Genomic DNA, 57,671 nt, shown 5'->3' with positions numbered 1-57,671 from the left:
CGGCCACGTCCGCCGCGGGCAGGTCGGTCGGCACCAGCGCCAGGGTGATGTCGCCGAGCGCGCCCGTCGAGGCCCAGTCGAAGCCGTGCGTGGTGAAGCTCTTCCCGCGGTAGAGCGCCGATCCGGTGACCTCGGTGCGGTATCCGCTCTTTCCGGTGGTGGCGAACAGTTCCGCGGCGGCCCAGTAGAACTCGTCGGTCACGGTGTTGTCGCTGTAGGTGCCGCCTCCGGTGCCGTCGTTGGGATCGGCGAGGACGTTCGGGTTGGCCTTCGCCGCCGCGTAAGCCTTCTCCGACGAGGCAAGCAGTCTCGCCGAGTAAGCCGGGTCGATGGTCTGCCACAGCCGGGACGCCTGCGCCGCCACCGCCGCCATGTTCAGCGTCGCGGCCGTGCTCGGCGCGGACAGCCGCCGCGGCTGGCTGTCCTGGTCGGGCCGGGTGGGCAGGGACGTCCACTGCGCGTCGTGGATCTTGTGGTGCACCATGCCCGCGCCCGGCTTGCCGTCCGGGACCTGCATCGAGAGCAGGAAGTCGACCTCCCAGCGGGCTTCGTCGAGGATGTCGGGCACGCCGTTGGCGCGTTCCGGGATCGCCAGCTTGCCGTCACCGAAAGCGCTCGCGTCGCCCACTCGCACCGCGCGCTCGTACTCGTCGAGCAGCTCCCACGCGGCGATCCCGCCGTTGACGACGTACTTGCCGTGGTCACCGGCGTCGTACCAGCCGCCGCGCACGTCGAGGGTGTAGCCGCAGTTCAGGTCCGACCGGCAGGGGACGTCGTCGTCGCCTTGGTTCGGCGCCACGTTCACGTGCCCAGCCGGACGCGCGTAAGCCGCGCCGGCGTACGCGGCTTCGATCGCGATCCCGCTGCGCTGGTGGTAAAAGAACGCGAGCGAGTCGTACCGCAGCTTCTGCGGCCCGGAGGTCGAGATGTCGAACGGGAAGCTGGTCTCGGACCCGACGCTCAGCGTGTAACCGGTGCCCGCGGTGTCGTAAGCGGAGAAGTCGATTTCGTGCACGTTCTCGCCGGACGCCGCGTCCGCGCCGCGCGGCCGCGTCTGCCCGGTGGCCACGGCGGTGCCCGCGGCGTTCTTCAGCGTCCAGGTCTGCGCGGCGGTCGAGTCGCTGATCAGCGTGGCCCGCTTGGGCAAGCCGGGGGCGTAGCTTTCCTGGTTCACGCGGATGCCGCTGGTCGGTGGCAGGCCGCCGGGCGGGAGGACGCCGCCGACGAGCGAGATGTTGTCCAGACACACGGTGTTGGCGGCGGCCTGGCCGCCGAACCAGAACGCCAGCTGGCCGTTGCCCGCGGCCGGGAAGTCCAAAGTGGACGTGAAGGTGACCGTGAAGTGCTGCGTGGCGGGTGTCACCGTCAGGTCGGTCCGCGAGATCTGCCGGTAGGGCGAGACCGCTTCGCCCGCTACGGCGGAGATCTGCTGGGCGGTCGTCGCGTGCGCGTCGAACGTCAGGGTGTACTGCTGCCCGGCTTCGAACGGCACGCCGTTCTGGCCGGACAGCGCGTCGTACCCGTTGGCCGTGCCGCCGGGGACGTCCGTGCAGAACTCCCCGCCGGTGACGTGGGCGGTCGTGCCCGACCCGGCCCACCACGGGTCGGAGGTGCCGCCGGAGAACGTGCCGTTGAGCAGCCGCTCGTAGTCCGCGGCCGACGCGGGCGCGGTCCCTCCCGCCAGCCCGAGCGCCACCGCGACCAGCAGGGCCGGTCCGGCCCGCAGCTTCCTTGCCCGCATTCGCCATCTCCTCGTCTTCGTCGGCGTGCCGATGGTGATCCGGACTGAGAGCGCTCCCAGGTGACGGTAACCGCTCCCCCGCGCCGTTGGCAATCGGAGCGAAACTTTCGAAGGGCGCCCGTGAATTGATCACCGTTCAGGTCTTTTGCTCGTCGGTTCCCGTGTGGTTTCATCGGAACCGGACCGAGCTGAGAGCGCTCCCAGATGCGCTCCCCACGACGAGGTGGAGGCAGCACGTGAAACTGAAGCACGCCCTGTCCGCGGTAGCACTGTTCACGGCCGGCCTGCTGGCCCCGGTCTTCGCCACGGCGCCGGCCGCCCACGCCGACACCCTGATCTGCGACCAGTACGGCTCGACCACGATCGGCGGCCGGTACGTGGTCATGAACAACCGCTGGGGCAGCAGCGCCCAGCAGTGCATCAACGTCACCGGCAGCGGGTTCCGCATCCAGACCCAGCAGGGGTCGACCAGCGGCGGCGCGCCCCTGTCGTACCCGGCCGTCTACCTCGGGTGCCACTACGGCAACTGCTCCCCGGGCTCGCCCCTGCCGCGGCAGCTGAGCCGGATCGGCAGCGCGTCGTCGTCGATCTCCTACACCTACGTCGGCGGCTCGACCTTCGACGCCTCCTACGACATCTGGATGGACCCGACCGCGAAGACGAACGGCGTCAACCAGATGGAGCTGATGATCTGGTTCAACCGCGTCGGCGGGGTCCAGCCGGTCGGCGGCCGGGTCGGCACCACGACCCTCGGCGGCCGGAGCTGGGAAGTGTGGCAGGGCAACAACGGCGGCAACGACGTGGTGTCCTACGTGGCCCAGTCCGCGATTTCGGGCTGGTCGTTCAACGTCATGGACTTCGTCAACGACGTCGACAACCGCACCCGCGTCGACCGGTCCTGGTACCTGACGAGCATCCAGGCCGGGTTCGAGCCGTGGAGCGGCGGCGTCGGCCTCGCGGTCAACTCCTTCTCGGCCAACGTCGGTTGAGGCGGCCGTGAAACCGCTATCGCGCGCAGCGCTCGCCTCCGCGTTCCTGGCGACGTCGCTCGGGGTTTCGCTGGTGCTCGCCACCTCCGCCGGGGCGGCCTCGACGCTCGGCGCGTCGGCCGCCCAGACGGGCCGGTACTTCGGCACCGCCGTCTCGGCCGGGAAGCTCGGGGACTCGACGTACGTGGGCATCCTCGACCGGGAGTTCACCATGGTGACCCCGGAAAACGAGATGAAGTGGGACGCGACCGAACCCGGTCAGGGCCAGTTCTCGTTCGGCAACGGCGACCGCATCCTGAACCAGGCGGTCAGCACCGGCAAACGGGTGCGCGGCCACGCTTTGCTGTGGCACCAGCAGCAACCCGGCTGGGCGCAGGGTCTCAGCGGCACGGCTCTGCGCCAGGCCGCGATCAACCACGTCACGCAGGTCGCCACTCACTACAAGGGCAAGATCTACGCGTGGGACGTCGTGAACGAAGCGTTCGCCGACGGCGGCGGTGGCGGACGGCGGGACTCGAACCTGCAGCGCACCGGCAACGACTGGATCGAAGCCGCCTTCCGCGCCGCGCGGGCCGCCGATCCGGGCGCGAAGCTCTGCTACAACGACTACAACACCGACGGTGTCAACGCCAAGAGCACCGGCATCTACACCATGGTCCAGGACTTCAAGGCCCGTGGTGTCCCGATCGACTGCGTCGGTTTCCAGTCGCACCTCAGCAACTCCGTGCCCGGTGACTACCAGGCCAACCTGCAGCGGTTCGCCGCCCTCGGCGTCGAGGTCCAGATCACCGAGCTGGACATCTCCGGGTCGAACCAGGCCGCGGTGTACGGCACGGTCACCCGCGCCTGCCTGGCCGTCGCCCGCTGCGCCGGCATCACGGTCTGGGGCATCCGCGACAGCGATTCGTGGCGCACCGGCGAGAACCCGTTGCTGTTCGACAACAACGGGACAAGAAGGCCGCCTACACCAGCGTTCTGGACGCGTTGAACGCCGGTGGCACCACTTCCACCACGCCGACGACACCCACGACCCCGACCACGCCGACGACGCCGGGGCCGAGCGGCTGCACCAGTTCGGTGTCCCTGAACTCGTGGAACGGCGGTTTCGTGGCCACTGTGCGGGTGACCGCCGGGTCGAGTGCCCTCACCGGCTGGTCGGTGACGACGACCCTGCCGGCGGGCGCGGCCGTCACCAGTGGCTGGAACGCCGGCCACAGCGGCACGAGCGGGGCGGTGACCTGGACCAACGTGAGCTACAACGGCAGTGTCGCGGCCGGCCAGTCCACGGAGTTCGGCTTCCAGGGCACCGGCGGCGCCGAGGGCGTCACGTCGACCTGCGCGGCCGGCTGAGCCAGGGGCGCGCCGAGCTTCTCGCCCTTGCGGTAGCCGCCGAAGATCAGGCCCAGCACCACGATGACGACGACGATCACCAGGATCCACAGCCACACCGACTTGCGCACACCGGACACCGTACCGCCGGCCCCGCTTGACCGCGCGCCGACCTGGGTAACCTTCCCGCATGGGCGCATGGGGCAAGCGGCTGGTCGCGGTCGGCGTGGCAGTGGTTCTTCTGGCGGTGGCGGTGCTCGTCGCGTCGGCGGTGCACCTGTTACCCCAGTTGCGCAACCCGTTCGCCGAGAAGACCGAGGAGCGCTCGGGCCCGGTGCTGCTGCAGTCGATCGTCGAGCTGTCGCGCTACGAGGCGGCGAGCGGGTCGTTCCAGGTGATCGTCGACATCACGACGAGCTCGGTGCTGCCGAGCTTCCTCGTCGGCAGCGACACGATGTTCGTCGGGGTGGGCACGGACAACGCGTACGTGGACTTCTCCCGGCTGAAGGGCGACGCGGTCAAGGTGTCCGACGACCGCCTCTCGGCGACGATCACGCTGGGCCACGCCCAGCTGGAGCCGGCGACCCTGGACGTCAAGGAGTCCTATGTGTACGCACAGCAGCAGGGCCTGTTCACCCGGATCAACGACTTCCTGAACGGCAACCCGAACTCGCAGCAGGCGCTGTACGAGCTGGCGCAGAAGAAGATCCAGGAGGCGGCCGGCAAGAGCACGCTGGTGGCCGACGCGGAGCGGAACACGAAGGCGATGCTGGTCGGGTTGCTGCAGTCGCTCGGGTTCAAGAACATCACCGTGACCTACGCCGACAACGCGACCGGCTGACCGCCGGTTTCCGGACGCCCCGCCGTTTTCTCCGCGCGGACCAACGCGCTCACTGGCGAGCACCGTGCGGGACGTGCCGGATGTGCCCGGCGCGCACGCCCCGCACATCCGGGTCGCCCACGGCGGCGGGCGGCGGAACTGCCCGAACAGCCGCTTGGCCGCACGGACCTCAGGTCCAACGCCCACGGCGGCCGGGCGACGGAACTGCCGCCGAACAGCCGCTTGGCCGCGCGCGACAATATGACCAGTCATTTGCGATCTGCATATTGCAGATTCACCGCGTGATGCTCCACCCCCGGAAAAGGAATTCCGCACCTGGTCACGTTGTGCGACAACGATTGACGAAACCCGGCAGAATTACCGACAAGAACCCTGTTCAAGTTGCGCCGAACGGCCGTACGGGAAGCCCTCGCGGACACATAACGTCACATGTCTTCGCAAGCGAAAGGGCCTCTCCTCCATGAGTATCGAATTGGCGTTGAAAGAAGCGATGTCCATTCCCGGCGCCGTCGGCACGACGCTCGTCGACTACGACAGCGGGATGTCGCTCGGTTCGCTGGGCGGGGGCGACTGGCTCGACCTGGACATCGCGGCGGCGGGCAACACCGAGGTCGTCCGGGCGAAGCTGCGGGTGATGGCCTCCCTCGGGCTCGACGACTCCATCGAGGACATCCTCATCACGCTGAACCGCCAGTACCACCTCATCCGGCCGTTGACGGCCCGGGGCAACTCCACGCTGTTCCTCTACCTCGTCCTGGACCGGGAACGCGCGAACCTCGCGCTCGCCCGGCACAGCCTCAAGCGCATCGAGACCAGTCTCGCCGTATGAAGGCAGCCGACACCTACGGCCAGTACCCGGGCGGCCCGCTGCCGATCCGCCGTCCGTCCGCGGACGCCGGGCCACCGCCCGATCCGGCCGTCGCGAACCCCAAGCCCGACCCCGGCCGGACCCTGGAGGTGCTGCGCCGGGTCCGCGAACAGGTCGACCAGGTGGCCGGGCTGCTCGTGGCGACCCACGACGGCCTGGTCCTGGCCAACGACAACGAAACCATCGAGGCCGACAGCGTCGCGGCCATGGCGGCGGCGGCCGTCGGGCTGGCCACGCAGTTCACCGCCCACGCCAAGATCGGCGAATCCCGCTGCGCGATGTTCGAAGGCAGTTCGGGCTACGTCGGCGTCTTCCCCGTCGAGTCGACCCTCTTGCTCGTCGTGTTCGGGCAGCCGGACATCACGATGGGGTTGTTCACGTTGGCCGCCAAGCAGGCGCTGACCCTGCTGCGGCAGGCCATGCCGCCGAAAGCGACGCGGCGCGCGCAATGACCTGCGGACGGGGACCCGGGCCGGCGCCCGGGTCCCCGGCGGGTCAGCCGGCCGACATCCGTTCCCGCAGGCTGCGGGGCCGCATGTCGGTCCACACCTCGTCGACGTGGTCCATGCACTCCTGGCGGGTCCCGCGCGTGCCGTCGGGCTGCCAGCCGGCCGGGACCTCCTTGTCCGCCGGCCAGAGGGAGTACTGGCCCTCGTCGTTGACCAGGACCTGGTAGGTGGTGTTCTCGTCCATCAGGACTCCTTGGGGTGGTGGGTTTCTTCTTCGAGGTCGGCGACGGCCGGGAAGCCGCGCAGGGTCCGGCTGAACGTCGTCAGCACGGTGACCGCCGCGATCGCTCCCGCGCAGGAGAGCACGGCGGCGGAATCGGGGAGGAGGTCGACGAGCCAGCCGCCGAGCGCCGGGCCGAGCGCCGCGGCCAGCCCGCCCGTCACGCCCATCACGCCGCCGAGGCGGCCGCGCAGCTCGTCGGGCGTGTAGAGCAGCTGGTAGGTGTTGATGGTCGTGTTCGCCGCCGGGGCCAGGAACGCCATGGCCGCGAACAGCAGCCCCATGAGGTAGCCGTTGTGCACGAACACCGCCAGCGGCGTGAGCAGCGTCAGCCCCCAGAACACGCCGATGATCAGCGCGTACGGGCTGATCTTGCGGTGCAGGTACGGCGCGGCCAGCGCGCCGGCGATGCCGCCACCGCCCAGCATCGCGGCCATCACGCCGATCTCGCCGGGCGGCACGCCGCGTTCGTTCGCCAGCACGATGATCACCAGGTAGTACGCGGCGAAGAACAGGTTCAGGACGATCGCGCACACCGCCGTGACGCGCACGCGCGGCTGCTGCCACACCCAGCGCAGCCCTTCGGCGATCTCGCGGCCCAGGTGCGCGGGCGGGCGGTCCGCCGCCGGCTCGGGCCGCGCGGGCAGCCGGACGAACAGCAGCGACACGAACGCGACCACGTGCGCGACGACGTCGAAGACGAACGGCACGAACCGGCCCAGCGCGAACAGGAACCCGCCGAGCGCGGTGCCCGACAGCTGCCCGGCGCTGGTGCGCGCCGCGTTCAGCGCCACCGCCGACGGGACCTGCTCGGTGCTGACCAGCCGGGGCAGGCTGGCCTCCTCGGCGGGTTCGAACAACGCCCGGCACAGTCCCATCAGGACGGCGACGACGACGAGCTGCGCGAGTCCGGCCACGCCCCACCACAGGGCGAGCACCAGGCTGGCCGCGCCGAGCGCCTGCACCGCCTCGCAGCCGAGCATGATCCGCTTGCGGGACCAGCGGTCCACCAGCGCGCCGGCCGGCAGGCCGGCGACCAGCTGCGCGATCGCGACCGCGCCCAGCACCAGCCCGGACTGCGCGGCCGAGCCCGTGATCGCCAGTACCAGCAGGGGGAACGCGATCGTCGCGGTGCTGAACCCGGCCTCGGAGACGACCTGGCCGCTCCACAGGAGACGGTAGTCCCGGTTGCGGGACAGCTTTTCCTTCGCCGGCGCGCTCACGCCTCCTCCCCGCGGCAGTCGGCGGCGATGCTCCGCAGGGCTTCCGCGAAGCCGGCGGCGACGGCTTCGACCGTCGCTCGGTCGTGCCGGTCCGGCCGGAAGAACCAGGTGAACTCGAGCCGGCCCGCTCGCACGCCGCCGACCACCTCGAGGAGGTGCGCGGGCACGTTCGCCGGGTCCTGCTCGCGGCCGATCGGCGGGTGCGACGCGCGGAAGAGGCCGTCGCCGCCGCCCGTGGCGTCGCCCTGGCCGAGGTAGTTGAACGTCAGCTGCGGAGTGGTGGTGCCGAGTTCCGGGAAGCGGTACGTGCGCAGGACGCCGTGGCCGAACCCGTTGCCCGGCACCGCCCGCAGCTGCCGCCGCACGGACTTGACCAGCGCGCGCCAGTCCGCGTCCGGGTCGAGGGTCAGCCCGACCGGGAAGAGCGTGGTGAACCAGCCGACGGTCCGGGAGAGGTCGACGCCGTCGAGGACCTCCTCGCGGCCGTGTCCTTCCAGGTCGATCGCGACCGAGTCCTGTCCGGTCCACCGGCGGACCGCCCAGGCGAGCGCGCTGAGCAGCACGTCGTTGATCCGCGTCCGGTACGCCCCGGGCGCCAGGTGCAGCAGGGCGTCGGTGTCGCGTTCGCCGACCTCGATCGCGACGGCGTCGACCGCGGCCGTCCCGTCGCCGGTGTGGTCGAGCGGGAGCGTGCAGTCCGGCAGGTCGCGCGCCCAGAACTCGCGCTGGTCGTCCAGGCCACCTCCTTCGGCGAACTCCCGCAGCCGCCGCGCCCAGTCGCGGAACGACGTCGTCTTCGGGCCGAGGTCCGCCTTCTCCCCCGCCTGGATCTGCCCGTAGGCGCGTTCGAGGTCCTCGACCAGGATGTTCCACGACACCGCGTCGACGACCAGGTGGTGCGCCGCGAGGAAGAGCCGGTCCGGCTCGAACAGCACCGCGCGCAGCTGCGGTGGCCGGGCGAGGTCGAAGCTCGCGTGCACCTCGTCGGCGACGGCTTCGGGGTCCGAAGTGGACAGTACGCGCAGCGGGACCGCCGCTTCGGGCGCGTCGTTGTGCTGCCGCCACTGCCCGCCGTCCCGCGTGAACCGCAGCCGGAGCGCGTCGTGGTGGGCGACGACGGCGTCGAGCGCCTGCTGCAGCGCCTCCGCGTTCGGCGGTCCGGCCAGTTCGAGGAGCACGGACTGGTTGAAGTGGGCCGGGTTCGCTGGTTCCGCGTCGAGGAACCACCGCTGGATCGGCGTGAGCGGGACATACCCGACGACGGCCTCGTGCTGGGCTTCCGGTTCGTCGGCCGCGGTGACCACGGTCGCCAGCGACGCGACGGTCTGGTGCGCGAACAGGTCTTTCGAGCGCATCCGCAGGCCCGCCAGCCGGGCGCGGTGCACGACCTGGATGCTGAGGATCGAATCCCCGCCCAGTTCGAAGAAGTTGTCGCGCGCGCCGACCCGGTCGCGGCCCAGCACCTCGGCCCAGATCGCGGCCAGCGCCGTCTCGACCGGCCCGTCCGGTTCGACGTACCGGTGCTCTTCGGCGTCGGCGTCCGGCAGGGCGGCCCGGTCGAGCTTTCCGTTGCGGGTCACCGGAAGGGCGTCCAGCGCGACGATCGCCGAGGGCAGCATGTAGTCCGGCAGCGACCGGCCGAGGAACTCGCGCAGGTCCGGTTCGGCGTCCGGCACGACGTAGGCGATCAGCCGCCCGTCGCGGGCGAGCACGGCCGCGTCGGTGACGGCGGGGTGCGCCCGCAGCGCGGCTTCGATCTCGCCGGGTTCGATGCGGTGGCCGCGGATCTTGACCTGCTCGTCGGCGCGGCCGTGGTAGACCAGCTCGCCGTCCGGCCGCCGGGTCACCCGGTCGCCCGAGCGGTACATCCGCTCCCCCGGTGGCCCGAACGGGCAGGCGACGAACCGCGACGCCGTCAGCCCGGGCCGGTCGAGGTAGCCGCGGGCGAGCCCGTCGCCGGCGATGTAGAGCTCGCCGGGGATGCCCGGCGGCACCGGGTTCAGGCCCGCGTCGAGCACGTAGAGCCGGGTGTTGCGGATCGGGTGGCCGATCGGGACCGGGCCGGCGGGGACGGAGTCGCCGGGTTCGACGCGGTACTCCATGCAGCCGACCGTCGTCTCGGTCGGCCCGTACTCGTTGACCACGGTGGCGCCCGGGTGGGCGTGGCGCCACCGGTCGAGCACGTCGCCGAGCAGCTGCTCGCCGCCGACGACGAGGTCACGCGGGTCGCCCGCCAGGACGGGCAGGTGGCTGGGCGTCGCCTTGAGGAACGTGCACGGCACCGGCTCGGCTTCCAGGACGTCGGCGACCCGGATGCGGCCGCCCGCCAGGAGCGGGCCGAACAGCGTCGTGACGGTGAGGTCGAACGACACCGACGAGTGCAGCACGGCGGTGCCGCCCAGGCCCGGGTACGCGTCCACGGCCCAGCGCAGGTAGTTGGCCGCCGCGCGGTGGCTCACGACCACGCCCTTGGGCCGGCCGGTCGAGCCGGAGGTGTAGATGACGTACGCCGGGTAGTCCGGGTCGAGAGCCACTTCCGGTGCGTGGTCCGGGAAACCGGTCGCCTCGACGTCGTCGACCACGCAGACCGGACGCGCGTCTTCGAGCATGTAGGCGATCCGGTCGGCCGGGTAGCCCGGGTCGATTGGGACGTAGGCCGCCCCGGTCTTGAGCACCGCCAGCAACGACACCAGCAGATCCGCCGACCGCGGCAGCAGCACCGCGACGCGCGTCTCCGGCCCGGCTCCGGCGGCGATCAGCCGGTGCGCCAGCCGGTTGGCGCGGACGTCCAGCTCGCGGTGGCTGAGCGAGACTCGGTCGTCGGACACGGCGACGTCGTCGGAGTCGTGGCGCAGCAACGCGGGCAGGGTGACGTCGGGCCGCGGGTCCCGCGCGGCCGCGGCCAGGACGGCTTCGCGTTCGCCGGGCAGGAACAGCGAAAGGTCGCCGACGGGCCGGTCCGGGTCCGCCGCGGCTTCGGTCAGCAGGACCCGAAGCCGCTCGGCGACCCGCTCGATCGTGGCCGCGTCGAACAGGCCGGTGCTGTAGTTGATCGCCCCGCGCAGCGCGCCGTCGTGTTCCTCGAACTGCACGAGCAGGTCGAAGGTCGCGGTCGTCATCGGCAGCGCGACCTCCTCGGCCGCCAGTGCGCCGCCGCCCGGCTCGTCCCCGGTGTTCTGCAGCGCCACCATCACCTGGAACAGCGGCGTCCGGCTCGAGTCGCGGACCGGCTGCACCGCGTCCACCACCCGCTCGAACGGGACGTCCTGGTGGGCGAACGCGTCGAGGACCGTGGTGCGGACGTCGGTGAGGAACTCGCGGAACGGCCGCTTCCCGTCCACAATGGACCGGAGTACGAGGGTGTTGACGAAGAAGCCGATCAGCCGTTCCAGCTCGGGCCGTTCCCGGCCGGCGGTGACCGTGCCGACCGCGACGTCTTCCTGCCCGGCCCACCGGGCGAGCAGCACCTGGCACGCGGCGACCAGCGTCATGAACAGCGTGCCGTCGCCCTCGCCGGCCAGCTCCTTGAGCCGTGCGGTGACCTCGGCCGGCACGGTGAACTCGACCCAGTCGCCCTCGGTGGTGCGCACGGGCGGGCGCGGACGGTCGGTCGGGAGTTCGAGCGGCGCCACGCCGTCGAGGCGATCACGCCAGTGGCCGAGCTGCTCGGCGAGCACCGGGCCGTCGAGGGATTCCCGTTGCCAGACGGCGAAATCGGCGTACTGCACGGGCAGTTCGGGCAGCTCCGGCTCGTCGCCGCGGGCGAACGCGGTGTAGCAGGCGTCGAGTTCCGACGTCAGCACGCCGGAGGACCAGCCGTCGGTGACGATGTGGTGCAGCGCCAGCAGGAGCACGTGCTCGTCGGCAGCCTGCCGGAACAGGCGGGCCCGCAGCAGCGGCCCGGTGCGCAGGTCGAACGGCTCCCGCAGCGCCCGCGTCAGCGCCTCCTCGGTGAAGTCCTCGACGGGCAGCTCGACGTCGGACGGCTCGTGCACGAGCTGGACGCCCCGGCCGTCGACGGTGGCGAACGTCGTCCGCAGCGACTCGTGCCGGGCGACGACGGCGTTCAGCGCCCGGCGCAGCGCGGGGACGTCGAGTTCGCCGCGCAGCCGCAGCGCCGTCGGCGAGAGGTACTCGGTGCTGCCCGGCTCGAACTCGTCGAGGAACCAGAGCCGTTGCTGCGCGAAGGAAAGCGGCAGGGCACCGTCCCGCGGCACGGCCGGGATCGGCCGCGCGGTGGCCCGGGCGGCGGGCAGCCCGGCGGCGAACCGGTCGAGCGTGGGCGCGGTGAACAACGCGCGCGGCGAAACCTCGACGCCGAACTCCGCCCGGACGCGGGAGGTGATCCGCATGCTGCTGATCGAGTCGCCGCCGAGTTCGAAGAAGCTGTCGGTGCGCCCGACGCGTTCGACGCGCAGGACGTCGGCCCAGATCGCTGCGAGCCGGATCTCGGTCGTCGTTTTCGGAGCCACGTACTCGGCTTCGGAGTCGCGCTCCGGTGCGGGCAGCGCGGCGCGGTCGATCTTCCCGTTGCGGTTCAACGGAATGGCGGTCAGTGCCACGAACGCCGACGGCACGAGGTAGTCCGGCAGGCGGTCGCGCAGCCAGGTCCGCAGCTCGCGGGTTTCGCCGACGACGTAGGCGACGAGCCGGCCGTCCCGGGCCACGACGGTCGTGTCGGTGACCGCCGGGTGCTGCCGGAGCGCGGCCTCGATCTCGCCCGGTTCGACGCGGAAGCCGCGGATCTTGACCTGGTCGTCGACGCGGCCGAGGTAGTCGAGCCGGCCGTCGCCGGTCCGCCGGACGCGGTCGCCGGTCCGGTACATCCGGCTGCCGGGCGGCCCGAAGGGGTCGGCGACGAACCGGTCGGCGGTCAGGCCCGGCCGGTTCAGGTAGCCGCGGGCCAGCTGAGGACCGGCGAGGAACAGCTCTCCCGCCACGCCGGTGGGCACCGGGTGGCCGGCCGCGTCCAGCACGTGGGCGGCGAGGTTGGCCAGCGGCCGCCCGATCGACGGCCGGTCACCGGTGACGGGGGCGTGCGTGGCGTCGACGGTCACCTCGGTCGGGCCGTAGTAGTTGTGGGCTTCGACGCCGGATTCGGCCAGTTCGCGCCAGAGCGCTTCGCCGGTCGCTTCCCCGCCGACGAGCACGGTGGCGGGCCGGTGTTCCCCTTCGAGGAGGCCCGCGCCGAGGAGCTGCTGCAGGTAGGTCGGAGTGAGGTCGAGCAGGTCGATCCGGTGGTCGCGGACGTACCGGACGGCGGCGCGCGGGTCGAGCCGGGTGTCGTCGTCGAGGACGTGCAGTTCGTGGCCGTCGACGAGGGCGAGCAGGGGTTCCCAGGAGGTGTCGAAGGAGAAGGACGCGGTGAGCGCGGCGCGGATTCGGGGGCCGCCGAGGAAGACGCCGCGGTGGTTGGCGAGCATGTTGACGAGCCCGCGGTGCTCGACGAGCACGCCTTTCGGGCGGCCGGTGGAGCCGGAGGTGTAGAGGACGTAGGCGGTGTTCGCGGGAGTGGGGCGGACCCCGGCGACCGCATGCGGCGCCGGCGGCAGCTCGGTGCCGTCCAGCACCACCACCGGGCATGCGTCCTCCACCAGCAACCGCACCCGGTCCTCCGGCAGCCCCGGGTCGATCGGCAGGTAAGCCGCCCCCGCCTTGAACGCCGCCAAGATCGCGATGACCGCCTCGGCCGAGCGCGGCAGCCGGATCGCCACGACCTCTTCCGGTCCGGCGCCCACCCCGGCCAACCGGCGCGCCAGCTCGGTGGCCCGGGCGTCGAGTTCGGCGAACGTCAGCCGGGTGTCGCGGAAGACGAGCGCGGTCTCGTCCGGAATCCGCGCGGCCGTCGCCTCGAACACGTCCAAGACCGTCCCCGCGGGAACATCGAGCGCGGCACCCACTCCGGCCTGGACCAGGGAAAGCCGCTCCTCGGGCGTCGCGAGGGACAGCTCCCCCACGCAGCGCTCCGGGTCGGCCGCGATCGCACGGACCAGGTGGGCCAGCTGCCCCGCCAACCGCCGGATCGTCGGCTCGTCGAACAACCGCGGGTCGTACGACAGCTCGAGCCCCAGCCGGTCGTGCAGGAACGCCGTCAGGTTCAGCGGGTAGCTCGTCGTGTCGAGCGAGCTGACGTCCAGCACCCGGACGCCGTCCTGCCCGCTGTCCTCGATCGGGTAGTTCTCGAACACCACCACGCTGTCGAACAACGCCGTCCCCGCCGGGACCGTGGTGAACGCCTGCAGCCGCGACAGCGCGAGGAAGTCGTACCGCCGCGCCTCTGCCTGCTCCGCCTGGACCGCCCGCAGCCACCCGGCCACCGTGAGTCCATTGTGGACTACAACGCGAGTCGGCACGGTGTTGATGAACATCCCGATCATCGACTCGACGCCCGGCAACTCGGCCGGCCGCCCGGAGACCGTGGTCCCGAACAGGACGTCGGACTCGCCGCAGTGGCGAGCCAGCAGCAGCGCCCACGCGCCTTGGACGACCGAGTTCACCGTCAGCGCGGCCGCCTTCGCCACCTCGCGCAACCGGGCCGACTCCGAATCGGACAACTCGACCCGCACCTCCGCCGCCGACTCGGCACGGTGGGCTTCCTGGGGGCGGCGGTCGTACGGCAACGGCGTCGGAGCGGCGAAGTCACCGAGCACCGCACGCCAGTGCCGCTCCGCTTCGGCGTGGTCCTGCGCCCCCAGCCAGGCCAGGTAGTCGCGGAAGGGCCGACGCGGGGCCAGCGAGGCGGTCCGGCCACCGGCGATCGCCGCGTACTGCTCGGCCACTTCGCCGAACACCTGGGCCGTGCTCCAGCCGTCGAGCAGGACGTGGTGGGACGTCCAGACCAGCTGGACCTCGTCGTCGGCGACGCGCGCGATCTCCAAGCGCATCAACGGCGGCGCCGTCAGGTCCATGCCCGCGGCCTGGTCGGCCTGGAGCAGCGAGACCAGCGCCGTCTCCTGCTCGGCCGGCGTCAGGTCACGCCAGTCGTGCTGCCCGACCGGGACGCGGACGTGCCGGTGGACGCGCTGGAGCGGCTCGTCGACGCCGTCCCAGACCATGCTGCTGCGCAGGATCGGCGTCCGGTCCACCACGCGCTGCCACGCCTCGGCGAGCGCGTGCGGGTCGCGGACGCCGGCCAGCCGCAGGCGGAACTGGTCGAAGTACGCGCTGGAGTCGCGGTCGACCAGGCTGTGGAAGACCATCCCGGCCTGCAGCGGCGTCAGCGGGTAGAGGTCGTCGACGTCGCGGCCGTCGCCGGCGAGCCGGTCGACGGTCTGCTGGTCGAGCCGTACCAGCGGGAAGTCCGACGGCGTGCGGCCGCCGGCGCCGGCGCAGTGGCCCACCACCTCGGCCAGGGCGTCGACCAGCTCCACAGCGAGCGCGCGAACGGTGGTCTCCTCGTGCACCTCGTCGGAGTATTCCCAGGTGAAGTGCAGCTCGCCGGCCTCGACGACGCCGACGACGTCGAGCAGGTACGGCCGGGTGCCCTCCGGGTCGCTGTCGTGCCCGAGCGGCTCGCCGCGGCCGTGGTACCAGCCTTCGCCGTCGACGTCCCAGCGGCCGTGGTAGTTGAAGGAGATCCGCGGGGCCGGGTCGTCGCGCAGCGCCGCGCCGGGCGCGTCCGGCGGGCTCAGGTAGCGCAGGGCTTCGTAGCCGGCGCCCTTGTCCGGGACTGCGCGCAACTGTTCCTTGACGGCCTTGAGGATTTCGCCCCAGTCCCCGTCGGGAACCGTGAAAACCACCGGGTACTGGGCGGTGAACCAGCCGATCGTCCGGGACAGGTCCAGCGGGGCGGCGATTTCCTCGCGGCCGTGGCCTTCCATCGCGACGACGACGCGCGCGCGGCCCGTCCAGCGGGCGAGCACCCGGCCGAGGGCGCTGAGCAGGACGTCGTTGACTTCGGTCCGGTACGCCGACGGCACGTCGTGCAGGAGCGCGGCGGTCTCGGCCCGGCCAAGTGACACCGAGACCGCGCGCGCCGACTTCGCGCGGTTGCGGCCGGAGCGGTCGACCGGGAGTTCCGTCCGCGCACCGCGAAGGGCAGTTTCCCAATACGCGGTGTGCTTGTCGAGGCGTCCCATTTTCACGTGCTCGGCGAGCGAGCGGGCCCAGTGGGTGAACGAGCTGCCCACCGGCTCGAGGGCTTCGCCATGGTAGGCGCGGTCGAGGTCGCCGAGCAGGATGCGCCAGGAGACGCCGTCCATGACGAGGTGGTGGGCGGTGAGGAACAGCTGGGGCGGACGGTCGGCGAGGGTGAAGAGCACCACCCGCCAGACCGGGCCGTTCACGATGTCCAACGACGTCTGCGCGCGGACGGCCTCGGTGTGCATCGCGGCAACGACGTCGTCCACTTCGGACAGATCGACGTGCCGCAGGACGTCGGCGGCCTCGACGGCGGCGGGCTCCTGCGACCAGGTGCCGTCCGCCCGGGAGAAGCGCATGCGCAGGGCGTCGTGGCGTTCGGTCACCGCGGCGACCGCGCGGACGAGCCGCACTCGGTCCACCGAGGACAGTACGACGTGGACGGACATGGTCAGCCGCCACGGGTCGTCGAGGTGCTCGAACAGCCACGACTGGATCGGTCCGAGTGGCGCCGGCCCGGTCTCTTCGACGACCACGGGCGCCACGCTGGAGGTGGCGACCCTGGCCAGCTCGGCGACGGTCTGGTGCTGGAAGAGGTCCTTCGACGAGATCCCGAGACCCGCCTGGCGGGCGCGGGCGACGACCTGGATGCTGAGGATCGAATCGCCGCCGAGACCGAAGAAGTTGTCCTCGACGCTCACCCGGTCGATCCCGAGCACCGCCGACCAGATGTCGGCCAGCACCGTCTCTTCGGGCGTTCGCGGGGCCACGTAACGGGTTTCGGTGCGCGCGCCGGGTTCGGGCAGGGCCTTGTGGTCGAGTTTGCCGTTGGCGTTGAGCGGCAGTTCGGGCAGGCCGACGAACACCGCGGGCACCATGTGCGCGGGCAGGGAACGGCCGAGGAACTCGCGCAGCGCGGTGGTCCCGGGCACGGTTCCGGTCAGGTAGGCGACGAGCCGCTTCGTGTCGCCCGCGCCGTGGGCGACGACGGCAGCGCCGGTCACGTCCGGGTGCGCCGTCAACGCCGCTTCGACCTCGCCGAGTTCGATGCGGAAGCCGCGGATCTTGACCTGGTGGTCGGCGCGGCCGCGGTAGGCCAGCTCGCCACCGGCAGTCCAGCACAGCAGGTCGCCGGTGCGGTACATCCGGGTGCCGGGCGCGCCGAACGGGTCGGCGACGAACCGCGACGCCGTCAGGCTCGGCCGGTTGAGGTAGCCGCGGGCGAGCCCGGCGCCGGCGACGTACAGCTCGCCGGTGACGCCGGGCGGGACCGGCGCGAGGTCCGCGTCCAGGACGTAGGCGCGCAGGTCCGGGATCGGCACGCCGACGGTCGCGGGCCCACCGGAGCCGAGCACCCGGTGGGTGACGTGCACGGTGGTCTCGGTGATGCCGTACATGTCGACCAGGAGCGGGCCGTCCGGGTGCCGGCGGCGCCAGTCGGCCAGCCGCACCGGATCCAGGGCTTCACCGCCGAAGACGACGTACCGCAGGCTCAGCGGCGGAGACGGCAAGGTCCCGAGCCGGTAGAACGCCGAGGGCGTCTGGTTGAGCACGGTGACGCGCTGCTCGGCCAGCAGCGTCAGGAAATCCTCGGGCGCCCGGACGACGTCCGCCGGGACGACGACGAGCCGGCCGCCGTGCAGCAGCGCGCCCCACAGCTCCCACACCGAGAAGTCGAAGGCGTAGGAGTGGAAGAGCGTCCACACGTCCTGGTCGTCGAAGCCGAACCAGTCCGCGGTCGAGGAGAAGAGCCGGGTGACGTTCGCGTGCGGGACCAGCACCCCCTTCGGCACGCCGGTCGAACCCGAGGTGTAGATGACGTACGCGGTGTTCTCCGGATCGACGCGCACCCCGGGGTCGGTGTCCGGCCAGTCGTCGGCGGTGACGTCGTCGACGACGCAGACCGGCCGGGCGTCGGCGAGCGTCGCTTCGATGCGTGCGGCCGGGTAGTCCGGGTCGATCGGCAGGTAGCCGGCGCCGGACTTGAGCACGCCCAGCACGCCGACGACGAGGTCGGCCGAACGCGGCAGGCACAGCGCGACCAGGTGCTCGGGCCCGGCGCCCTCGGCGAGCAGCCGGTGGGCCAGGCGGTTCGCCCGCCGGTCCAGGTCGCGGTAGGTCAGCTCGGTGCCCTCGTGCGTCACGGCGACGGCGTCCGGCGTGCGCGCGGCCTGCGCGGCGAACAGCTCGGGCAGCGTCGGGCCCGGCTCCGGCGACGCGGTCGGGTTCCACTCGCGCAGCACCAGGTCGCGCTCGGCGTCGGTCAGCCACGGCAGTCCGCCCAGGGGCCGCGTCGGAGCAGCGGCGATGCCGTCGAGGAGAGTGCGAAGCCAGCCGGTGAGGCGCTCGATCGTGGCCGTGTCGAACAGGTCGGTGTTGTAGTTGACGAGCGCGTCGAGCCGCCCGGCCGTCTCCTGGAAGTGCACCATCAGGTCGAACCCGGCGGTGACGACCGGCGGGGCCAGCTCTTCGACGTCGAGGCCGGGCAACGCGGGCCGGGCGTCCGGGGTGTTGTGCAGCACGACCATGACCTGGCACAGCGGCGTGCGGCTGGTGTCGCGTTCGGGCTGCAGGTCGTCGACGACGCGGTCGAACGGCACGTCCTGGTGGGCGAAGGCGTCCAGCACGGTGTCGCGGACGTCGCCGAGGAAGGCGCCGAAGTCGCGGTTCAGGTCCACAGTGGACCGCAGGACGAGGGTGTTGACGAAGAACCCGATGAGACCTTCCAGTTCGGTGCGCTCGCGGCCGGTCACGACGGTGCCGACAGCGACGTCGTCCTGCCCCGACCAGCGGGCGAACAGGAGCTGGCAGGCGGCGAGCAGGGTCATGAACAGCGTGCCGCCGTGCTGCCGGGACAGTTCCTTGAGCCGGGCGGTGGTGCCGGCCGGGACGCGGAACTCGTGCAGGGCACCGTTCTTGGTGCGGACGGCCGGGCGCGGCCGGTCGGTGGGCAGGTCCAGCACCGGGACGCCGCCGAGGCGGTGCCGCCAGTAGCTGAGCTGTTCGTCGAACTCCGTGCGGTCCCGTTGCCAGACCGCGTAGTCGGCGTACTGCAGGGGCAGCGGCGGCAGCGCCGGGTCCTCGCCGCGGGTGAACGCGGCGTAGAGCGTGGCCAGCTCGCTCAGGAGCACGCCCGAGGACCAGCCGTCGGTGACGATGTGGTGCAGCACCAGGGTGAGCACGTGGTCGCCGGGGGCGAGCCGGGTCAGCGCCGTGCGCAGCAGCGGGCCGGTGCGCAGGTCGACCGGGCCGGTCGCGGTGTTCAGCGCGGTCGCCAGGTCGCCGTCCGTCACCGGGACGTCGACCGCGTACGGCGGGTGGACGACCTGGACGCCGCGGCCGTCGACGGTCGCGAACGTCGTGCGCAGCGACTCGTGCCGCGCGACCAGCGCGGTGAGCGCCTGGTTCAGCGCCGGGTGGTCCAGCTCTCCGCGCAGGCGCAGGACGGTCGGTGAGACGTATTCGGTGCTGCCCGGTTCGAACTCGTCGAGGAACCAAAGCCGTTGCTGGGCGAAGGAAAGCGGCGCTTCGAGCTGTCCGCCGTCGCGCGGCAGGAGCGGGATCGGCGCCTGCGGGGCGGTCGCTTCGGGGAGCTGCGCGGCCAGCTGCGCCGGGGTGGGTGCGGTGAAGACGAGCCGGGCCGGGACGTCGGCGCCGAGCTCGTCCCGCAGCCGGGACACGACCCGGATGCCGAGCAGCGAGTCGCCGCCGAGGTCGAAGAAGTCGTCGTCGACGCCGACGCGGTCGACACCGAGCACCTCGGCCCAGACCCGGGTCACCAGGCGCTCGCGGTCGTCCCGCGGGGCCACGTATTCCGTCGCCGCGGCCAGTTCCGGCTCCGGCAGGGCACGGCGGTCGAGCTTGCCGTGCCGGGTCAGCGGCAGCCGGTCCAGCCGGACGAAGGCGGACGGCACGAGGTGCGCCGGCAGCGTCCGGGACAGTTCGGCCTTCAAGGCGGCGAACTCCGCGTCGCCGACGACGTAGGCGACGAGCCGCCCGCCGCGCACGTCCACCGCCGCGTCGGTCACGTGCGGTCGCAGCGCCGCCTCGACCTCGCCCGGTTCGATCCGGAACCCGCGGACTTTGACCTGGTCGTCGATCCGGCCCAGGTGTTCTAGCTGCCCGTCGATCCAGCGGACGCGGTCGCCGGTGCGGTACAGCCGCGATCCCGGGCCGCCGAACGGGTTCGCGACGAACTTGTCGGCGGTCAGGCCCGGCCGGCCGAGGTAGCCGCGGGCGAGCTGCGCGCCGGCGAGGCAGAGTTCACCAGGCACGCCAGGCGGGACGAGCCGCAGGTGCTCGTCGAGGACGTACGCGCCGACGTTGCCGAGCGGGTGGCCGATCAGCGGACGGTCCCCGGTCACCGGCGCGCAAGTAGCGTCCACAGTGGACTCGGTGGGCCCGTAGTAGTTGTGCGCGGCCGTGTCCGACGCGGCCAGTTCCTGCCAGAGGTCGCGGTCCATGGCTTCCCCACCGACCATCAAGAACCGCGGGCAGTGCTCGCCGTCGAGAAGTCCGGCGGGCAGCAGCTGCCGCAGGTAGGACGGGGTCACGTCGAGGAAGTCGACGCGCGAGTCGCGGACGTACCGGGTGAGCGCGGCCGGGTCGAGCCGGGTTTCGTCGGTGATCAGGTGCAGTTCGTGGCCGTCGGCCAGCAGCAGCGGGCCTTCCCACGACGTGTCGAACGACAGCGTCGCGGTGAGCGCGACCCGCATCGGCTCGCGGCCGAAGACGGTCCGGTGGTTCACCAGGAGGTTGACCAGGGCCGCGTGCTCGACGACGACCCCCTTGGGCATACCGGTCGACCCGGAGGTGTGGATGACGTAGGCGGCGTCGGACGGGCGTGGTCCGGCCGGTCTCGATCTCCCGGTGGGCGTGAGCGGGCCGTCCAGCACGACCACCGGCCGCGTGTCGTCCAGCAGGACGCGGATGCGGTCCTCCGGCAGCCCGGGGTCGACGGACAGGTGCACCGCACCCGCCTTGAGCACGGCGAACAGCGCGACGATCGCCTCGGCCGAGCGCGGCAGCAGCACGGCGACGACGCGGTCCGGCCCCGCACCACGCGCCACGAGGTCCGCGGCGAGTGCGTCGGTGCGGGCGCCGAGTTCGGCGAAGGTCAGCCGGACGTCGCCGCAGACCAGCGCGGTCGCGTCCGGCCGGGTCCGCGCCTGGTGGTCGAGGAGGTCGACGACGGTCGTCGTGGGGACGTCGAGCGTGCTGCTCCCCCACTCGAGCAGCGTGGCTTCCTCGGCTTCGGTCGTCAGCGGCAGGTCGGCGATCCGACGAGCCGGGTCCGCGGCGATGCCGGCCAGGAGCCGCAACAGGTGCGAGACCAAGCGGTCGATCGTCGCCGCCTCGAACAGTTCGGTGCTGTACTCGACGAGCCCGGCCAAGCGTCCGCCGGACTCCTCGAATTCCAGGGAGAGATCGAAGTTCGACGAATCCCGCGCCACTTCGGCGGGCTCGGCGGTGAGGCCGGGGAACGAGAGGGCACCGCCCGCGCTGTGGAGCAGCACCATCACGTCGAACAGCGGATGACGCGCGGGGTCGCGGCCGGCGTGCACGGCGTCGACGAGTTCTTCGAACGGGACGTCGTCGTGGGCGAAGGCGTCCAAGACCGTCTGCCGCGCGGTGGCCAAGTGGTCGGTGAAGGGCACCGACGTGTCCACTGTGGACCGCAAGACGACAGTGTTGACGAAGAACCCGACGACCCGTTCCAGCTCCGGCCGGTCGCGGCCCTGCACGACGGTACCGAGCGCGATGTCGTCCTGCCCGGTGTAACGCGCGAACAGCGCCTGGCAGGCGGCGACGAGCACGGTGAACAGCGTCGTCTCGGACGTGCGGGCCAGCTCGGCGAGCTGCCGAGCGACGTCGTCGGGGACGGCGAACTCGCGCACCGCGCCCGCCGTGCCGCGCGTGGCCGGGCGCGGGTGGTCGGCCGCCAGGTCCAAGGGAGCGATCCCGGCCAGGTGGTCCTTCCAGTGCTCGAGCCCGGCCGCGCGGGTCGGCCGGTCGTGCTGCCACAGAGCGAAGTCCGCGTACTGCACCGGTTGTGGCGGCAGCTCGGCGGCCGAGCCGTCGCGGTAGAGCAGCCCGAGTTCTTCGGTGAGCACGCCCATCGAGGCGCCGTCGGTGGCGATGTGGTGGACGCAGACGAGCAGCACGTGCTCGGCCGGGCCGACGCGGGCCAGCAGCGCACGCAGCAGCGGACCGTGCTCCAGGTCGAACGGCCGCACGTACTCCTCGCGCAGCACCGCGTCGAGGTCGTCCGGGCCGACGTCGACGACGGGCAGCGGCACCTCGTACGGCGGCCGGATGACCTGCACGCCTTCGCCGTCGACCTCGGTGAAGGTGGTGCGCAGCGGCTCGTGCCGGGCGACGAGCAGCCGCAGCGCGGTCTGCAGCGCGCCGACGTCGAGGTCGCCGGTGAGGCGCAGGGCGAACGCGCTGTTGTACTCGGGGTCGCCGGGCCGCAGCCGGCTGAGGAACCAGAGCCGGCGCTGGGCCGACGACAGCGGGATCGGGCGGGAGCGGTCCGCGGCGGCCGGGATCTCCGGCGTGCGCGAACCCGCTCCCGCCATCCGCCGGCGCAGCGCTTCCTGCAGGTGGGCGGGCAGCGCCGCGATGCGGTCCTGTCGGGACGTGGTCATGGGAGCAGTCCTCACGCTTCCTGGTCGAAGGCGAGGCTTTCCAGCTCGCCCAGGATGAGTTCCTCGACGGTTCCGGCCAGCCCGGCGACCGTGCGCGCGGTGAGCACGTCGGCCGGGGTGAGCCGGACGTCGAACAGCGCGCTGGCTTGGGCGGCGATCTGCAGGCTGCGCAGGGAGTCGCCGCCGAGCGCGTAGAAGCTGTCTTCGGCGCCGACCCGGGCCACGCCGAGCACCTCGGCCCAGATCCCGGCGAGTGCGCGCTCGGTCTCGGTTTCCGGTTCGACGTGCCGGGTTTCCGGCGCGGCGGGGGCGGGCAGTGCGCGGCGGTCGACCTTGCCGTTGGCGCTGACCGGCAGCTCCTGGAGAGCGACGAACGCGGTCGGCACCAGGTAGTCCGGCAACGTCCGGGCCAGGAACTCCCGGAGCGCGTCTCCCTCCACATCGGACACCACGTACGCAACCAGCTGCTTGGCACCCGGCTGGTCTTCCCGCACGATGACCGCGGCCTGGGCCACGTCCGGGTGCCGCGCCAGCACGGTTTCGACTTCGCCCGGTTCGACGCGGAACCCGCGCAGCTTGACCTGGTCGTCGCGGCGGCCGAGGAATTCGAGAGTGCCTTCGGCGGTCCAGCGGACGAGGTCGCCCGTGCGGTACATCCGCTCCCCCGGCGCGCCGAGGGGGTCGGCGACGAACCGGTCCGCGGTCAGGCCGGGCCGGTCCCGGTAGCCGCGGGCCAGGCCCGCGCCGGCCAGGCAGAGTTCGCCGGGCACGCCCGGTGGCACCGGGCGCAGGTCCGCGTCCACGACCCGGGCCCGCACCCCGTCGAGCGGCCGGCCGATCGGGATCCGGTCGGGGACCACGTCGGCCATCGGGTGCGACGTCGCGAACGTCGTGGTCTCGGTCGGGCCGTAGCCGTCCACGACCCGCAACCCGGGACACGCGGAGAGGACGCGCCGCACGGAGGCCGCCGGGACGACGTCGCCGCCGGTCCAGACCTCGCGCAGACCGCTGAAGCAGTCCGGGGCTTCCTGCGCGAGGACGCGGAAGAGCCCGGCGGTGATCCACATCGCGGTCAGGCCGTGCTCGCGCACGAGGTCCCGCAGGGCCGGCGCGTCGACGCCTTCACCGGGGGCGACGACCACCCGCCCGCCGCCCAGCAGCGGGACCCACAGCTCGTAGGTCGTCGCGTCGAAGGCCAGCGGCGAGTGCAGCAGGACGCGTTCGTGCGCACCCCCGCGGAACCGCCGGTCGGCGGCCAGCGCGGCGACGTCGCGGTGGCGCACCACGACCCCCTTCGGCACGCCGGTGGAACCGGACGTGTACATCACGTACGCCGCCTGGTCGCCATCGACGTCGACCGCCGGGTCCGCGGCGGACTCGTCGTCCACAGAGGACAGCAGCACGGTCCGCCCGACCGGGTGCTCCTCCGCCGCGATGACGAACCGGACGCCGTCGAGCAGCAGCTTCTGCCTTTCTGCGGGGGCGCGGGTGTCGATCGGCAGGTACGCGCCACCCGCCTTCACCACGGCCAGCTCGGCGACCACGGCGTCGGCGCGGTGCACGGCGAGCCCGACCGGTTCCTCCGGGCGCAAACCCAAGCCCACCAGGCGGTTCGCGAGCCGGTTGGCCCGCCGGTTCAGCTCGGCGTAGGTGACCGGCTCGCCGTCGAGGACGGCCGCGACCGCGTCCGGCCGGGCGCGGATCTGCTCGCCGAACAGCGCGGGCAGCGACCGGGCCGGCGGCTCGTCGCCGGTCGCCGACCACCGCGCCAGTAGCCGGGTTTCGTCCGGGGTGGTCATCGTGACGGCGCCGAGGGCCCGGTCGCCGTCCGCGGCCAGTTCGCCGAGGACGGTCAGCAGGTGCCCGGCCAGCCTCGACACCGTCGCGGCGTCGAACAGGCCCGGGTCGTAGCCGACGTCGACCGTCAGCTCGGTGCCCGGCGACGCGACCACGGTGAGCGGGAAGTTGGTCGTCTCCCGCGCCGACAGGCCGCGCACGGTCAGGCCGTGGCCGGCGGACGCGCCGGTGATCGGGTAGTTCTCGAACACCACCAGGCTGGCGCACAGGTCGACCCCGCCGGGCAGGCCCGCCCAGCCCTGGACGCGGGCGAGCGGCACGTGGCCGTGGCCGCGGGCCTCGGCTTGGGCGGCCTGCAGCCCGGCGAGCCAGTCCGCCACGCGGGCGCGGCGGTCGACGGCGGCCCGGACCGGCAGGGTGTTGATGAAGATGCCGGTGATGTCGTCCACGCCGGGCACCTCGGCCGGCCGGCCGGACGTGGTGGCGCCGAACACGACGTCGTCGCGTCCACTGTAGACCGACAGCAGCAGCGCCCACGCGCCTTGCAGCACGACGTTGTGCGTGAGGCCGTGGCGCTTGACGAACGCGTCGAGCCGGGCCGTGGCGGTCTCGTCGAGCTCGACCGGCAGCCACTCGGCCGAAACGAGTGCGTGCCCCGGGGCCGGCGTCCGGTCGGCGGGTACCGGGGTCGGGCCCTCGACGCCGTCGAGCGCGGTGCGCCAGAAGCGTTCGGCGTCCGCCTGGTCCTGGCGGCCCAGCCAGGCGAGGTAGTCGCGGAACGGCGGTCGCGGGGGCAGCGGCTGCCCGGCGTAGGCGGTGCAGACGTCCGAGAGCACCTGAAAGACGCTCCAGCCGTCGAGCAGCACGTGGTGGAACGTCCACAGCACCTGGACCTCGGTCGCCGAGAGCCGGGCCAGCGCGACCCGGGCCAGTGGCGGCGTCCCGAGGTCGAGGCCTTCCGCGCGGTCCTCGTCGAGGAGCTTCCGCAGTTCTTCGTCACGGTCGCGCCCGGTCCAGTCGAGACGGCGGACGGGCAGGGGGACCCCGCCGTGCACGACCTGGACCGGCTCGGCGACCCCGGCCCAGACGAACGCGGTGCGCAGGATCGGCGTGCGGTCGACGACGAGCTGCCAGGCTTCGGCGAGCCGGTCGACGTCGGTGACGCCGTCGAGCACGAACGTCGCCTGTTCGAAGTACAGGCCCTGGCCGGCTTGGGAAAGCCCGTGGAACACCATGCCGCCCTGCATCGGCGTCACCGGGTAGACGTCCTCGGCACCCCGGGCGACCAGGTCGTCCACTGTGGACTGACCGAGCGCGACCAAGGGGAAGTCCGATGGAGTTCGGCCGCCCGCGCCCGGCTCGGCGCAGTGCGCGACGATCTCCCGCAACGCCGTCAGCATCCGCTCGGCGAGGTGCTCGACGGTGCTCCGGTGGTGCACGCCGGCGATGTGCGACCAGGTCAGCTCCAGTTCCCCGCCGACGACCCGGCCGACGACGTCGAGGGCGTGCGTGCGGGGCGCGTCCGGGTCGACGTCGGCGTCGAGACCGCCGGCGGCGTCGTCGAACCGGCCGAGGTAGTTGAAGCTCACGAGGGGGTCGATCGCGGGGGCCGTGCCGGTCAGGTACCGCAGGGCGCCGTAGCCGATGCCGCGGCGCGGAACCGCCCGCAGCTGCTCCTTGACCGACTTCAGCGCGGTGCCCCAGTCGTCCGGGACGTCCAGGGCCACCGGGAACATCGTGGTGAACCAGCCGACCGTCCGGGAGAGGTCGACGTCGTCGAACAGCTCCTCGCGGCCGTGCCCTTCGAGGTCGACGACCGGGGTGTGCCCGGTCCAGTCCCGCAGCACGCGGCCGAGCGCGGTCAGCAGGACGTCGTTGACCTGCGTCCGGTACACCTCGGGGACGTCGTGCAGCAGCGCCCGCGTCTCCTCGGCCGTGAGCCGGACGGTGACTTCGCGGCTGTCGGCGATGGTGGCCGGGCCCTCGCCGTCGGCAGGCAGCGGCGGCACCGGCGGGAGGCCGCGCCAGTGGTCCAGTTCGTCGTCGAAACCACCGGCTTCGGCGTGCTCGGCCAGTTTCCGGGCCCAGGCGAGGAAGGACGTCGTCTTCGGCGCGAGGTCCTCGCCGCGGTAGGCGGCGTGGAAGTCCTCCAGGAGGATCCGCCACGAGACGCCGTCGACGACGAGGTGGTGCGCGGCCAGCAGCAGCCGCCGCCCGTCGAGGACGGCGGTCAGCAGCGGGCCGCGGCCGAGGGTGAACGACACCTCGCCGGCGAGCAGTTCGGCAGGCCACACCGGTTCGCCGTGCTGGGCATCGCCTTCGAACCGCAGCCGGAGAGCGTCGTGGTGCGCCCACACCGTTTCGAGCGCCCCGCGGAGAGCCTGCTCGTCGACGTCGTCGTCGAACTCGACGACCACGCGCTGGTCGAACCGCGCGGGCTGGGACTCGAAGTACCACCGTTGGATCGGGGTGAGCGGTGCTTCGCCGGTGACCGGGCCCTGCTCGGCCCGCGGGCCGTCGTCCTCGCCCGCGTGCGCGGCGAGCGCCGCCAGGGTCGGGTGCCGGAAGACGTCGTGCGGCAGCAGGGTCAGGCCGGCGCGGCGGGCGCGGGAGACGACCTGGATGCTGAGGATCGAGTCGCCGCCCAGCTCGAAGAAGTTCGTCTCGGCCCCGACGTCCGCGACGCCGAGCACGTCCGCCCAGATCCCGGCCAGCGCGCGTTCGGCCTCGGTCGACGGCGCCCGGTGCGTGCCGGCCGCGGCGAAGTCCGGGGCGGGCAGGGCGTTCCGGTCGAGCTTTCCGTTGACGTTCAACGGGAACCTGTCGAGCCGGACGAACGCGGCCGGAACCATGTAGTCCGGCAGGGTCTGCCCGAGGAACTCGGCCAGGTCGCCGGCGTCGCCGGTGAAGTACGCGACCAAGCGCTTGACGCCGTGGTCTTCGCGCGCCAGCACCGCGGCCTGGACGACCGCGGGGTGCGCGGCCAGCGCGGCCTCGATCTCGCCGGGCTCGATCCGGAACCCGCGCACCTTGACCTGCTCGTCGGCGCGGCCGGCGAACTCGATCTCGCCGCGGGTGGTCCACCGCGCGAGGTCGCCGGTGCGGTACATCCGCTCCCCCGCCGGCCCGAACGGGTCGGCGACGAACCGCTCGGCCGTCAGGCCGGGCCGGCCCAGGTACCCGCGGGCCAGGCCTTCCCCGGCGAGGTACAGCTCGCCGGGGGCGCCGGGCGGCACCGGCCGCAGGTCCGGCCCGAGGACGTAGGCCCGCATGTTGTCCAGGGGCTTCCCGATCGGGACGACGTCCGGGACCGCCCCCGGCCTCGGGTACACCGTCGCGAAGGTCGTCGTTTCGGTGGGGCCGTAGACGTCGGCGACCACGGTGTCCGGGCAGGCCTCGCGGACCCGCCGCAGGGCCGCGGCCGGCACCGCGTCCCCGCCGGTCCACACCTCCCGCATTCCCGCGAACGCTTCCGGGGCCTCCTGCGCGACCAGCCGGAACAGGCCGGTGGTGAGGAACGCGCCGGTCACGCCGTGCGTGGTCAGCAGCCGGCCGAGGGTGTCGACGTCGAGGTCGCCCGGCGGCGCCACGACGACCGTACCGCCGGTGAGCAGCGGCACCCAGAGTTCGTACGTCGAGGCGTCGAACGAGTGCGGCGAGTGCAGCAGCACCCGGTCGTGCGCGGCGAACCGCCGTTCGGCGGCCAGCGCGACGACGTCCCGCCGGCGCACGGCCACACCCTTCGGCGTCCCCGTCGACCCGGACGTGTACATCACGTACGCGAGGTTGTCGCGGTCCGCGGCGGGCAGCGGCACGTCGGCCGTCCGTCCATCCGGGACGACGACGAGTCCGTTGTGGATCGCCCGGGCGGTCCAGGCCCAGGTCTCGTCGGCGACGAGGATGGTGACGCCGGCGAGGAGGGTCTTGAGGCGCGGTGCGGGGGCACGGGTGTCCAGCGGCAGGTAGGCCGCACCCGCCTTGATGATCGCCACCTCGGCGACGAGCAGCCCGGGCGAGCGGTCCATGAGCAGCCCGACGACGCGTTCGGGTCCGGCGCCGAGCGACACCAGGTACCGCGCGAGCCGGTCGGCGGCCTCGTCCAGTTCCGCGTAGGTCAGCCGGAAGCCGTCCCCCGTCAGCGCGACGGCATCCGGGGTGCGCTCGACCTGCGCCGCGAACAGCTCGGCCAGATCGCCGTCCGGCAGCGGGTGCGCGGTGGCGTTCCACTCGAGGAGCACCTGGCGGCGTTCGGCGTCGGTGAGCAGGTCGACGTCGGCCAGGGGCCGGTCCAGGTCCGCGGCGAAGGCGTCGAGGACGCCGGTGAGCTGCCGCGCGATCCGCTCGGCCGTCGCGGTGTCGAACAGGTCCGGGTCGTAGCCGACGTCGAGGGTGATCCGCTCCCCCGGCGACGCGACGACGCTGAGCGGGTAGTTGGTCGTCTCCGCCGCGTCGACGTCCCGCAGGCGCAGGCCGTGCGCCGCCGCCGTGTCGGCCGGGTAGTTCTCGAACACGACGATGCTGTCGAAGAGGCTCCCCGCGGTGCCGCTCCACGCCTGCAACTTGGTCAGCGGCAGGTGGCCGTACCGGCGGGACTCGACCTGACGGGCCTGCAGCGCGGCCAGCCAGTCCGCCACCGATCCGCCCGCGACGGTCACGCGCACGGGCAGGGTGTTGATGAAGATGCCGGTGACGTCGTCGGCGCCGGACAGCTCGACCGGGCGGCCGGACACCGTCGTGCCGAAGCAGACGTCCCGCTCGCCGCCGAGGCGGGCCAGCAGCAGCGCCCACGCGCCCTGCAGGACGGTGTTCACCGTGAGCCCGGCGCGCCGGGCCGCGTCCCGCAGCCGCTCGGAGTTCTCGAGCGGGATGCGCAGCCACTGCGAGGACCGGGTGGTGTGCGCCTGGGCGGGTACGCGGTCGAAGGGCAGCCGGGCGGGTTCCGTGAGGTCGCCGAGTTCCGCCCGCCAGTGGCGTTCGGCCGCGGAGTCGTCCTGGCGGGCCAGCCAGGACACGTAGTCGCGGAACGGCGGCCGCTCGGGCAGTTCGTCGCCGGCGTAGGCGGCGAAGACGTCGGACAGCACGCCGAAGACGCTCCAGCCGTCGAGCAGGACGTGGTGGAACGTCCACAGCACGCGGACTTCGGTGTCGGACAGGCGCGCCAGCACCAGGCGCAGCAACGGCGTCTCGGTGAGGTCGAGGCCGCGGGCGCGGTCGGCGTCGAGGAGGTCCTGCCACGCCCGGTCCCGCTCTTCACGGGTGTGGCCGCGCCAGTCGTGGTGGGTGATCGGGACGTCGGCGTGGCGCTGCACGACCTGGACGGGCTCGGGCACGTCCTCCCACACGATCCGCGTCCGCAGCACGGGTGTCCGGTCGACGACCCGCTGCCACGCCCGTTCGAGGGCGGCCGGGTCGCGGACGCCGTCGAGGACGAAGGCGACCTGCTGGAAGTAGACGCGTTCTTCGCTTTGGGACAGCGCGTGGAAGACCATGCCCGCTTGCATCGGCGTCAGCGGGTAGACGTCCTCGACCGCGCGCCCGTCGCCGACCAGTTCGTCCAGAGTGGACTGGTCCAAGGTGACCAGGGGGAAGTCGGACGGCGTCCGGCCGCCCGCGTCCGGTTCCGCGCAGTGCCGGACGATCTCGCGCAGGGTGTCGAGCATCGCCGTGGCCAGCGTGTCCACAGTGGATTCCTGGTGGACACCTTCGGCGTAGTACCAGGTCAGCTCCAGTTCTCCGGCTTCGACGCGGCCGACGACGTCGAGCAGGTGCGCTCGCGCCGAGCGGGGGCTTTCGTCGGATTCGAGACGCCCGGAGCCGAACTGCCCGAGGTAGTTGAAGCTGATCTGCGGGTCGATCGCCGGCGCCGTCCCGGCCAGGTAGCGCAGGACGCCGTAACCGATACCGCGACGCGGGACCGCGCGCAGCTGCTCCTTGACCGACTTCAGAGCGGCGCCCCAGTCGTCCGGAACGTCCAGGGCCACCGGGAAGACGCTGGTGAACCAGCCGACCGTCCTCGACAAGTCGACATCGGCGAACAGGTCCTCGCGGCCGTGCCCTTCGAGGGCGACGACGGGCGTGCCCCCGGTCCAGTCCCGCAGGACCCGGCCGAGCGCGGCCAGCAGCACGTCGTTGACCTGCGTCCGGTAGACCGGCGGGACCTCGCGCAGCAGCGCGTTCGTCTCCGCCTCGGGCAGCCGGACGGTCACCGACCGCATTCCGGCGACCGTCGTGTCCCCGTCGCCGTCGACCGGGACCGGCGCCGCTTCGGGCAGGCCGCGCCAGTGGCCGAGTTCGTCGTCGAAGCCCCCGGATCCGGCGTGCTCGGTCAGCCGGGTCGCCCACTCCTGGAACGACGTCGTGCGCGGGCCGAGGTCGATCGGCTCACCCCGCAGCGCCTGGTCGTAGGCGCGCTCGAAGTCCTCGGTGAGCACGCGCCACGAGACGCCGTCGACGACGAGGTGGTGCACGGCGAGCTTGATGTCGTGTTCGGAGACGTCCAGCCGGACGAGCGGGGTTTCGGCGCCGACCGGGCCGTTCTCCTGGTGCCAGCCGGCTTCGTCGTGGGTGAAGCGCATCCGGAGGGCGTCGTGGTGCGCCAGCAGCGCGTCGACGGCTTGGCGGGCCGCGCCGACGTCCACCGTGTCCGGTCCCAAGTGGACGAACTGGTGGAAGTGGTCCGGCGCGGCGGTCTGCGTCGCGAAGAACCAGCGCTGGATCGGCGTGAGCGGCACGGATCCGCTGACCGGGTCGCGCTCGGCGGTCTCGGTGGCGGTGCGGGCCGCCGCGGCGAGCGCGGCCGGCGTGCGGTGGGCGAACAGGTCGCCGGGCAGCAGCTCCAGCCCGGCCCGGCGGGCCCGGGACACGACCTGGATGCTGAGGATCGAATCGCCGCCCAACTCGAAGAAGTCGTCGGTCGCGCCGACGCGTTCGACGCCCAGCACCTCGGCCCAGATCCCGGCGAGGACCTCTTCCCGCTCGGTGCGCGGGGCCACGTGCTCCCGTCCGCCGAAATCGGGTGCCGGCAGGGCGTTGCGATCGAGCTTGCCGTTGACGTTCACCGGGAACCGGTCCAGCCGGACGAACGCGGCGGGCACCATGTAGTCCGGCAGCGTCCGGCCGAGGAACTCCGCCAGCCCGGCGGTTTCGCCGACGACGTAGGCGACGAGCCGCTTCACGCCGCCGTCCGCGCGGGCCAGCACGGCGGCCTGCACGACGTCCGGGTGCTCGCCGAGCGCCGCCTCGATCTCACTCGGCTCGACGCGGAAGCCGCGCACCTTCACCTGCTCGTCGACGCGGCCGACGAACTCCAGTGCGCCGTCGTCGGTCCAGCGCACGAGGTCGCCGGTGCGGTACATCCGTTCCCCCGCGGGCCCGAACGGGTCCGCGACGAACCGGTCGGCGGTGAGGCCGGGGCGGCCGAGGTAGCCGCGCGCCAGCCCGGCGCCGGCGATGTGCAGCTCGCCGGGCGCCCCGGGCGGGGCCAGCCGCAGGTCGGCGTCGAGGACGTAGACGCGCGTGTTGTCCAGCGGCGCACCGATCGGGACGACGTCGGGGATCTCGCCGGGCAGCGGGTGCACGGTCGCGAACGTCGTGGTCTCGGTGGGGCCGTAGACGTCGGCGACGAGGACACCGGGGCAGGCGGCCTGGACGCGGCGCAGGGCGGCCGCGGGCACGGCGTCGCCACCGGTCCAGACCTCGCGCAGCCCGGCGAACACCTCGGGGGCTTCCTGGGCGACCAGCCGGAACAGCCCGGTGGTGAGGAACGCGCCGGTGACGCCGTGCGTGGTGAGTGCGCGGCCGAGGGTGTGGACGTCGAGGTCGCCGGGCGGCGCCAGGACGACGGTGCCGCCGTTGAGCAACGGGACCCACAGCTCGTAGGTCGAAGCGTCGAACGCCTGGGGCGAGTGCAGCAGCACCCGGTCGTGCGGGGCGAACCGCCGGTCCGCGGCCAGCGTGACGACGTCGCGGTGCCGCGCGGCCACGCCCTTGGGCTTGCCCGTCGACCCGGAGGTGTAGATGACGTAGGCGAGCTGGCCGGGCTGCGTCGGTACGTCCGGCGGCGTCTCCGGCTGACCGTCCACACCGGTCACGATAGGTCCACTGTGGACCTCGTGGGCGGTCTCCAGCCACGTCGAGTCGGTGACCAGCACGTCGGCCTCGGCTTCGGCCAGCAGCAGCCGCAGCCGGTCGGCGGGAGCCCGCAGGTCCAGCGGCAGGTATGCCCCGCCGGCCTTGAGGATCGCCAGCTCGGCGACGACGAGCGCGGGCGAACGGTCCATCAGGACGGCGACCCGGTCTTCCGGCCGGACGCCGAGTTCGAGGAGCCGGTGGGCCAGCCGGTTCGCGCGGACGTCGAGTTCGCCGTAGGTGACCGTCTGATCGTCGGTCACCAGCGCGGTCGCGGCCGGATGACTGCGTACCCGGGCTTCGAACAACTCGGGCACGGTCCCCGCCGGCACCGGGGCCGCGGTGTCGTTCCGCTCGGCGAGCAGCTGCCGGACCTCGGCGGCCGACAGCATCGGCACCCGCGTCACCGGCTCGTCCGGCGCGGCGACCATGCCGCGGACCAGGGCTTCGAGGTGGGCGGCGAGCCGGGCCGCGACGGCCGGGGCGATGACCGCCGGGTCGTGGGTCAGGACCAGCGACAGCCGGCGGCCCGGGTAGGCGACCAGCCCGAGCGGGTAGTTGGTGCGCTCGGCCGCGACGACGTCCCGCAGCCCGGACACCTCGTCGACCGGGTAGTTCTCGAACACGACGATGCTGTCGAACAGGCTGCCGCCACTGCCGCTCCACGCCTGCAGCCGGGGCAGGCCGACGTGGCCGAACCGCCGCGATTCCGCCTGCGCCGCTTGAAGTTCGCGCAGCCAGGCGGCGACGCCGCGGTCCCGGTCGAGCCGGACGCGCACCGGGAGCGTGTTGATGAACAGGCCCGGGATGTCGTCGGCGCCGGGCAGTTCGGCCGGGCGGCCGGACACCGTCGCGCCGAAGCAGACCTCGGGTTCGCCGCTGTGGCGGGACAACAGCGCGGCCCAGGCGCCCTGGACGAGCGTGTTCACGGTCAGCCGGTGGCGGCGCGCGAAGGCGTAGACCGCCGCCGATCCGGCGTCGTCGAGTTCGAGGGGGACACGGGCGCTGGAACTGGCCGAGTGGGCACGTCCGGAGGCGCGGTCGCCGGGCAGTGGCGTGGGCGTCACGCCGGCGAGTTCGGCGCGCCAGTACGTCTCGGCGAGGGTGTCGTCCTGACCGGCCAGCCAGGCCGCGTACTCGCGGAACGGCCGCCGCGGCGGCGGTTCTTCGCCGCGCAGCAGCGCGACGACGTCGTTGAGGATGCCGAAGACGCTCCAGCCGTCGAGCAGGACGTGGTGGAAGGTCCAGATGACCCGCACGCTCGTGGCGGACACCTTCACGACGGCCAGCCGGGTCAGGGGCGCCTTTGTCAGGTCGAGTCCCTCGGCCAGGTCCGTGGTGAGGTAACCAGCTTCACTGTCCGGATAGGACACCGGGAGTTCCGCGGTGCGCTGCACGATCTGGAGCGGCTGCGGTACGCCGTCCCAGACGATGCGGCTGCGCAGCACCGGGGTCCGGTCGACGACCCGCTGGAACGCCTCCCCCAGCCGGCGCGGGTCGGGCACGTCGTCGAGGGTGAACGAGATCTGTTCGAAGTAGACGCGTTCGCCGGGCTGCGCGAGGTCGTGGAAGACCATGCCGGCCTGCATCGGCGTGAGCGGGTAAACGTCTTCGACTTCGCGACCGTCGCCGACCAGAGCGTCCAGAGTGGACTGGTCGAGACCCGCGAGAGGGAAGTCGGCCGGGGTGCGGCCGCCCGCGGCCGGGTCGGCGCAGTGCCGGAGGATGGCTCGCAGCGCATCGAGCATCCCGTCGGCCAGCCTCCGGACGGTGGCTTCGTCGTGGACGCCGTCGGCGTAGTGCCAGCCGAATTCGAGCACGTCGCCGTCGACCCGGCCGACGACCTCCAGGAGGTGCGGGCGGCTGTCGCTGGGGTCGGCGTCGAGGGACAGCTCGCGGTGCAGACCGGTGTAGAGGTCGCCGGGCAGGTCGAACTGGCCGAGGTAGTTGAAGCTGATGGGCGGGGTGATGACCGGCGCCGTCCCGGTCAGGTAGCGCAGGGCGCCGTAGCCGATGCCGCGGCGCGGAACCGCACGCAGGTGCTCCTTGACCGACTTCAAGGCGGCGCCCCAGCCGTCCGGGACGTCCAGTGCGAGCGGGAACATGCTGGTGAACCAGCCGACCGTCCGCGAGAGGTCGGCGTCGAACAGTTCCTCGCGGCCGTGGCCTTCGAGGTCGATCACCGGAACGTGGCCGGTCCACTCCCCCAGCACACGGCCGAGCGCGGTCAGCAGCACGTCGTTGACCTGCGTCCGGTAGACCTCCGGGACCTTCCGCAGCAGCGCCCGCGTCTCCTCGGCGGTGAGCCGGACGGTGACCGCGCGGGCCCGGCCGACCGTGTTCGCGCCGTGGCCGTCGACCGGGATCGGGGCCGCCTCGGGCAGGCTCCGCCAGTGGTCCAGTTCGTCGTCGAACCCGCCCGCTTCGGCGTGCTCGGCGAGTTTCGCGGCCCAGTCGCGGAACGACGTCGTCCGCGGGCCGAGGTCGACCGCTTCGCCGCGGGCGACCTGGTGGTAGGCGCGGTCGAGGTCTTCGAGCAGCAGCCGCCACGACACGCCGTCGACGACCAGGTGGTGCGCGGCCAGGTGCAGCACGCGCCGGCCGGGCTCACCGGACAGCGCCCACCGCAGCATCGAGTGCCCCTCGCCGACGGGAGCGTTGTGCTGCCGCCAGCCGTCGCCGTCGGGCTCGAACCGCATCCGCAGGGCGTCGTGGTGCTCGGCCAGCGCGGCCAGCGCCGTGGCCAGCGCGACCTCGCCGACGTCCGCCGCGAGGTCGACCGCGATCGCCTGGTCGAACCGGTACGGCACCGCCGCGGTCTCGAAGAACCAGCGCTGGATCGGGGTGAGCACGACGTCGCCGGTCACCGGTCCGCGGACGGGGCTCGCCGTGGCGTCCCCGATCACCGGGGCGAGCGCCGCGATCGTCTGGTGCCGGAACAGGTCGGCCGTGGTCACGGCGAGGCCCGCGCGCCGGGCCCGGGCGCTGACCTGGATGCTGAGGATCGAATCGCCGCCGAGGGCGAAGAAGTTGTCCTCGACGCCGACGCGCTCGACGCCGAGCACGTCGGCCCAGATGCCGGCGAGGACGGCTTCCCGCTCGGTGCGCGGCGTCCGGTCCCCGGTGGACTCGAAGCGCGGCTCGGGCAGGGCGCGCCGGTCGACCTTGCCGTTCGCGTTGAGCGGCAACGCGTCCAGCACGACGATCGCGGACGGCACCATGTAGTCCGGCACCGTGCGGCCCACCGCCTGCCGCAGCGCGCCGGTGTCCACAGTGGATCCGTCGGCCGGGACGACGTACCCCGCGAGCTGCTTGCGCGCGCCGGTGACGCGGACGGCCACGACGGCCTGGGCGACGCCCGGCTGGGCGGCCAGCACGCGTTCGACCTCGGCGGGTTCGACGCGGAAGCCGCGGATCTTCACCTGGTCGTCGGCGCGGCCGGCGAACTCGAGGGTGCCGTCGGTGCGCCACCGGCCGCGGTCGCCGGTCCGGTACATCCGGTCGCCCGGCGCCCCGAACGGGTCGGCGACGAACCGCTCGGCGGTCGCGCCGGGCCGGGCGAAGTAGCCGCGCGCGAGGCCGGCGCCGGCGATGCAGACCTCGCCGAGCGCGCCGCGCGGCACCAGCCGGAGCCGCTCGTCCACGAGGTACACGCGCATGCCGGCCAGGGGCGTGCCGATCGGGACGGTCTCGGGGACCGCGTCCGCCGACGGCATCGGGAACGAAGAAGCGAACGTGGTGGTTTCGGTCGGGCCGTAGCCGTCGACGACCGTGAGGCCCGGGCAGCCGTCGAGGACCCGGCGGGCCGCGGCAGGCGGGACGACGTCGCCGCCGGTCCAAACCTCGCGCAGGCCGGCGAAGCACTCCGGGTCGTCCTCGGCGAAGAGCCGGAAGAGCCCGGCGGTCAGCCACAAGGCGGTGACGCCGTGGCCGGTGATGACGCGGCGGAGGGCGTCGGCGTCCAGGTCACCGGGCGGGGCGACGACCACGGTGCCGCCGTTGAGAAGCGGTACCCACAGCTCGTAGGTCGAGGCGTCGAAGGCGAGCGGCGAGTGCAGGAGCACCCGGTCGTGGGCGCCGCCGACGAAACGCGGGTCGGCGGCGAGCGCGGCGACGTCGGCGTGCCTGACAGCCACGCCCTTCGGGACGCCGGTCGAGCCGGAGGTGTACTCGACGTAGGCCAGGTTGTGCGGATCGACTGCGATGTCGATCACCGTCGTGGGCTCGTCGACGTCCGTGACCACGAACGGGTTCTCGTGGACGTCGGCCGCGGTGTCCTGCCACCGCTCGTCGGTGAGCAGCAACGGCGTGCCGTCGAGGACCAGGCGCATCCGGTCGGCCGGGGCGCGCAGGTCCAGCGGGAGGTAGGCGGCGCCGGCCTTGAGGATCGCGAGCACCGCGACGACCTGGGCGGCCGAGCGGTCCATGAGCACGCCGACCCGGTCCTCCGGACGGACGCCGAGGCGGATCAGCCGCCGTGCGAGCCGGTTGGCGCGGGCTTGCAGTTCGCGGTAGGTCAGCTCCTCGTCGCCCGTGACCGCTTTCGCGTCCGGGTGGCGGTCGGCGCGGCGGTCGAACAGGTCCGGGACAATGCCCGCCGGGCTCTCCGTGCTCTTCGTGCTCGCCGGGAGCAGGAAGCTGCGGTCCTCGCCGGTCAGCAGCGGGAGGTCACCCACCGGGCGGGCGGGGTCGGTGGCGATGCCCGTCAGCAGCGTTTCCAGGCTGCGGGCGAGGCGCTCGATCGTGGCCACGTCGAAGAGCGCGGTCGCGTACTCGACGATGACGCGCAGGCCGTCCGCGTGCGGCCAGAACTCGACGACCAGGTCGAACCGGGCCGACGGGCGCGGCAGGTCGTACTCGGCCACGCTCAACCCGGCGACCTCGCGGGGCCGCACCAGCGGCGTCTGCAGGACGACGACGGCCTGCACGAGCGGCGTCCGCGAGGGGTCGCGGTCCGGCTGGACCTCGTCGACGACGCGGTCGAAGGGCACGTCGCCGTGAGCGAACGCCGCCAGCACGGTCTCCCGGAATTCGCCGAGGAATTCGTCGAACGACCGGTCGTTGTCCACAGTGGACCGCAGGACGAGGGTGTTGACGAAGAACCCGGTCAGCGACTCGAGTTCGGCCCGGTCGCGGCCGGCGACCGCGGTGCCGACGGCGACGTCGCGCTGCCCGCTGTAGGCGGCCAGGAGCACCTGCACCGCGGCGGTGAGCGTCATGAAGAGCGTCGCGCCGTGCGGGCGGCCGGCGTCGGCGATCCGCCGGACCAGGTCGGCCGGGAGGTCGTGGCGGTGCACCGCGCCGTCGGTCGTGCGCTGCGGCGGGCGGGGCCGGTCCGTCGGCAGGGCCAGCGGTTCGATGCCGTCCAGGGTTTCGCGCCAGTAGCCGAGCTGGTCGTCCGAAGTGGACTGGAGCCGCCAGTGCGTGTAGTCGCGGTAGTCCAGGGGCAGCGGCGGCGGGGTCACACCGGCGTAGAAGCCGAGCAGTTCCTCGGTGAGCACGCCGATCGAGCGACCGTCGGTGACGATGTGGTGCTGGCACAGCAGGAGCAGGTGTTCGCCGGGGCCGAGCGGGAACAGCGTCGCCCGGGTCAGCGGGCCGGTCCGCAGGTCGAACGGCTCGCCCAGTTCGGCCGTCAGCACGTCGTCATCCGGCGGCTCTTCCTTGATGCGCAACGGGATCTCGCCGGTGGGTGCGATCCGCTGGACCTCGTCCCCGAAGGTCGTCCGCAGGGATTCGTGACGCGCGCAGAGCGACGCCAGGGCCGCCCGCAGCGTGTCGACGTCGAGCGGGCCGGACAGCCGGAGGCCGACCCCGGTGTTGTACTCGGCGCTGCCGCCGGTCAGTTCGTCGAGGAACCACAGCCGTCGCTGGGCGGGGGAGAGCGGGAGGACGCCCGACGATGGGGCGACCGGGATCGCCGCCTCCTCCGGCGTCGCTGCTGTCAGGACGCTCGCCAGTCCGGCCACGGTGGGCGCGTCGAACAGCGTCCGCGCCGACAGCCCGGCGCCGAACTCCCGGCGCAGCCGCGAAAGCGCTTGCACCGCCAGGATCGAGTCGCCGCCGAGGGCGAAGAAGTCCTCGTCGACGCCGAGGCGTTCGACACCCAGCACCTCGGCCAGGACATTCGCCACGGCACGCTCGGTGTCCGTCCGCGGTTCAGTGGTTTCCGCGGCCTCGGCGGGCGGCGCGGGCAAAGCTCGCCGGTCGACCTTTCCGTTGCTGCTCAACGGAAGGGCGTCGAGCACGACGAACGCCGAGGGCACCATGTAGTCGGGCAGTGCCGCGGCGGCGGCCGCTTCGAGGTCACCCGGCTCCCCCACCACGTAGGCCACGAGGCGCTTGACGCCGGGCCGGTCCTGGCGCGCGACCACCACGACCTCGGCGACGCCGGGAGCGGCGGCGAGCACGGTTTCGATCTCGCCCAGCTCGACCCGGAAGCCGCGGACCTTGACCTGGTCGTCGACCCGGCCCAGGAACTCCAGCTCACCGTCTTCGTTGCGGCGCACCAGATCGCCGGTGCGGTACATGCGGTCGCCGGGCGCACCGGCCGGGTCGGCGACGAACTTCTCCGCCGTCGCACCGGGCCGGGCCCAGTAGCCGCGGGCCAATCCGGCGCCGGCGAGGTGGAGCTCGCCGGGTTCGCCGTCGGCGACCGGGGTGAGGTCGCCGTCCAGGACGTACGCCCGCACGTCGTCGAGCGGACGGCCGATCGGCACGGCCGCCGGCACCGCGTCCGCCGACGGCAGCCGGTGCGAAGTGGCGAAGGTGGTCGTCTCGGTCGGGCCGTAGCCGTCGACCACGGTCAGGCCCGGGCACGCCCGCAGCACGCGCCGCACGGACTCGGCCGGGACGACGTCCCCGCCGGTCCAGACCTCGCGCACGCCGCGGAAGCAGTCCGGCGCCTCCTGGGCGACGACGCGGAACAGGCCGGCCGTCAGCCAAAGCGCCGTCACGCGGTGTCGCGAAAGGACGGTCCGCAGCGTTTCGACGTCGAGGTCGCCGGGCGGGGCGACCACCACGGTGCCGCCGTTCAGCAGCGGCACCCACAGCTCGTAGGTCGAGGCGTCGAAGGCGACCGGCGAGTGCAGCAGCACCCGCTCGTGCGCCCCACCGGCGAACCGGCGGTCCGCGGCGAGCGCCACGACGTCCCGGTGCCGGACGGCGACCCCCTTGGGCGTCCCGGTCGAGCCCGAGGTGTGCATCAGGTACGCCAACCGGTCCGGATCCGCCTGCGGCAGCACGAATCCCGCGTCGGGTAGCGGATCGGCCGCGTGCACGGTGAGTCCACTGTGGATCTTCGCCGCGCGATCCGGGTCGTCGGTGACGAGAATGGACACCCCGGCGTCGGCCAGGAGGGTGCGCAGCCGGGTGTCCGGCGCGCGGCCGTCGAGGGGTACGTACGCGCCCCCGGCCGTCACGACGGCCAGCTCGGCGACGACCAAGTCCGCCGACCGGCCGAGCAGGAGCCCGACCCGGTCCTCCGGCCGCAGGCCCAGCCGGACGAGGTGGGCCGCCAGCCGGTCGGCTCGCTCGTGCAGGTCGCCGTAGGTCAGCCGGACGCCGTCGCCTTCCACGGCGACGGCGTCCGGCGCCGAAAGCGCCCGTGCGGCGAACAGCTCCGCCAGGCCGGTGGTTCTCGGCGCGGTGCCGTCCGTTTCGGCCGGCGTGTCTTGCACGGTCATCGTCTTCGCTACCTTCCGGGCACGACGGGGAACCCGCCGGTACCGGCGGGGAGGGAGAGGGGGTTGCTTCAGCGGCGCCCGGCCAGGCGGCCGCCGATTTCGACCGCGGCCGCGGCACCGGGCTCCCCGCGGAACCGGCCGCACGGGGTGACCCGGCCGGTCGCCGGGTCGCGGACGGTGAACGTCCGGTCGTCGTGGAGCACCAGCTCGGGGAACACTTCGCCGTCGACGACGAGGCGGTCGGCGGTGATCACGTAGTCGATGGCTCCGTTGCGGTACGTGCCGAAGTCGCCCGGCGGTACCGGAACCTCGCGCGTCCGCGCGGTGGCTTGGGCGGCGCGTGACGGGACGTCGATGCCGAGCTCGGCGAGCTCGGCGGCGAGCGCGTGCCACAGGTCCACGCCGGTGGTGCCGTTGGTGGTCAGCGCGACCACGCAGGCGCCGGCCTGGTCGATCCGCAGGTGGCAGGAGGTGCCGTCGGCGGTGCCGTCGTGGCCGAGCCAGCCGGTGCCGTCGTCGCCGAAGTGCGCGATGCCCAGTCCCCAGCCGTCGGCCAGGCCGAACGGCTCGGCCGCCGGGACCCGCCGGTGCATGTCGGCCGCGGTGACGACGTCGAGCAGGCCCGGCTTCCCGAGGTGGACCCGGCCGAGGGAGACGAGGTCGGCGGCGCTCATCGCGAGCGCTCCGGCGGGGTCGAGCATCGGCGGCAGGATCTGCGCGACCGGCCGGTCGACGGCGTGCCCGGACACGACCCGCGGGTCGTCGACGAAGACGGCGTCGATCTTCAGCGGACGCAGCACGATCGCCTCGGCCGCCTCGCGCCAGCCCATCCCGGTGACCTCCTCGATCACCTCGCCGACCAGCGCGTAACCGAGGTTGGAGTACGAGAAAGCCGTCCCGGGTGGACAGACGGGCGCGGCGCCGCGCACTTCTCTCAGCACCGAGCCGGCGAGGTCGGCCGGGTCGGACGGGAGGCCGCCGGTGTGGCTCAGCAGCCGCCGGGTGGTCAGCGCGGCGGGCAGCCCGATGCCGAGGACGTCGCCGACGGGTTCGTCGAGGTCGAGGTCGTCGTCCGCGACGAGCGCCATCACGAGCGTCGCGCTGACCAGCTTGGTGATCGAGCCCACCGGCACCGCGGACGTGGCGAGCATCGCCCCGTTTTCGTGGTGGCGCCGGACCCCGGTCTGGACCACCGCGGCTTCGTCACCCTGCCACACCGCGAGCTGCGCCCCCGGCACCCGGTAGCGGCGGGCGAGCCCGGTGAGGAGCGCGTCCAGCCGGGCGGCCGGCACCGGCCGGGTGCCTGCCCGCCGGTCGAGGACATCTCTGTCGGACTGCATATGAGCGAACCTTTCGAGCTTCTCGTCGGCCATGCCGGGAATTGCGTGCACCCCGCACCGCACCGTTGTCGTCCCCCGTCAGCCTGCGACTCCGCGCCCGGCTGGAACACTTACGCTGCCGCGCGCACCGTGATCGTCAGTACCGCCAATAGTGGGATTCGATCGGCGCCCGATCCGCATTCACGACCACGCCCCGTCGCGACATTACCGGCACCATTCCGGAAGGTGAACCACCGACGACCGGATCGGATACCACAATCGGGCAGCACGAATCCACAACACGACAAGCGCCGCGCCGACCAGCCGAGCTGCCCTTTCGCCCCTGCTCCCTTCGCCCGAGCTCCCCGCCGTCTCGGCACCTGCGGCAGCGCTGCCGCCGATGCAGTCTTCCCAGCGCCATCGGCTCTCAAACGCCCGAATCGCAGCCGCGCGCGGGTCAAGCGGAGTTCATTTCGAAAAGGATCATCACCACATTGTCGGGCAAGGTCCGGAACTGCGGAGATACGCCCGTTATCCGGCTCGTCAAACCGGATCGCAAGATGGGACGCACGTGCATTCTCGTGTGCACCGAACACTTGCTGGGATATGTGTCACAGGCTCTCAGAATGCGAGAAAAGCTATTTTCACGATCACACGATTGACCTGTAACGAAATCCGGCGACGTATTTTCCCGACTTTCGGCCCTTACCGGGCCCGTCGCAGTGGGGCCACGAGGTGGGCGTACCGCGGAGTCAAGTCGTTTCACGTGCTGAGCAACCGGCGAATGTCGCGTGCTATTGGGCACACGACTCCAAGGTGCTCCGAACGCAGCCAATTCCCGCCAACGCAAGGGATTCAGCGGGTGCCGGGATGAACTCAGCGCACGGCGGAACGCATTCGAACTCGGCACCTCCGGACGCCGACGCCGCGGGCCGTTCCCGCAGGCTGCTTCACACAAGTGTGGGCGGCGCCACCCGCGTTGATCCCGGACCGAGCAAGGCCGCTCGTCACCTGCCAGCCGAGGGCGCCCCTCCCGCACCCGGCACCGCGACCGCCTGAGCGCTACTCCGCGGTCTCGTCCCCGGCAGCAGCCAAGTGGTGCGCGACCACCCGGCGCAGCATGTCCCGGAACTTCCCCTGCTCCGCGTCGTCGAGCGGCCCGAGCACCGCGGCCTCGGCGGCGACGATCGCGGCCTTCGTCTCCTCCAAGCGCACCAAGCCGGCCGCCGTGCCGCGGATCAGCTTGTTGCGGCGGTCCGCTGGGTCGACCGCGCGCTCCACCAGGCCCGCCGCCACGAGGTCGTCGATCAGGTACACCATCACGGTCCGGTCGATGTCCAGCTGCCTGCCCAGTTCGGCCTGGTTGCGCGCGCTGCCGTGGACCGCTCCGCACAGCGCCTGGAAGCCGCGCAGGCCGTGGGGGATCTCCGCCAGTGCGCGCTCCAGCACGGATCCGTGCGCCCGGCAGGTCTGGGCCAGCAGCCAGCCGAGGTTGTCCTCCAGGCCGACGGGCAGCCTGCCGGCCGCGGGGGCGGCAACCGATTCAGTCACCCCCCAAGGCTAGCGCACCCCGGCTTGAGTCAGATAATCTGCACAACAGACGATCTGACCAGAAGAGCATCTGCGTGCGAGCAGGTGCCGATACCGGAGGTCCCTCCCCATGTCCGAACTCGCCCGGCAGGGCGGCAAATCGCGGCAGCTGGCGCTCGTGGTGCTGTGCCTGGCTTCGCTGATGGTCGTGCTGGACGGCACGATCGTGGTCGTCGCGCTGCCGTCGATCCAGTCCGACCTCGGGTTCTCGCCCCCGAACCTCGCCTGGGTGGTGAACGCCTACCTCGTCCCGTTCGGCGGCTTGCTGCTGCTGTCCGGCCGGCTCGGCGACCTCGTCGGACGGCGGCGCGTCTTCCTGATCGGGCTGTTCGTGTTCACCCTGGCGTCGCTGGCCTGCGGCCTCGCGACCGACCAGGTGATGCTGATCGTCTTCCGGTTCGTCCAGGGGACGGGCGGCGCGCTCGCCTCGTCCGTGGTGCTGAGCATGATCGTCACGCTCTTCCCCGAGCAGCGCGAGCAGGGCAAGGCGCTCGGTCTGTTCAGCTTCGTGCAGGCCGGCGGCGCGTCCATCGGCATGATCCTCGGCGGCGTGCTCACCCAGGGCCTGTCCTGGCACTGGACGATGCTGGTCAACGTGCCGATCGGCATCGTCGTGGTGGCGGCGTCGTTCGCCCTGCTCGAGCGCGACCGGGGCGCGGGCCTGCGCGCCGGGATCGACGTGCTCGGCGCGGTGCTGGTCACCGCCGGCGCGATGCTGCTGGTCTACGTCATCGTCGACACCGGGGCACCCGCTCGCCGCTGGTCGCTGTTCGCCGCGGCCGTCGTACTGCTCGTCGCTTTCGTGGTGCGCCAAGCGAAAGCCGCGACGCCGCTGTTGCCGCTCGGGCTGTTCCGCGCTCGCCCGGTGACCGCGGGGAACATCGTCATGGTCCTGCTGGTCGCGGGCATGATGGGCTTCCAGTTCCTGACGGCCCTGTACCTGCAGCAGGTCCTGGGCCTCGACGCGCTGGCGACCGGCTTCGCCTTCCTGCCCACCCCGGTCGCGAACGCGCTGGTGTCCCTCGGTTTCGGCCCGCGCCTGATCGCGAAGATCGGCGCCCGCAAGGTGCTCGCGGGCGGCATGCTGATCGCGGCGCTCGGCCTGGTGCTGCTGGCCAGGGTGCCGGTCGACGGCAACTACTTCACCGACGTCCTGCCGGCGCTGCTCCTGGCCGGTATCGGCATGGGCGCGGCGGTCCCGGCGGTGGTCGGCGCGGGCATGTCCGCCGGCTCACCCGAACACGCCGGCGTCGCCTCGGGCCTGGTGAACACGACGCTTCAGATCGGCTCCGCGATGGGCACGGCGGTCCTCGCCACGGTCGCGGCCACCCGCACGGCCGACCTGGAAGGTTCGGGCACCGCCCGCCTCGACGCGGCCGCGTCCGGGTTCCACCTGGCGTACGTCGGCAGCACGGTGTTCGTGGTGCTGGCGATCCTGGCCGCGGTGGTCCTGGTCCCCCGGCGCTTCGGCATGACCGAGACGCCGGCGGAGGTACGGCCCGAAGTGCAGCCGGAGGCGCACTGACGGCACCCGGCTCACCGGAGCCCCGTCCCCCAGCGGGCCTCCGGTGAGCCTCTCAGCCGCCGACGGCGAAGCAGGGATCGGTCATGGCGTAGACCAGATCGGAGCGGCCGGGAATGCCCAGCTTGCGGTACACGCTCGACAGGTGCTGCTCCACCGTGCCCACGGTGAGGTTCGCCCGCTCGGCGATTTCCTTGTTGCTCAGGCCGGCCCGCGCCATGCTGCCGATCCGGGCTTCGCTGTCGGTGACGGTCGGCGCGTCACCGGCCCGCCTCACCTGCCGCACCGCGGCGCGGGCCCGGTCCGCCCAGATCCCGCTGCCGGCGGCGTCGGCCAGGTCCCGCGCCAGCACGAGTGCCTTTTCCGCCTCCTCGAAGGAAAACCGCCGCCAGAGGAAAACGCCGAGGTCGAAGCAGACCCGCACCTGCTCGGTCCGCGTGGCCCCGTCGAAGATCTTCGCGGCGGCTTCACGCAGGTGCCGGATCCCGGATTCGTCGCAGCGGGAGAGGCCGAGCGCGTGCAGGGCCGTCGCACGGGTCCACGCCGTCCCCCACGCACCGGCGTGGAAGAGTTCCTGCTGCGCCAGGGAAACCGCGAGGTCGCGGTGGTGCAGCGCGGAAGCGCACAACGCTGCGGGCGACCGCCAGCGCACCACGGCCGGGTTGAACACACCCCAGTCGCCGAGGGCCCGGCCGCAGGTGAGGAAGTCGTCGAGGCCGCTGTCGAACCGGCCGGTGGCGAGCGCCAGCGCACCCCGCGCGGCCAGGATCGCCGTGCGGTCGCCGTCGTCGCGGATCGGCCCGAGCAGGCCGTGGACGTGCAGCAGATCGGTCGCCTCCACGACCTCGCCGAGTTCCACGAGGACCTCGACGAGCCAGGCGACGGCGAGCCGTCGGCAGGCGCCGCCCGCTGCGGCTTTCGCCAGCAGGATCGCCGCTTCCCGTAGCGCGCCCGTCCGGGCCAGGATCCGCCCGCGTACGAGCGCCAGCACGTCGCGGCGCTCGGCGGTGCGCGTCCAGAACTCCGAGGAAGTCGCCTCCGCGCACGCCCGCTCGGCCCCCGCCAGCTCGTCGGCGTAGATCAACGTCATGAGGGCGCACCGGAAGGAGGTGACGTCGCGGCCGCCCGACTCCTCCAGCGAACGCATGGCCAGCGCGACCGCCTCCGACCGGCGCACGCCCCGGTTGGCCAGCATCAGCGCCTCGGCCGCGCGGCCGCGAGCGCCGGGCGGGCTCGCCCGCTCGTCACCCGGCTCGCCCGTCCCCGGTCCGCCGGGCAGGTAGACCAGGCTCGGCAGGGCCGGGGCGCGGCCGACGCCCGGTTCCGGTGCCTGGCCGAGAACCTCCCGCACGACGTCGCCGGCAGCGGCCCAGCGGGCGTGGTGGGCGAGTTCGGCGCGGCGCTCCCCCGCGGCCGTGATGTAGTGCCCGTCCATGACGAACGGTCCCTTCTGTGACGATGACCCAGGGCGGACCGCGCCCCCGCTCACGTGCCCGCACTGCTCGGGCGCGAAGGGTTCGCCACACTGCGAAAGGGGGCACGTCGGTGGAGATCGCGTCGGCTGGACGGCCGCGGCCGCGCCGGCCAGGGCTCAGCGCGCGGAGCCCACGACCTCGAAGCACAGTTCGGCCGACGAAGGCAGCTCGCGACGGCCGGATATGCCCAGTTTCCGGTAGATCGACGAAAGGTGGAACTCGACGGTCCGCCGGGCCAGCGAGAGCTTCTCGGCTATCTCGTCGTTGCTGTAGCCGGCGCTCGCCAGCTTCAGGACTTCGCTCTCCTGCCGGCTCAGCTTCTTCGGCTCGACCACGAGGCGCAGCGCCGCGGCCGCTTCGCCTTCCCAGTAGCGGTCCCCGCACTCGCGGGCGACGACGACCGCGCGGCGCAGCTGCTTGCGGGAACCCCCGGTGTTGTTGCGGTCGTGCAGGAGCTTGCCGTGGATGGTCAGCGCACGCGGCAGTTCCCGGCGTGCGTGGGCGAGTTCCAGGAGGCTGATGGCCTCACCGGCCCGATCGGCCGCGTAGCTGCCGCCGTGGGCCAGCGCGGTGACCGAGAGGGCGCGGCCGATACCGGCGGGCGCACCCCACTTCCGGGCCGCCGCGAGTTCCTGGCACCCCAGGGTTTTCGCCAGTTCGACGTCACCGCAGGCGAGCGCGGCGAGCGCCGCCGGGGCCCGCCACGGGACGACCGCGGGGTTCGTGACCCGCCGGGCGGCGAGGTCACGGCCACAGGCGCTGTACTCGGCCAGCCCGTCGGCGAACCGGCCGCCGGCGACCGCGATCGCACCGCGAGCCGCGTGCAGCTGGGCGCGCCCCGGTGTCGATCCCGGCAGCGGCCCGGCCAATTCCCGGTCCGCCACCAGGATTTCCGCCGCCTCGACGCGCCCGAGCCCGACCAGGGACTCCGCGAGCCAGGCCACCGCGGTGGCCAGGGTGGCCCCGCGCGGCTCCGACGCCAGCACTTCGCCGTAGTGCGCCAGCGCACCCTCCGGGTCGCCGACGACGTGGCAGATCCGGCCGCGCACCAACGCGAACACCTGCCCGGCGGCCGGCGAGCCGCGCCAGTGCGCCATCGCCGTCAGCCGCGAGCAGTGCTCGTCCGCCAGGGGCAGGTTGTCCGAGGCGACGAGGGTGAGCAGCGCCTGGCCCGCGCAGCCCAGGTGCCGGAGGCAGTCCGGTTCGGACAATGCCTGCTCGGCGAGGGACACCGCCGGGACCCAGTTCACCCCGCCCGCCGTCAGCCGAGCGGCTTGCGCGGCCGCGCAGTCGCCGTACGCCGGGTGCGGGCATTCCCCGCCGTCGGCGCAACCCGAATGCCCGAACAGCTGCCCGAAAAGCACCGGCCCGGTCCGGTGACCCGCACCGGGGTGTTCCCCCATTGTCGGCCGGACGGCGCGCGAAGCGTGTTCCCGGCGTCTCGGCCACGGCACGTGCCGGATACCCCCGGGAATCGCCCGAACCGGGGAAATCGCCGCCGAAGACGCCTCGAACAATGCCTCCACCTGGTCATGGCCGCAAGTCATGAGCCCCCTCCCCTGTGGCCGCCGGAGCACACCCGGCGCCCGGCTTCCGGGACGGGCGAAAGGGGACGAACTCACCACACCGCGCCCCCCGCGCCAACCTATCCCGGCCTCGGTGGGAATATTACCAGCAGCCGACTGGAGTGTCCATCAGGTGACGGCCACAATGCATTTCGCGGAGCGCAAAACAATAACGCCAATCGGTTGACAGAAACACGCCGGGTGCCGCGCGGAACAGACGGATCGGCGGTTGCGGCGCGCGCTCGCCGATGGTAACCGCGCCCGCGGCTACTCCCTCACGCGGACATCCCGCCGTCGACGGCGAGCGCCGCGCCCGTGATGAACTTCGCCTCGTCGCTGAAGAGGAACGCGGTGAACGCGGCGACCTCGCCGGGCTCGCCGACCCGGCCCACCGGGGTGTGGGCCGCGGCGTCGGCGACGATCGCGACGCGGTCCACGTGCCCGCTGGTCGAGGTCAGCGCCGGGGTGTCCACAGGGCCCGTCACCAGTGCGTTGACCCGCACCCCGTGGGCGGCGAACTCCAGTGCGGCAGCCTTGGTCAGGCCCACGACCCCGTGCTTCGCGGCCACGTACGCCGACGCACGGGGCGTGCCCCGCACGCCGAGCAGCGACGCGTTGTTCACGATCGCGCCGCCGCCGCCCGCCACCAGTGCCGGAATCTGGTGCTTCATGCCCAGGTAGACGCCGCCGAGGTTGACCTCGACCTCACTCCACCAGTCGGCGGTGTCGATTTCGGTCAGCAGCCCCTTCGCCCCGAGGACACCCGCGTTGTTGAACACGCAGTCGAGGTTCCCGTAGGCGCTCAGCGCGCGCTCGACCAAGGCCGCGCAATCCGATTCCGCGGTCACGTCGCACCGGGCGAAGAACGCGGTTCCGCCCTTTTCCCGGATCACCGAAACCGTTTCTTCGCCCGCTTCTTCGTTGCGCCCCGCGACCACGACCCGCGCGCCGTCGGCCGCGGAACGCAACGCCGTCGCCCGGCCCATCCCGGACGTCGCACCGGTCACCAGGACCACCTTCGAACAGAGGCTTCCGGTGGTGACCATCGATCGTCTCCTCCACAGGGGAAAGCGGCGCCTCAGAAATAGGTCGTATTGGGCTCCAGACCGCACAGGTGCCTGCCGTACAGCTCGATGTTCGTCTGCGGATTGAAGAACCCGTGCAGCAGCATAGCGTGGATATCGCGGTGTATCCGGGTGATCGGCACGCCACGGAAGACGGAAGACCCGCCACTCGCCGAAGCCAGGATTTCCACCGCCTGCTTGCCCAGTTGGCCCACCCGGCCGATCTGCACGCGCGAGCGGATGCGCTCGGCGACGGTCCACGGTTCGCTGGCCGCCGTCTTCGCCGACACTGTCGCGGCGAAGCCGTGCGCCCGCGCCTGCGCCTCCTCGACCAGCATGGCCGCCTCGCCGACCTGGAGGTGCGTCACGCCGGCCTCGCGCTGGCTCGTGTGGTCGGTGTAGCTGATGCCCCGCCCCGGGAGCCGTTCCAGGAAGCTGCTCAACGCGTACTCCGCCGCCCCGAGCAGGACCCCGACCATCGCGACGGTCGCGGTGACCGGGATCGGGACCTGGTAGAGGCCCTTGGCCGAGTTCGCCGCCGACCGGCACGGGTTCGCCGCGAACTCGGCGGCGTCGATGATGTGGTGGTCCGGCACGAACACGTCGTCCGCCACGGTCGTGACGCTGCCGGTGCCCTCCAGCCCGATGGTCTGCCAGTCGTCGCGCAGGTCCAGGTCGGCCATCGGCATCAGCGCGAACACCCCGCCCTCGCCGCCCGTCCGGGCCGCGCTGAGCTTCCAGTGGCTGTGCCGCGCCCCGCTGGTGAAGGCCCATTCCCCGGTGATCCGGTAGCCGCCGTCGACCCGGGTCGCGGTGGCGGTCGGCGCGCCGCCGCCGCAGACCCGCACGTCCGGCCGGGCGAAGACCTCGTCGAGCACCTCGTCGGCCCACAGGCCGGTCATCCAGTTCTGGAGGGAGTAGACGGCGACGCAGAAGGCCGCCGAAACGCTGCCCCGCGCCAGTTCCGCGTGCACCTCGACGAGGGTGCGCGCGTCGGACTCGTACCCGCCGTACTGGCGGGGCGTCTGCATCCGGAAGAGGCCCGCCCCGGCGAGTGCGTCGAGCACCTCGTCCGGGAGCCTGCCGTTTTCGTCGATCCAGAGCGCCCGCTCGCGCAGCAGCGGGACCAGCTTGGCCGCGCGTTCCACGAGCTCTTCCCTGGTCGGGACTTCCGTTTCCGACATCGGTCTGCCTTCCGTTCGAACGATCAGGACAGGGCGGCCGCTTCGCCGAGCAGCTCAGCCTGGCGGTGCCAGCCGCCGGTGAACGGCACGCCCACCACGCGGGTCGCGCCCGCGGCCGCGAACGACGCCAGCGCCTCGGCGGCGTCCTCGGCGCCGCCGGTCAGCACGGCGGCCCGGGCGGCGGCTTCGGAGACGCCGTGGCCGGCGATGATCCGGACCTGCCGGTCGACGTCGTCGGCGGGTACGTCGCCCAAGGCCAGCCCGACGGTGATCACCACGCCCGGCGTGGGGACGCCGGCACGCCCGGCCGCCTCGGCGATCCCCGGCAGCGCGGCGAGGACGGCGGACGGCGCGTCGATGCCCGCCATCCAGTCCCCGCCGAAGCGCAGGCACCGACGCACGGCGGGGGCCCGGCCGCCGAACAGCAGCGGCGGCATCGGGGCACCCGGCGACAGCCGCACCGGCTCGCCGTCGAACACGCAGGGCTTGCCCCGCACCAGATCCGGCAGGACCGCGAGTGCGTCGTCGGTCCGCCTGCCGCGGGTCCGGTGGTCGAGCCCGGCCGCGCGAAAGCCTTCCCAGCCGTGCTTCTCGTCGCCCACCCCGATCCCCAGCTGCACGCGGCCGCCGGAAAGCTGCTGCAGGCCCGCGATCTGCTTCGCCGCCCAGGCGACCGGACGCTGGCTCAGCACCATGACCGCGAAGCCGAGGCGGATGCGCTCGGTGGCGGCCGCGGCGGTCGCCAGGACGAGGGTGCTGTCCAGCATCGGGGCGACCGCGGACACGAGCTGGTCGCCGGTCCAGAGCGAGCCCAGCCCCGCGGCCTCGGCGTGCCGGGCGTCCCGCGCCAGTGCCTCTCCGGGGTGCTCGGCGTCCGCGTGTCCGTACCCCAGTGCTATCCCGACTTCGAGCATCCGTCGTCCTCCCTGCTCGCGGCGACGAGCGTTCCGGTGATCCAGTGGGCGTCGCCCGCCACCAGCGCGGCGACGACGTCGGTCAGCCGCGCGTTCCCGGTGCCGCCGGGGATGACGTGGTTGACGGTGATCCCGCGCGGCCCGAGCCGGCGGGCGAAGCCCTTCGCGAGCGCCTCGGCCGCCGCGGCGGCGACCTCCGCGGCGACGGCGTCTGTTTCGTCCGCGTCGGGGGCGATCGTGACGATCCGCCCGCCGTCGGGCACGAGCGCGAGCGCCCGGTCGACGAGCCGGAGCGAGTCGGCCGTCGTTCCGCTGGTGACGAGAATGTCGAGCGTTCCGCCGAACGTGTGGCCCAGCTCGCGGACGAGACCGGCCACGGCGGCGGGATCGCCGAGGTCCGCCCGCACCGCGAGCGCCCCTCCCCCAGCCGCGGCGACGACCTCGTCGGCGGCTTCCTTGTCCTCGGCCCGTTCCCCGGAGAAGTGCACCGCGACGCGGGCACCCCGGCCGGCCAGCCGCAGTGCGACCGCCCGGCCGGGCCCGCGCCCGGCTTCGGTGACGAGCGCGGTCCTGCCCGCCAAAGGCGTGTGAGCGGCCCGCGGCGAGCCGAACCACCGCCGCAGCGCGGATTCCGCGGGCACGGGCGTGCCGGACACCCAGGCGACGTGTCCGTCGGGCCGCACCAGCACGGCGGAGGGCAGATCGGCAACGGACCGCGCGGCGACGACCCGGACGCGTTCGCTCCAGGCACCGGCGAGCCGGCGCAGGGTGGAGTGCTCACCGGGGCCGGCGACGAGACCACCGCGACCACCGGCGAAACCAGGCTGGTCACCAGAAACCCTCGAGCCGCCCGAACCGGCCGAACCGTCGCCGTCGCCGTCGCCGAGCAGGAGCAGCAGTCCGCGTCCCTCTCGCAACAACGTCGCCGTCTCCACCGGGCCCGATGCCGTGACCAACTCCCCCGGTGGCAGGCGCCCGCCCACCACCTCGGGCAGCCCTTCGGCGAAGTCGTAACGGACGTCCAACCCCGTGACCATCCCGGCGAGGCGGGCCTGGGTCGCCGGCTCCGCCATCAGCTCGGCCAGCACCGACCGCAGCGGCTCCACTTCCGGCCCCCCGAACAGCAAGCCGGCCTGGGCGGCGATGTTCGCGAGCGTCCGCGCGCCCGCCGGGTGGCGTTCGGTGTGGTAGCTGTCGAGGAGTTCGTCGGCCGCGCCGGCCACTCGGGCCGCCAGTTTCCAGCCGAGGTTCGCCGCGTCCTGGAGGCCGAGGTTGAGCGCCTGGCCGCCGATGGGCGGCTGGCGGTGCGCGGCGTCGCCCGCGAACAGGACCCGGCCGTCGCGGTAGCGGGACACCTGGTCCACCGCGTCGTCGAAAGCGTTGACCCACAACGGTTCCCCGGCCCCGATGTCTTCGCCGGTGACGCGCCGCCACGCGTCGGCGAGCTCCCGGAAGGCCGGTTCGCCCCGCCGCCGCGACAGTGGCCTGCCGAACTCGCGGACCATCACGCGCGTGACGCCGTCGGGCCGCCGGGCCGCGATCGCGAGCCCGCCCGGCAACCGCTGGAACCGGCGGTCCGGCACCTCGATCCCGGCCACGTCGCCGCGGAGCAGCTCGCAAGTGGCCTCACGGCCGGTCGTCCGCGCTCCGGTGAGCCGCCGCACGGTGCTCCGCTCGCCGTCGCACGCCACGACGTAGTCCGCCCGCAGCCGGATCCCCGCCGCGCCGACCTCGACGCCCTCGCCGTCCACGACCAGCGTGTCGACCGCGTGCCCGCGGCGGACGTCCGCCCCGAGGCGCCGGGCCCGCTCCTCGAGCACCTGCGCGGTCCGCGCCTGCAGAACCTTCCACTGCCCCGGGTACGGGCCGGGCAGCGTCAGGTCGAGCGGCAGGCCGCCGAAGTGCCCGCGCGGGTCGCACGGCGGCCGCCCGAGCGCGTCGAGCAGGCCTCGGCTGTCGAAGATCTCCATCGTGCGGGCGTGCAGGGTCGACGCCCGCGACTCCGCCGACGGCTCGGCCAGTGCCTCGAGCACGACGACCTCCGCGCCGCCGAGCCGCAGTTCGCCGGCGAGCAGCAGCCCGACCGGTCCCGCGCCCACGACGACGACCTGCGTCCGCCCGGCGGTGCTCACCGGCCCGCTTCGGCGTGGGACTTGGCGTGGTTCAGGGTCGCCGTGCTGTTGGTGCTGAGCGCGTCCCGCACCAGCTTCTTGGCCGTCTCGACGTCCATGCCGTCGGCGAGGTTGTCCGGGTTGAGCACGACGGTGTGCTGCGACGAGGCCAGCACGCCCGGCCCGCTCTCGCGGAACGTCCAGTACCCGGTGTGCAGGGCCATCAGCGCGGGCAGGGTGACCTGCTTGTAGGCGATCTTGTACGCCGGGAGGCACACCCGGTAGGACTTCGTGACGTGGGTGGAGCCGTCCTTGGCCCGGGTCTCCATCTCCAGCGTCTGCAGGCCGGGGGCCGGCTCGTCGAGCCGGACCGAAGCCACGTGCGGCAGCCGCTCGGCCCAGCGGTCCGCCTCGTTGACGAAGTCGAAGACGTCCTGCGCGGAAGCGTCGATCCGGACGGTGTCCTCGAACGAGAACGTCAGCTCCTCCGCCCGTGTGGCCGCCTCCAGGTTGGCCTTCAACGCGGCGAGTTCACTGCGCGAGTTGGTGTCGACGGCCTTCGCGATCCCCGCCAGGTCCGCCGGGTCGTCGTCGATCGCCCGGTAGTCGTGCAGCAGGCGCAGCCGGCACGCGGCCTCGCCGCGCGGCTCGATCACCCACGCCCCGCCCATCGACGCGATCGGCGGCGGCGAGACCTCCTGCCGGAACTCGATCCGCAGCGCGGCGGGATCGAGTACGCGGCGCGAGACCCAGTTCCGCACTTCGCCGTTCGCGGTGGCCCAGATCCGGATGCGCTCTTCGGTTTCGCCCCGCTCGACGTGCTCGACGTGGATGGTCGGCGGGAAGATCCGCGGCCAGTTCCCCACTTCGGCGATCAGCCGGTAGACCGCGGCGGCCGGGGCGGCCACGGTGATCTCGTGCTCGACTTCGCTGCTGCGACCGACACCGGTCATCGTCTTCGTCCTTTCCACGGGTCAGAAGTTGCCGAGACCGCCGCAGACGTTGAGCGCCTGCGCGGTGATGGAGGCGGCCAGGTCCGAGACGAGGTAGCCGACGAGCCCGGCGACCTCTTCGGGCGTGGAGTAGCGGCCGAGCGGGATCTTCGCGACGAACTTCTCGAGGATCGCCTCCTCGGTGGTGCCGAACGCGTCGGCGTACCGCTCCCGCACGCCTTGGGCCATCGGGGTTTCGACGTAGCCGGGGCACACGGCGTTGACGGTGATCCCGGTCGGCGCGAGCTCGTTGCCGAGCGCCTTGGTGAACCCGACGACCCCGTGCTTGGACGCCGAGTACGGCGCGCCCAGCACCACGCCCTGCTTGCCGGCCGTGGAGGCGATGTTGACGATCCGGCCGCGCGCCTTGTCCCGCATGCCGCCGGTGGTGAGCACCTCCCGGGTGAGGCGGAAGACGCTGGTGAGGTTGGTCTCCAGCACGTCTTCCCACAGCTCGTCGGCGATCTCGGCGGTCACCCCGCCGCCGGCGCGGCCCGCGTTGTTCACCAGCACGTCGACCGGGCCGAAGCGGGACACGGCGGCCTCGACGAACCGCGTGACGTCCGCGCCGGAGCGGACGTCGATCGGGGCGCCGTCGGCGTCGTGGCCGTCTTCGCGCAGCGCCTTGACCGTCGCCGTCACGTTCTCCGCGGTGCGCGCGCCGAGGAACACCCGGTGTCCCTGTTCGCCCAGCCGCCGGGCCACGGCCAGGCCGATCCCGCTGGTGGCCCCGGTGACCAGGGCGACCGGTTCGTGCGTCTGCGTCATCGTTCCTCCGGTTGTCACGGCGGGTCAGCCGACCGCGGTCGCGGCCAGGCCCTCGTTCACGACGCGGATCAGCTCCCGCGGCGTGCCGACGTCGGTCAGCACCGAGTCGTCGAGGTCGACGCCGAACTGCTGTCCGATGAGGACGGTCGCCTCGAGCAGGGCGAGGGACTCCAGCCCCAGCTCGGCGAACGAGATGTCCAAAGTGGATTGTTCGATCCCGCCGTCTTCGCCCGCGCCTTCGCGGAGGATGCGGGCGAGGTCGTCGACGGTGAAGGACTGGCTCATGGTGGTGGTTCCCTTCCGGTTCGGTGGTTCAGGCGGCGCGGACGACGGCGGCCGCGTTGAAGCCGCCGAACCCGCGGACGAGCACGACGGCGGCGCGGACCCCGGCCGGCCGGGGTCCGCCGGTCACCAGGTCCAGGTCGTAGTCCGGCGCGCAGGCGACGTTGACCGTCGGCGGGATGACCCGGTCGCGGATGGCCAGCAGGGCCGCCGCGACGTCGAGCGACGCGGCTCCCGCGTTGAGCCGGCCGGTCATCGTCTTGGGCGCGGTCACCGGGACCTGCCCGCGGCCGAAGATGTCGCCGATCGCGTCGGCCTCGATCCGGTCCAGCTCGGGGATCCCGGCGGCGTCGGCGAAGACGACGTCCACCTCGGTCGGCGACACGGCCGCGTCGTCGAGAGCGAGCTCGATCGCCTTGCGCAGCCCCGGTTCCCGGCCGCTGCCGGGCCGCGGGTCGATGGTGGCGCCGTAGCCGGCGAGCTCGCCGTAGACGCGGGCGCCCCGGCTCCGCGCCGACTCGGCGTCCTCGAGCACCAGCAGCGCGCCGCCCTCGCCCGAGACGTGTCCCGCGGCCCCGGCGTCGAAGGGCAGGTAGGCCCGGTCGGGCACCGCGGATGCGCTCATCCGGTCCGAGGACATCTGCGCGACCCAGCCCCACGGGCAGATCGCGCCGTCGACGCCGCCGGAGAGGATCAGCCTGCTGCCGAGCCGCAGCTGCCGCCGCGCCTGCGCGAGCGCGTCGAGCCCGCCCGCCTGGTCGCTGACGACGACGCCGGTGAACCCGCGCATGCCGTTGCGGATGGAGATCTGGCCGGTGTTCACGGCGTAGAACCAGGCGTAGGACTGGTACGCGCTGACGGCCTTGCTCCCCTTGCTCCACAGGTTTTCCAGCTCGCGCTGGCCGAACTCGAAGCCGCCGCCGGAGCTGGCGGTCACGACACCGGCGCTGAACTCCGGCAGCTCCGCGGGCCGGACGCCCGCGTCGGCGATGGCCCAGTCCGCGGCCACCAGCGCCAGCTGCGTCATGTGGTCGCTCTGCGGGATCAGCCGCGGCGGCAGGTGGTCGGCGGGGTCGAACCCGGGGACCTCGCCCGCCAGCGTCACGGGGTAGCCCGCCGGGTCGAACCGGGTGACCCGGCCGATCCCGCTGCGGCCCGCGAGGACCGCCGACCAGTACTGCTCGGTGCCGAGGCCGTTCGGGGCGAGCACCCCGATCCCGGTCACCACCGCCGCCGTCACGCGGCCCGCCGTTCCGGCGAGGCCAGCACGATGGCGCTCTGGAAGCCGCCGAAGCCGCTGCCGACGCTGAGCACGACGTCGGTCTGCCAGTCCCGGGCGGTCAGCGGGACGTAGTCCAGGTCCAGTTCCGGGTCGGGGTCGTGCAGGTTCGCCGTCGGCGGCACGACGTCGTGCTCGATCGCCAGCGCGGAAGCGGCGATCTCGATCGAGCCGATCGCGCCGAGGGAGTGACCCACCATCGACTTGATCGAGCTGACCGGCACGGCGTAGGCGTGGTCGCCGAGGCTGCGTTTGAAGGCCGCGGTCTCGTGGCGGTCGTTCTGCTTCGTGCCGGAGCCGTGGGCGTTGACGTAGTCGACGTCCTCCGGGGCGCAGCGCGCCTCGGCCAGCGCCACCTTGATCGCCTCGGCCATCTCCACGCCGTCGGGCCGCAACCCCGTCATGTGGTAGGCGTTGGACCGCGACGCGTAGCCGGCGATCTCCGCGTAGATGTGGGCTCCGCGGCGCCGCGCGCTCTCGTACTCCTCCAGGACGAACCCGGCCGCGCCCTCGCCGAGCACGAACCCGTTGCGGGACCGGTCGTAGGGCCGCGAGGCGTGCTCGGGGTCGTCGTTGTGCACGGTGGTCGCCTTGATCGCGTCGAAGCAGGCGACGGTGATCGGCGAGATCGGCGCGTCGGTGGCGCCGGTGACCATGACGTCCACCGTGCCTTCGCGAATCAGCTCGACGGCGTAGCCGACCGAGTCGATGCCCGACGTGCAGCCGGTGGACACCACCGTGCTCGGGCCCTCCGCCCCGCTGCTCCAGGCGACCTCGGTCGCGAACGAGCTGGGGACGAAGAAGTTGTACAGCTCGCGCCCGGCGTAGTGGTGCTCGACCAGGTTCAGCCGCCCGTCGTCGCTGACCACCCGGTACTCGTTCTCCAGCCCGATGGTGGACCCGACCGCGCTGCCGAGGGCCACGCCGATCCGGTGCGGGTCGAGCCCGGACGGGTCCAATCCGCTGTCGGACAGCGCTTCCCGCGTGCTCACCACCGCGAACTGCGCGGCCCGGTCCATCCGGCGGATCTCCGCGGAGCGCAGCCCGAGCCGGTCCGGCCGGAAGTCGACCTCCGCCGCGACGCGCGACCGGTAGGCCGACGCGTCGAACAGCGAAAGCGCCCTCGTGGCGGTGCGCCCCTCGCTGATCAGGGTCCAGAACTCCTTGGTGCCGACTCCCCCCGGAGCCACCACACCGATCCCGGTGATGACGACCCTGCGTCGTGTCATGCGTCCCGCTCCCAGGTGTAGAACCGGGTGGCCATCGCGTCCGAAGGCGAGCGCCAGTCCGGCGAATAGGATTCGATGTACGGCCGCAGATCGGCGCTGATCCGCTGGAAGAGCGGCTCGGTCTTGGCCGCCTCGATGTGCTCGCCGCTGTTCTCCTCGGCGAAGTCCTGCAGGTGGAAGTACAGGCCGCGGTAGCTGAACAGCTGGCGGCGCAGGGTGCCCATGCGGTGCGGCATGTCAGTGGTGTCGAACGCGGCGAACAACCGCGCCACGTCCTCGCCCGACTCCGGCCGCATCCGGGCGACGATCAGGTTGCTGT

At 72.8% G+C, this 57,671-nt stretch carries 25 protein-coding genes and 1 pseudogene (2 of these 26 running past the window's edge); 6 read left to right on the top strand and 20 right to left on the bottom strand.

The genetic code is table 11. The features are described 5' to 3' along the window. Positions 1 to 1,741, bottom strand: the 5' portion of a protein-coding gene (locus ACIQWX_RS38415; RefSeq protein ID WP_400881903.1) for a glycoside hydrolase family 9 protein. 1,136 nt of this gene lie to the left of the window's left edge; the window shows 1,741 of its 2,877 coding nt (coding positions 1–1,741); the start codon lies at positions 1,739 to 1,741; the stop codon falls past the left edge of the window. 236 nt (positions 1,742 to 1,977) lie between these two features. Here ACIQWX_RS38415 and ACIQWX_RS38410 point away from each other — a divergent pair, with 236 nt between their 5' ends. Beyond that, a complete protein-coding gene (locus tag ACIQWX_RS38410) occupies positions 1,978 to 2,730 on the top strand; it encodes a glycoside hydrolase (protein WP_400881901.1) in 753 nt (250 codons plus the stop codon). A 7-nt stretch (positions 2,731 to 2,737) separates the two neighbouring features. Then, positions 2,738 to 4,080, top strand: a pseudogene (locus tag ACIQWX_RS38405) (endo-1,4-beta-xylanase). Here the strand turns inward: ACIQWX_RS38405 and ACIQWX_RS38400 are convergent. Continuing rightward, the gene (locus ACIQWX_RS38400) at positions 3,984 to 4,190 is read right to left on the bottom strand and encodes a hypothetical protein (RefSeq protein WP_400881899.1); all 207 of its coding nucleotides are present in this window, start codon (positions 4,188 to 4,190) and stop codon (positions 3,984 to 3,986) included. The pseudogene ACIQWX_RS38405 and the gene ACIQWX_RS38400 overlap by 97 nt on opposite strands. A gap of 59 nt (positions 4,191 to 4,249) precedes the next feature. Between ACIQWX_RS38400 and ACIQWX_RS38395 the strand changes: the two genes are divergently transcribed. The 3 genes from ACIQWX_RS38395 to ACIQWX_RS38385 all read left to right on the top strand — a co-directional run bounded on the left by ACIQWX_RS38395 (position 4,250) and on the right by ACIQWX_RS38385 (position 6,220). Next, positions 4,250 to 4,900, top strand: coding sequence for a DUF4230 domain-containing protein (locus tag ACIQWX_RS38395; RefSeq protein WP_400881897.1), 651 nt, complete (start codon positions 4,250 to 4,252; stop codon positions 4,898 to 4,900). Between the two features lie 460 nt (positions 4,901 to 5,360). After that, entirely contained in the window at positions 5,361 to 5,729 is a 369-nt protein-coding gene (locus ACIQWX_RS38390) for a hypothetical protein (protein WP_400881895.1), read from the top strand. Further along, positions 5,726 to 6,220, top strand: a complete 495-nt coding sequence (locus tag ACIQWX_RS38385) for a roadblock/LC7 domain-containing protein (protein ID WP_400881893.1) — start codon at positions 5,726 to 5,728, stop codon at positions 6,218 to 6,220. The genes ACIQWX_RS38390 and ACIQWX_RS38385 overlap by 4 nt, the downstream gene beginning before the upstream one ends. A 43-nt stretch (positions 6,221 to 6,263) precedes the next feature. Here the strand turns inward: ACIQWX_RS38385 and ACIQWX_RS38380 are convergent, their stop codons facing one another. The 6 genes from ACIQWX_RS38380 to ACIQWX_RS38355 form a co-directional block, all read right to left on the bottom strand. After that, positions 6,264 to 6,461, bottom strand: coding sequence for an MbtH family protein (locus ACIQWX_RS38380; RefSeq protein ID WP_400881891.1), 198 nt, complete (start codon positions 6,459 to 6,461; stop codon positions 6,264 to 6,266). After that, positions 6,461 to 7,720 (bottom strand): MFS transporter, encoded by a 1,260-nt coding sequence (locus tag ACIQWX_RS38375; protein ID WP_400881889.1) that lies wholly within the window; start codon positions 7,718 to 7,720, stop codon positions 6,461 to 6,463. Before ACIQWX_RS38375 ends, ACIQWX_RS38380 begins: the two co-directional genes overlap by 1 nt. Beyond that, positions 7,717 to 22,449, bottom strand: a complete 14,733-nt coding sequence (locus tag ACIQWX_RS38370; protein ID WP_400881887.1) for a non-ribosomal peptide synthase/polyketide synthase — start codon at positions 22,447 to 22,449, stop codon at positions 7,717 to 7,719. The genes ACIQWX_RS38375 and ACIQWX_RS38370 overlap by 4 nt, the downstream gene beginning before the upstream one ends. Before the next feature lie 11 nt (positions 22,450 to 22,460). Continuing rightward, positions 22,461 to 40,052, bottom strand: a complete 17,592-nt coding sequence (locus ACIQWX_RS38365) for a non-ribosomal peptide synthase/polyketide synthase (RefSeq protein WP_400883103.1) — start codon at positions 40,050 to 40,052, stop codon at positions 22,461 to 22,463. A gap of 74 nt (positions 40,053 to 40,126) precedes the next feature. Then, positions 40,127 to 41,398, bottom strand: a complete 1,272-nt coding sequence (locus ACIQWX_RS38360) for a serine hydrolase domain-containing protein (protein ID WP_400881885.1) — start codon at positions 41,396 to 41,398, stop codon at positions 40,127 to 40,129. Positions 41,399 to 42,439: 1,041 nt separating this feature from the next. Continuing rightward, a complete protein-coding gene (locus ACIQWX_RS38355; protein WP_400881883.1) occupies positions 42,440 to 42,928 on the bottom strand; it encodes a MarR family winged helix-turn-helix transcriptional regulator in 489 nt (162 codons plus the stop codon). A 109-nt stretch (positions 42,929 to 43,037) separates the two neighbouring features. Here ACIQWX_RS38355 and ACIQWX_RS38350 point away from each other — a divergent pair, with 109 nt between their 5' ends. Continuing rightward, positions 43,038 to 44,492, top strand: a complete 1,455-nt coding sequence (locus ACIQWX_RS38350) for an MFS transporter (protein ID WP_400881881.1) — start codon at positions 43,038 to 43,040, stop codon at positions 44,490 to 44,492. A gap of 52 nt (positions 44,493 to 44,544) precedes the next feature. On the opposite strand, the gene ACIQWX_RS38345 is transcribed toward ACIQWX_RS38350, so the two are convergent. The 12 genes from ACIQWX_RS38345 to ACIQWX_RS38290 all read right to left on the bottom strand — a co-directional run. Then, positions 44,545 to 45,924, bottom strand: a complete 1,380-nt coding sequence (locus ACIQWX_RS38345; RefSeq protein ID WP_400881879.1) for a LuxR C-terminal-related transcriptional regulator — start codon at positions 45,922 to 45,924, stop codon at positions 44,545 to 44,547. A gap of 156 nt (positions 45,925 to 46,080) precedes the next feature. Then, positions 46,081 to 47,328, bottom strand: a complete 1,248-nt coding sequence (locus ACIQWX_RS38340; RefSeq protein WP_400881877.1) for a LuxR C-terminal-related transcriptional regulator — start codon at positions 47,326 to 47,328, stop codon at positions 46,081 to 46,083. A 476-nt stretch (positions 47,329 to 47,804) separates the two neighbouring features. Continuing rightward, positions 47,805 to 48,575, bottom strand: coding sequence for a glucose 1-dehydrogenase (locus tag ACIQWX_RS38335; RefSeq protein ID WP_400881875.1), 771 nt, complete (start codon positions 48,573 to 48,575; stop codon positions 47,805 to 47,807). A gap of 32 nt (positions 48,576 to 48,607) precedes the next feature. Beyond that, on the bottom strand, positions 48,608 to 49,777 hold the full coding sequence (locus ACIQWX_RS38330) for an acyl-CoA dehydrogenase family protein (RefSeq protein ID WP_400881873.1): 1,170 nt from the start codon (positions 49,775 to 49,777) through the stop codon (positions 48,608 to 48,610). Positions 49,778 to 49,800: 23 nt separating this feature from the next. Further along, entirely contained in the window at positions 49,801 to 50,691 is an 891-nt protein-coding gene (locus tag ACIQWX_RS38325) for an LLM class flavin-dependent oxidoreductase (protein WP_400881871.1), read from the bottom strand. Then, a complete protein-coding gene (locus ACIQWX_RS38320; RefSeq protein ID WP_400881869.1) occupies positions 50,673 to 52,823 on the bottom strand; it encodes an SDR family oxidoreductase in 2,151 nt (716 codons plus the stop codon). The genes ACIQWX_RS38325 and ACIQWX_RS38320 overlap by 19 nt, the downstream gene beginning before the upstream one ends. Continuing rightward, positions 52,820 to 53,755 carry an aromatase/cyclase gene (locus ACIQWX_RS38315; RefSeq protein WP_400881867.1) on the bottom strand — a complete coding sequence of 312 codons (936 nt, stop codon included), beginning with the start codon at positions 53,753 to 53,755 and terminating at the stop codon, positions 52,820 to 52,822. Before ACIQWX_RS38315 ends, ACIQWX_RS38320 begins: the two co-directional genes overlap by 4 nt. A gap of 21 nt (positions 53,756 to 53,776) precedes the next feature. Beyond that, positions 53,777 to 54,562: a 3-oxoacyl-ACP reductase FabG gene (gene fabG / locus ACIQWX_RS38310; protein WP_400881865.1), complete on the bottom strand. Its 786-nt coding sequence runs from the start codon at positions 54,560 to 54,562 to the stop codon at positions 53,777 to 53,779. 24 nt (positions 54,563 to 54,586) lie between these two features. Beyond that, positions 54,587 to 54,847: an acyl carrier protein gene (locus tag ACIQWX_RS38305; RefSeq protein ID WP_400881863.1), complete on the bottom strand. Its 261-nt coding sequence runs from the start codon at positions 54,845 to 54,847 to the stop codon at positions 54,587 to 54,589. A gap of 28 nt (positions 54,848 to 54,875) precedes the next feature. Continuing rightward, the gene (locus tag ACIQWX_RS38300) at positions 54,876 to 56,084 is read right to left on the bottom strand and encodes a ketosynthase chain-length factor (RefSeq protein ID WP_400881861.1); all 1,209 of its coding nucleotides are present in this window, start codon (positions 56,082 to 56,084) and stop codon (positions 54,876 to 54,878) included. Further along, positions 56,081 to 57,352, bottom strand: coding sequence for a beta-ketoacyl-[acyl-carrier-protein] synthase family protein (locus ACIQWX_RS38295; RefSeq protein WP_400881859.1), 1,272 nt, complete (start codon positions 57,350 to 57,352; stop codon positions 56,081 to 56,083). Before ACIQWX_RS38295 ends, ACIQWX_RS38300 begins: the two co-directional genes overlap by 4 nt. Continuing rightward, positions 57,349 to 57,671: the 3' portion of a TcmI family type II polyketide cyclase gene (locus ACIQWX_RS38290; protein ID WP_400881857.1), read on the bottom strand. Its footprint extends 4 nt past the window's final position; 323 of the gene's 327 nt are visible here — the last part of the coding sequence; its start codon lies off the right edge, out of view; it ends in the stop codon at positions 57,349 to 57,351. The genes ACIQWX_RS38295 and ACIQWX_RS38290 overlap by 4 nt, the downstream gene beginning before the upstream one ends.

Origin of the sequence: Amycolatopsis sp. NPDC098790 (assembly GCF_044759945.1) — a bacterium.
Classification (GTDB): domain Bacteria; phylum Actinomycetota; class Actinomycetes; order Mycobacteriales; family Pseudonocardiaceae; genus Amycolatopsis.
The sequence above is the reverse complement of the archived record's forward strand: the minus strand, read 5'-3'. Positions and strand labels throughout refer to the sequence as shown.

Bases quoted from the DNA above. Each gene is read 5' to 3' on its own strand.
- ACIQWX_RS38380 (WP_400881891.1), bottom strand. From the start codon at position 6,461: ATGGACGAGAACACCACCTACCAGGTCCTGGTCAACGACGAGGGCCAG.
- ACIQWX_RS38330 (WP_400881873.1), bottom strand. From the start codon at position 49,777: ATGTCGGAAACGGAAGTCCCGACCAGGGAAGAGCTCGTGGAACGCGCG.
- ACIQWX_RS38345 (WP_400881879.1), bottom strand. From the start codon at position 45,924: ATGGACGGGCACTACATCACGGCCGCGGGGGAGCGCCGCGCCGAACTC.
- ACIQWX_RS38295 (WP_400881859.1), bottom strand. From the start codon at position 57,352: ATGACACGACGCAGGGTCGTCATCACCGGGATCGGTGTGGTGGCTCCG.
- ACIQWX_RS38385 (WP_400881893.1), top strand. From the start codon at position 5,726: ATGAAGGCAGCCGACACCTACGGCCAGTACCCGGGCGGCCCGCTGCCG.
- ACIQWX_RS38395 (WP_400881897.1), top strand. From the start codon at position 4,250: ATGGGCGCATGGGGCAAGCGGCTGGTCGCGGTCGGCGTGGCAGTGGTT.
- fabG (WP_400881865.1), bottom strand. From the start codon at position 54,562: ATGACGCAGACGCACGAACCGGTCGCCCTGGTCACCGGGGCCACCAGC.
- ACIQWX_RS38325 (WP_400881871.1), bottom strand. From the start codon at position 50,691: ATGCTCGAAGTCGGGATAGCACTGGGGTACGGACACGCGGACGCCGAG.
- ACIQWX_RS38335 (WP_400881875.1), bottom strand. From the start codon at position 48,575: ATGGTCACCACCGGAAGCCTCTGTTCGAAGGTGGTCCTGGTGACCGGT.
- ACIQWX_RS38305 (WP_400881863.1), bottom strand. From the start codon at position 54,847: ATGAGCCAGTCCTTCACCGTCGACGACCTCGCCCGCATCCTCCGCGAA.
- ACIQWX_RS38390 (WP_400881895.1), top strand. From the start codon at position 5,361: ATGAGTATCGAATTGGCGTTGAAAGAAGCGATGTCCATTCCCGGCGCC.
- ACIQWX_RS38360 (WP_400881885.1), bottom strand. From the start codon at position 41,398: ATGCAGTCCGACAGAGATGTCCTCGACCGGCGGGCAGGCACCCGGCCG.
- ACIQWX_RS38350 (WP_400881881.1), top strand. From the start codon at position 43,038: ATGTCCGAACTCGCCCGGCAGGGCGGCAAATCGCGGCAGCTGGCGCTC.
- ACIQWX_RS38315 (WP_400881867.1), bottom strand. From the start codon at position 53,755: ATGACCGGTGTCGGTCGCAGCAGCGAAGTCGAGCACGAGATCACCGTG.
- ACIQWX_RS38370 (WP_400881887.1), bottom strand. From the start codon at position 22,449: ATGACCACGTCCCGACAGGACCGCATCGCGGCGCTGCCCGCCCACCTG.